55 protein-coding genes, 1 tRNA gene and 1 pseudogene (2 of these 57 running past the window's edge) are annotated in these 55,529 nt (G+C 59.6%); 20 read left to right on the top strand and 37 right to left on the bottom strand.

Annotation, left to right across the window (positions count from 1 at the left end; genetic code table 11):
• Together OKW76_RS12555 and OKW76_RS12550 are read right to left on the bottom strand one after the other, a co-directional pair.
• A protein-coding gene (locus OKW76_RS12555) for an RlmE family RNA methyltransferase (RefSeq protein WP_256506032.1) crosses the window boundary here: on the bottom strand, positions 1-420 show its 5' portion. The gene continues 255 nt to the left of window position 1, outside the view; 420 of the gene's 675 nt are visible here — the first part of the coding sequence; its start codon is at positions 418-420; the stop codon falls past the left edge of the window.
• A gap of 25 nt (positions 421-445) precedes the next feature.
• Positions 446-1,492 carry a Ppx/GppA phosphatase family protein gene (locus tag OKW76_RS12550; RefSeq protein WP_265549213.1) on the bottom strand — a complete coding sequence of 349 codons (1,047 nt, stop codon included), beginning with the start codon at positions 1,490-1,492 and terminating at the stop codon, positions 446-448.
• Between the two features lie 158 nt (positions 1,493-1,650).
• On the opposite strand from OKW76_RS12550, the gene OKW76_RS12545 reads away from it, so the two are divergent.
• A tRNA-Gln gene (locus OKW76_RS12545) sits at positions 1,651-1,724 on the top strand.
• A gap of 255 nt (positions 1,725-1,979) precedes the next feature.
• Here OKW76_RS12545 and OKW76_RS12540 read toward each other — a convergent pair.
• The 5 genes from OKW76_RS12540 to OKW76_RS12520 form a co-directional block, all read right to left on the bottom strand.
• Positions 1,980-2,189 carry a hypothetical protein gene (locus OKW76_RS12540; RefSeq protein WP_265549212.1) on the bottom strand — a complete coding sequence of 70 codons (210 nt, stop codon included), beginning with the start codon at positions 2,187-2,189 and terminating at the stop codon, positions 1,980-1,982.
• Between the two features lie 310 nt (positions 2,190-2,499).
• Positions 2,500-3,297 carry a hypothetical protein gene (locus OKW76_RS12535; RefSeq protein ID WP_265549211.1) on the bottom strand — a complete coding sequence of 266 codons (798 nt, stop codon included), beginning with the start codon at positions 3,295-3,297 and terminating at the stop codon, positions 2,500-2,502.
• Between the two features lie 2 nt (positions 3,298-3,299).
• Entirely contained in the window at positions 3,300-4,112 is an 813-nt protein-coding gene (locus OKW76_RS12530; RefSeq protein WP_265549210.1) for a hypothetical protein, read from the bottom strand.
• A gap of 41 nt (positions 4,113-4,153) precedes the next feature.
• Positions 4,154-5,041, bottom strand: coding sequence for a 3'-5' exonuclease (locus OKW76_RS12525; protein ID WP_265549209.1), 888 nt, complete (start codon positions 5,039-5,041; stop codon positions 4,154-4,156).
• A gap of 114 nt (positions 5,042-5,155) precedes the next feature.
• Positions 5,156-5,926, bottom strand: a complete 771-nt coding sequence (locus OKW76_RS12520) for a hypothetical protein (protein WP_265549208.1) — start codon at positions 5,924-5,926, stop codon at positions 5,156-5,158.
• Positions 5,927-6,146: 220 nt separating this feature from the next.
• Here OKW76_RS12520 and OKW76_RS12515 point away from each other — a divergent pair, with 220 nt between their 5' ends.
• The 3 genes from OKW76_RS12515 (at position 6,147) to OKW76_RS12505 (ending at position 8,445) form a co-directional block, all read left to right on the top strand.
• Positions 6,147-6,437: an ArsR/SmtB family transcription factor gene (locus OKW76_RS12515; RefSeq protein WP_265552962.1), complete on the top strand. Its 291-nt coding sequence runs from the start codon at positions 6,147-6,149 to the stop codon at positions 6,435-6,437.
• Between the two features lie 863 nt (positions 6,438-7,300).
• Positions 7,301-8,050, top strand: coding sequence for a type II toxin-antitoxin system antitoxin SocA domain-containing protein (locus OKW76_RS12510; RefSeq protein ID WP_265549207.1), 750 nt, complete (start codon positions 7,301-7,303; stop codon positions 8,048-8,050).
• A complete protein-coding gene (locus OKW76_RS12505; RefSeq protein ID WP_265549206.1) occupies positions 8,047-8,445 on the top strand; it encodes a hypothetical protein in 399 nt (132 codons plus the stop codon). The genes OKW76_RS12510 and OKW76_RS12505 overlap by 4 nt, the downstream gene beginning before the upstream one ends.
• Positions 8,446-8,566: 121 nt before the next feature.
• Here OKW76_RS12505 and tnpA read toward each other — a convergent pair.
• Positions 8,567-8,964: pseudogene (tnpA, locus tag OKW76_RS16220) on the bottom strand (IS200/IS605 family transposase).
• Between the two features lie 28 nt (positions 8,965-8,992).
• Between tnpA and OKW76_RS12500 the strand changes: the two are divergent.
• Together OKW76_RS12500 and OKW76_RS12495 are read left to right on the top strand one after the other, a co-directional pair.
• Positions 8,993-10,303 carry an RNA-guided endonuclease InsQ/TnpB family protein gene (locus OKW76_RS12500; RefSeq protein WP_265549205.1) on the top strand — a complete coding sequence of 437 codons (1,311 nt, stop codon included), beginning with the start codon at positions 8,993-8,995 and terminating at the stop codon, positions 10,301-10,303.
• A 31-nt stretch (positions 10,304-10,334) separates the two neighbouring features.
• A complete protein-coding gene (locus OKW76_RS12495; protein WP_265549204.1) occupies positions 10,335-10,730 on the top strand; it encodes a hypothetical protein in 396 nt (131 codons plus the stop codon).
• 119 nt (positions 10,731-10,849) lie between these two features.
• On the opposite strand, the gene OKW76_RS12490 is transcribed toward OKW76_RS12495, so the two are convergent.
• The 4 genes from OKW76_RS12490 to OKW76_RS12475 all read right to left on the bottom strand — a co-directional run bounded on the left by OKW76_RS12490 (position 10,850) and on the right by OKW76_RS12475 (position 14,918).
• Positions 10,850-11,032 carry a hypothetical protein gene (locus OKW76_RS12490; RefSeq protein ID WP_265549203.1) on the bottom strand — a complete coding sequence of 61 codons (183 nt, stop codon included), beginning with the start codon at positions 11,030-11,032 and terminating at the stop codon, positions 10,850-10,852.
• Between the two features lie 628 nt (positions 11,033-11,660).
• A complete protein-coding gene (sugE, locus tag OKW76_RS12485; protein ID WP_265549202.1) occupies positions 11,661-11,978 on the bottom strand; it encodes a quaternary ammonium compound efflux SMR transporter SugE in 318 nt (105 codons plus the stop codon).
• A gap of 421 nt (positions 11,979-12,399) precedes the next feature.
• On the bottom strand, positions 12,400-14,076 hold the full coding sequence (locus OKW76_RS12480) for an MFS transporter (protein ID WP_265549201.1): 1,677 nt from the start codon (positions 14,074-14,076) through the stop codon (positions 12,400-12,402).
• 365 nt (positions 14,077-14,441) lie between these two features.
• The gene (locus OKW76_RS12475) at positions 14,442-14,918 is read right to left on the bottom strand and encodes an Lrp/AsnC family transcriptional regulator (RefSeq protein ID WP_265549200.1); all 477 of its coding nucleotides are present in this window, start codon (positions 14,916-14,918) and stop codon (positions 14,442-14,444) included.
• A gap of 463 nt (positions 14,919-15,381) precedes the next feature.
• Here OKW76_RS12475 and OKW76_RS12470 point away from each other — a divergent pair, with 463 nt between their 5' ends.
• Together OKW76_RS12470 and OKW76_RS12465 are read left to right on the top strand one after the other, a co-directional pair.
• Positions 15,382-15,948, top strand: a complete 567-nt coding sequence (locus OKW76_RS12470; protein WP_265549199.1) for a hypothetical protein — start codon at positions 15,382-15,384, stop codon at positions 15,946-15,948.
• Positions 15,949-16,468: 520 nt separating this feature from the next.
• Positions 16,469-17,812: a phospholipase D family protein gene (locus OKW76_RS12465; protein WP_265549198.1), complete on the top strand. Its 1,344-nt coding sequence runs from the start codon at positions 16,469-16,471 to the stop codon at positions 17,810-17,812.
• A 456-nt stretch (positions 17,813-18,268) separates the two neighbouring features.
• Here OKW76_RS12465 and OKW76_RS12460 read toward each other — a convergent pair whose 3' ends face one another.
• Together OKW76_RS12460 and OKW76_RS12455 are read right to left on the bottom strand one after the other, a co-directional pair.
• Positions 18,269-18,445 (bottom strand): hypothetical protein, encoded by a 177-nt coding sequence (locus OKW76_RS12460; protein WP_265549197.1) that lies wholly within the window; start codon positions 18,443-18,445, stop codon positions 18,269-18,271.
• A 249-nt stretch (positions 18,446-18,694) separates the two neighbouring features.
• Entirely contained in the window at positions 18,695-19,096 is a 402-nt protein-coding gene (locus OKW76_RS12455) for a MarR family transcriptional regulator (RefSeq protein WP_265552960.1), read from the bottom strand.
• A 550-nt stretch (positions 19,097-19,646) separates the two neighbouring features.
• Between OKW76_RS12455 and OKW76_RS12450 the strand changes: the two genes are divergently transcribed.
• On the top strand, positions 19,647-20,252 hold the full coding sequence (locus OKW76_RS12450) for a uracil-DNA glycosylase family protein (protein ID WP_322740127.1): 606 nt from the start codon (positions 19,647-19,649) through the stop codon (positions 20,250-20,252).
• Positions 20,253-20,628: 376 nt separating this feature from the next.
• Here OKW76_RS12450 and OKW76_RS12445 read toward each other — a convergent pair whose 3' ends face one another.
• The 3 genes from OKW76_RS12445 to OKW76_RS12435 form a co-directional block, all read right to left on the bottom strand.
• Positions 20,629-21,993 carry a sensor histidine kinase gene (locus OKW76_RS12445; protein ID WP_265549196.1) on the bottom strand — a complete coding sequence of 455 codons (1,365 nt, stop codon included), beginning with the start codon at positions 21,991-21,993 and terminating at the stop codon, positions 20,629-20,631.
• The gene (locus OKW76_RS12440) at positions 21,990-22,667 is read right to left on the bottom strand and encodes a response regulator transcription factor (protein ID WP_265549195.1); all 678 of its coding nucleotides are present in this window, start codon (positions 22,665-22,667) and stop codon (positions 21,990-21,992) included. Before OKW76_RS12440 ends, OKW76_RS12445 begins: the two co-directional genes overlap by 4 nt.
• 94 nt (positions 22,668-22,761) lie before the next feature.
• Positions 22,762-23,790, bottom strand: coding sequence for a trypsin-like peptidase domain-containing protein (locus OKW76_RS12435; protein WP_265549194.1), 1,029 nt, complete (start codon positions 23,788-23,790; stop codon positions 22,762-22,764).
• A gap of 396 nt (positions 23,791-24,186) precedes the next feature.
• Here OKW76_RS12435 and OKW76_RS12430 point away from each other — a divergent pair, with 396 nt between their 5' ends.
• The 3 genes from OKW76_RS12430 (at position 24,187) to OKW76_RS12420 (ending at position 29,858) form a co-directional block, all read left to right on the top strand.
• On the top strand, positions 24,187-25,740 hold the full coding sequence (locus OKW76_RS12430; RefSeq protein WP_265549193.1) for an MFS transporter: 1,554 nt from the start codon (positions 24,187-24,189) through the stop codon (positions 25,738-25,740).
• 491 nt (positions 25,741-26,231) lie between these two features.
• A complete protein-coding gene (locus tag OKW76_RS12425; RefSeq protein WP_265552956.1) occupies positions 26,232-28,946 on the top strand; it encodes a putative bifunctional diguanylate cyclase/phosphodiesterase in 2,715 nt (904 codons plus the stop codon).
• A 69-nt stretch (positions 28,947-29,015) separates the two neighbouring features.
• Entirely contained in the window at positions 29,016-29,858 is an 843-nt protein-coding gene (locus tag OKW76_RS12420) for a MipA/OmpV family protein (protein ID WP_322740126.1), read from the top strand.
• On the opposite strand, the gene OKW76_RS12415 is transcribed toward OKW76_RS12420, so the two are convergent.
• The 7 genes from OKW76_RS12415 to mbhE form a co-directional block, all read right to left on the bottom strand.
• On the bottom strand, positions 29,848-30,606 hold the full coding sequence (locus tag OKW76_RS12415; RefSeq protein ID WP_265549191.1) for a hypothetical protein: 759 nt from the start codon (positions 30,604-30,606) through the stop codon (positions 29,848-29,850). The two genes, OKW76_RS12420 and OKW76_RS12415, sit on opposite strands and share 11 nt — an antisense overlap.
• A 607-nt stretch (positions 30,607-31,213) precedes the next feature.
• Positions 31,214-31,555, bottom strand: a complete 342-nt coding sequence (gene mnhG / locus OKW76_RS12410; RefSeq protein ID WP_265549190.1) for a monovalent cation/H(+) antiporter subunit G — start codon at positions 31,553-31,555, stop codon at positions 31,214-31,216.
• A 20-nt stretch (positions 31,556-31,575) separates the two neighbouring features.
• Positions 31,576-31,866, bottom strand: coding sequence for a monovalent cation/H+ antiporter complex subunit F (locus tag OKW76_RS12405; RefSeq protein WP_265549189.1), 291 nt, complete (start codon positions 31,864-31,866; stop codon positions 31,576-31,578).
• Positions 31,863-32,198, bottom strand: a complete 336-nt coding sequence (locus OKW76_RS12400) for a Na+/H+ antiporter subunit E (protein ID WP_265549188.1) — start codon at positions 32,196-32,198, stop codon at positions 31,863-31,865. Before OKW76_RS12400 ends, OKW76_RS12405 begins: the two co-directional genes overlap by 4 nt.
• Positions 32,195-33,670: a proton-conducting transporter membrane subunit gene (locus OKW76_RS12395; RefSeq protein ID WP_265549187.1), complete on the bottom strand. Its 1,476-nt coding sequence runs from the start codon at positions 33,668-33,670 to the stop codon at positions 32,195-32,197. Before OKW76_RS12395 ends, OKW76_RS12400 begins: the two co-directional genes overlap by 4 nt.
• Positions 33,663-34,043, bottom strand: a complete 381-nt coding sequence (locus OKW76_RS12390; protein ID WP_265549186.1) for a sodium:proton antiporter — start codon at positions 34,041-34,043, stop codon at positions 33,663-33,665. The genes OKW76_RS12395 and OKW76_RS12390 overlap by 8 nt, the downstream gene beginning before the upstream one ends.
• Positions 34,040-36,772 (bottom strand): hydrogen gas-evolving membrane-bound hydrogenase subunit E, encoded by a 2,733-nt coding sequence (gene mbhE / locus OKW76_RS12385; protein ID WP_265549185.1) that lies wholly within the window; start codon positions 36,770-36,772, stop codon positions 34,040-34,042. Before mbhE ends, OKW76_RS12390 begins: the two co-directional genes overlap by 4 nt.
• 492 nt (positions 36,773-37,264) lie before the next feature.
• Here mbhE and OKW76_RS12380 point away from each other — a divergent pair, with 492 nt between their 5' ends.
• Together OKW76_RS12380 and ygiD are read left to right on the top strand one after the other, a co-directional pair.
• Positions 37,265-37,894, top strand: coding sequence for a trimeric intracellular cation channel family protein (locus OKW76_RS12380; RefSeq protein ID WP_265552954.1), 630 nt, complete (start codon positions 37,265-37,267; stop codon positions 37,892-37,894).
• A gap of 356 nt (positions 37,895-38,250) precedes the next feature.
• On the top strand, positions 38,251-39,114 hold the full coding sequence (gene ygiD, locus OKW76_RS12375; protein WP_265549184.1) for a 4,5-DOPA dioxygenase extradiol: 864 nt from the start codon (positions 38,251-38,253) through the stop codon (positions 39,112-39,114).
• Positions 39,115-39,125: 11 nt separating this feature from the next.
• On the opposite strand, the gene OKW76_RS12370 is transcribed toward ygiD, so the two are convergent.
• The 5 genes from OKW76_RS12370 to OKW76_RS12350 form a co-directional block, all read right to left on the bottom strand.
• A complete protein-coding gene (locus tag OKW76_RS12370) occupies positions 39,126-39,980 on the bottom strand; it encodes a universal stress protein (protein WP_265549183.1) in 855 nt (284 codons plus the stop codon).
• A gap of 137 nt (positions 39,981-40,117) precedes the next feature.
• Complete coding sequence (locus tag OKW76_RS12365; RefSeq protein WP_416221865.1) at positions 40,118-40,435, bottom strand: HpcH/HpaI aldolase/citrate lyase family protein; 318 nt, start codon at positions 40,433-40,435, stop codon at positions 40,118-40,120.
• A 237-nt stretch (positions 40,436-40,672) separates the two neighbouring features.
• On the bottom strand, positions 40,673-40,876 hold the full coding sequence (locus OKW76_RS12360) for an HpcH/HpaI aldolase/citrate lyase family protein (RefSeq protein WP_265549181.1): 204 nt from the start codon (positions 40,874-40,876) through the stop codon (positions 40,673-40,675).
• A gap of 80 nt (positions 40,877-40,956) precedes the next feature.
• Complete coding sequence (locus tag OKW76_RS12355) at positions 40,957-41,337, bottom strand: YidH family protein (RefSeq protein WP_265549180.1); 381 nt, start codon at positions 41,335-41,337, stop codon at positions 40,957-40,959.
• A gap of 189 nt (positions 41,338-41,526) precedes the next feature.
• Positions 41,527-42,381, bottom strand: coding sequence for a manganese catalase family protein (locus OKW76_RS12350; protein WP_265549179.1), 855 nt, complete (start codon positions 42,379-42,381; stop codon positions 41,527-41,529).
• Positions 42,382-42,673: 292 nt separating this feature from the next.
• Here OKW76_RS12350 and OKW76_RS12345 point away from each other — a divergent pair, with 292 nt between their 5' ends.
• The gene (locus OKW76_RS12345; protein WP_265549178.1) at positions 42,674-45,181 is read left to right on the top strand and encodes a PAS domain-containing protein; all 2,508 of its coding nucleotides are present in this window, start codon (positions 42,674-42,676) and stop codon (positions 45,179-45,181) included.
• 30 nt (positions 45,182-45,211) lie between these two features.
• Here OKW76_RS12345 and OKW76_RS12340 read toward each other — a convergent pair whose 3' ends face one another.
• From OKW76_RS12340 to OKW76_RS12330, 3 genes are all read right to left on the bottom strand, one after another.
• Positions 45,212-45,373, bottom strand: coding sequence for a hypothetical protein (locus OKW76_RS12340; RefSeq protein WP_265549177.1), 162 nt, complete (start codon positions 45,371-45,373; stop codon positions 45,212-45,214).
• Complete coding sequence (locus OKW76_RS12335) at positions 45,370-46,182, bottom strand: IS5 family transposase (RefSeq protein ID WP_265549176.1); 813 nt, start codon at positions 46,180-46,182, stop codon at positions 45,370-45,372. Before OKW76_RS12335 ends, OKW76_RS12340 begins: the two co-directional genes overlap by 4 nt.
• A gap of 313 nt (positions 46,183-46,495) precedes the next feature.
• A complete protein-coding gene (locus OKW76_RS12330) occupies positions 46,496-47,095 on the bottom strand; it encodes a PRC-barrel domain-containing protein (protein WP_265549175.1) in 600 nt (199 codons plus the stop codon).
• Positions 47,096-47,516: 421 nt separating this feature from the next.
• Here OKW76_RS12330 and OKW76_RS12325 point away from each other — a divergent pair, with 421 nt between their 5' ends.
• Positions 47,517-47,867 carry a response regulator gene (locus tag OKW76_RS12325; RefSeq protein WP_265549174.1) on the top strand — a complete coding sequence of 117 codons (351 nt, stop codon included), beginning with the start codon at positions 47,517-47,519 and terminating at the stop codon, positions 47,865-47,867.
• Between the two features lie 330 nt (positions 47,868-48,197).
• Here the strand turns inward: OKW76_RS12325 and OKW76_RS12320 are convergent, their stop codons facing one another.
• Positions 48,198-48,836: a TraB/GumN family protein gene (locus tag OKW76_RS12320; protein WP_265549173.1), complete on the bottom strand. Its 639-nt coding sequence runs from the start codon at positions 48,834-48,836 to the stop codon at positions 48,198-48,200.
• A 359-nt stretch (positions 48,837-49,195) separates the two neighbouring features.
• Between OKW76_RS12320 and OKW76_RS12315 the strand changes: the two genes are divergently transcribed.
• Together OKW76_RS12315 and OKW76_RS16215 are read left to right on the top strand one after the other, a co-directional pair.
• Positions 49,196-49,876 carry a Crp/Fnr family transcriptional regulator gene (locus tag OKW76_RS12315; RefSeq protein WP_265549172.1) on the top strand — a complete coding sequence of 227 codons (681 nt, stop codon included), beginning with the start codon at positions 49,196-49,198 and terminating at the stop codon, positions 49,874-49,876.
• 226 nt (positions 49,877-50,102) lie between these two features.
• Positions 50,103-50,402: a GNAT family N-acetyltransferase gene (locus OKW76_RS16215; protein ID WP_416221815.1), complete on the top strand. Its 300-nt coding sequence runs from the start codon at positions 50,103-50,105 to the stop codon at positions 50,400-50,402.
• Positions 50,403-50,463: 61 nt separating this feature from the next.
• Here the strand turns inward: OKW76_RS16215 and OKW76_RS12310 are convergent, their stop codons facing one another.
• From OKW76_RS12310 to uraH, 4 genes are all read right to left on the bottom strand, one after another.
• A complete protein-coding gene (locus OKW76_RS12310; RefSeq protein ID WP_265549171.1) occupies positions 50,464-50,895 on the bottom strand; it encodes an META domain-containing protein in 432 nt (143 codons plus the stop codon).
• A gap of 101 nt (positions 50,896-50,996) precedes the next feature.
• Positions 50,997-51,806 carry a uroporphyrinogen-III synthase gene (locus OKW76_RS12305; RefSeq protein ID WP_265549170.1) on the bottom strand — a complete coding sequence of 270 codons (810 nt, stop codon included), beginning with the start codon at positions 51,804-51,806 and terminating at the stop codon, positions 50,997-50,999.
• 1,241 nt (positions 51,807-53,047) lie between these two features.
• On the bottom strand, positions 53,048-53,563 hold the full coding sequence (locus tag OKW76_RS12300; protein ID WP_265549169.1) for a GlcG/HbpS family heme-binding protein: 516 nt from the start codon (positions 53,561-53,563) through the stop codon (positions 53,048-53,050).
• Between the two features lie 172 nt (positions 53,564-53,735).
• Positions 53,736-54,128, bottom strand: a complete 393-nt coding sequence (uraH, locus tag OKW76_RS12295) for a hydroxyisourate hydrolase (protein ID WP_265549168.1) — start codon at positions 54,126-54,128, stop codon at positions 53,736-53,738.
• 236 nt (positions 54,129-54,364) lie between these two features.
• Between uraH and OKW76_RS12290 the strand changes: the two genes are divergently transcribed.
• Positions 54,365-55,201: a LysR family transcriptional regulator gene (locus OKW76_RS12290; protein WP_265549167.1), complete on the top strand. Its 837-nt coding sequence runs from the start codon at positions 54,365-54,367 to the stop codon at positions 55,199-55,201.
• A 288-nt stretch (positions 55,202-55,489) separates the two neighbouring features.
• Positions 55,490-55,529, top strand: partial view of a rod shape-determining protein gene (locus OKW76_RS12285; RefSeq protein ID WP_265549166.1) — the beginning only. 983 nt of this gene lie beyond the right edge of the window; only the first 40 of its 1,023 coding nucleotides appear in the window; the start codon lies at positions 55,490-55,492; its stop codon lies beyond the right edge, outside the window.

The following is a 55,529-nucleotide window of genomic DNA, read 5'->3' as shown; positions in this document are numbered from 1 at the left end:
GGTGTTCGCCGCCATGTCCGACAGCACCAGATCTGCCTCGCCGCCCAGCGCCTCGACCAGCCGCTGCGGCGCGGCGTCGTCGAGGAAGTCCATCTGGAGGATCGTCACCCCGTCGATCGGATCGACCGGTAGCAGATCGATGCCGACCACCGCCGCCTGCGGCACGGTGCGGCGCACCACTTGGGCCCAACCGCCCGGCGCGAGCCCCAGATCGACGACGCGGCGCGTGCCCTTCAAAAAGCCGAACTTCTCGTCGAGCTCGATCAGCTTGTACGCGGCGCGGCTGCGATAGCCCTCGGCCTTGGCCTTCTTCACATAGGGGTCGTTGAGCTGGCGCTCGAGCCAGCGCGTCGATTGCGGGGTGCGCTTCTTCGACGTCTTGACCCGGACGCGGCCGGGACTGCCCAAGGTGCGGGTCATCGAACAATTCCAATAGATGAGTAGGTCATGCGCCGCCCTGCATCAGCCGGCGCAAAATGCCCTCGCGAATACCGCGATCGGCGATGCCGAGCCGCTCGGCGGGCCAGATGTCGAGGATCGATTCGAGGATCGCGCAGCCCGCCACCACCAGATCGGCGCGCTCATGGCCGATGCACGGCACCTGTGCGCGCTCGTTGAGGTCGAGCCCCGCGAGCCGCGCGCTGACCGCGCGCATCGCCCCGGTCGGCACGATCAGCCCGTCGATCACCGAGCGATCATAGGAGCTGAGCCCCAGATGGACGCTGGCGAGCGTGGTGACGGTGCCGCTGGTGCCGAGCAATCGCGGCGTTCCCACCGGCATCCCTACCCGATCGGCAAAGGGCGCGAAGCTTGCGGTCACCAGGTCGCGCATCCGGGCGTAGAGGATCGCCAGCCCCTCGCCGCTCGCCGCGCCCGCCGCCGAGGCTTCGGTGAGCGAGACGACGCCCCAGGGCGCGCTGTGCCAGTCGATCACCGTCGGCACGGTGGTACGGGTATCGACCAGCACCAATTCGGTCGATCCGCCGCCGATGTCGAACACCAACGCCGGGCCATCGCCGGGCTCGAGCAATGCGTGGCAGCCGAGCACCGCGAGCCGCGCTTCCTCCTCGGCGGTGATGACGTCGAGCATGATCCCGGTCTCGTCGCGGACGCGGGCGATGAACTCGGCGCCGTTGCTCGCGCGGCGGCACGCCTCGGTCGCGACCGAGCGCGCGAGCGACACGTTGCGCTTGCGCAGTTTATCGGCACAGACGCGCAGCGCCGCCAGCGTCCGATCGATCGCGGCGTCGCTGAGCCGGCCGCTGGTGGCCAACCCCTCACCCAGCCGGACGATTCGCGAAAAGGCATCGACCACGGCAAAACCCGGCCCTTGCGGGCGGGCGATGAGCAGCCGGCAATTGTTGGTGCCGAGATCGAGCGCGGCATAATGGCGCGCATCGGGCCAGCGCGGGCGGCTGGCGCGGGTGGTATTGGCCGGCAACTCGGCGCCCTGGCCGCGCCGCTGCGGCAGTCGGGCGAAATCTTCCCCCATGCCGTCACTCACTTATGTTCTGATCCGTCACGGCAAATAGCCGCCGGTGCTTGGGGGCGAAGCTATCGTATGTGCGCCGGTCGAGCAAGGCGCGCACCAAAAGCGGCGCATTCCCCCCTTGACCCCCGCGAACCGGCTGGGTAGTTGCCGCGCTCGATTGCCCTGTCGTCTAATGGTAAGACAACGGACTCTGACTCCGTTAATCGAGGTTCGAATCCTCGCGGGGCATCCAACTTTTGTCATAATTCATCATCTACCGCTCAATTTTTCACTTAAGCGCTCTGATGAAATGTCGTGCCCCTTAAGGGGTAGACCTAGGTCCCCATAAGGCGGCGAGTGCGTAGCGCTCCAAGTCAATGAAATGGGGGGTCTTCATCCAAGAGGATCTGAGCGATCCGGACCAAGAAACTTCGTGCGTGGTTCGAAACTGCGAAGCTGTGAGGCGTCGGTTACCACCTCGAGCAGGAAGCAGCGCGACATCAATTAATCAGACGCGCGAATCGTGTTTGGCCGATCGATCGGTGCGAATCAGAGCGAACGTGCGCTTGACGGTCTTCCGGCCTATGGTTGCAAGGCCATTGATAGCTGAGGCGATCGGCTCAACGCACGCGTCATCGCTGCTGCTGCCCATGCGGCGCGTCATGCGCAAAACCTCGCTGGATCGCCACGTCGTCAATTCGAAACGCGAGATGGTCACGATGATGACATGGACGAGCCCGCCATTTCAAACCGCGCCGCTTTCAGCAATGCGAATTCTGAAGGGGCGAATTGGAAATGTTTGGTAAGTCATCCGCCCTTACGACCTAGCGATGCCCGGTGGGCAAACTTCGGCGATCAGTGACCCGACGGGCAGGTTGTTGGGACCAAAACGGGTAACAGGGCGCTAAAATTGGGCGGCGAACTCATCAGCCCGGCGCGGACAGGTCGTCGCGACGAGAGCAGCCCCCGCTCGGTTTCCCCGGCACCCCCCAATACAAACCGCCCTTGGAAAATCTCGCAGGCACTTATCAAGCCGGCTTTCCCATCCCCACGATAAACAACGTGAACAGGTGCCCGGTAAGAGCCTCTGCGCCATTTTCGTATGCCAACGCCCCCCAATCGTCCCAACGACCGACGCGCATCGCCAGCCAAGCGAACAGATCATCCCTGGCGCCAGTGTCAGTGAAAGACTGCGACCACATCACCCGCCTGACCGGCATACGCGCACCAATGCCGGTACTAATGCCGGTCAACGTGATCAAGTGCGACCGACCGACACGTTCGCGGGCGAAGACATAGCGCCTATGGCCGACCTCGCGCTCAAAGGCGTTCAACTCCTTCTCGCGAGCCTCTCCCGCTTGCCCAAGCTCTTTCTCTGCGACGGCATCGATGACGTCTACCATAGGCAAATCTTGCCAGGCGGGCTCGCGAGTAGCCTGCAGCATCAGCATAACTGAGCGCCCGAGGTCGGTGAGCCCCCCCTGCAGCGGATTGGGAATATTACCGAACGAGACTCCCGCGTCGAGCAAGCCAATTGAGATCAACCAGCATCGATAGAAACGCGACGACATCATGTCGCCGCCGAACAAATCGTGCTGCTGCTCAGCGACGCTCCCCCAGCGTCCCTCAATGGCGGTTAGTACACGCAGGAGCAGCTCGTGCTGCTCGGCCGCGAAATGCGCATCAGGGAAGCTTAGGTGTCCCTGCCAAAACGCATCTCGCACAGACCGCCAAGTGCGACCGTCGTCGTCCTCCAGCACGCTGCCAGACGCACGAAGCCACCATCCCCAGGGAAGGTTTCCGCCGCCATCTCTGCTGCGATCCATGATCAACCTCCCCTCTGGGGGTCGAGCCCGATGGGCGGTAACGGCGGACCTTCGCGCCCCGGCGCAAGCGTACCGTCCGCGATCGCTTTCAGTTGGGCAGCAAGGTTGACGATTTCGCGCACGACATACGTATCGTCGCGATATTCGGCGGCTGTCTCCGCCGAGAGAAATTGCCGCCGATGGCTGCGCGCGTTGGGCACGATGTCGTAAATATGATTGCAGTCAAATCCGAACCAAAAGGCGTGCGGGTCATCCACGCGATAATCGCTTGCATGGTCGATCGGCCCATATTTGGGCGGGGTCGCCGGCACGTGACATATCCGCCGCGACTCCACGAGAATATCGCGGGTCGGGCTAGGACCATCTTGGCAAATCTCTGAGTAGGTAAGGCCACCATGGACTGCGATCCCAAGGGCTGGCGACACAGCTTCGTGATCCCACCCCCAGAGGGGGTGTTCGCGAGGCACACCGACGTAACCGCTAAGGAACGATTCATGGCGGTCACGAAGCATGATGCACTCATACCCTGACGCCTCATCCCGCCACGCGACCTTGTCGGCTTCACCAAGCCACGGTCCATCCGCGCTAGGCTTGGCCTCATCAACGAAGTAGATTTCGGACGCTGGGACCACCCGGTCGCGGGTCGCATATGGCCGATCTGTGACGAGCGTCACACCGCGGTCCCGGGCGAAAGAACCACCAACACCAGGCAGTCGCTCCACCGCGTCATTGGAATCTAGAATCGGCGCAAGCGCAGTCCCGGTTATCGGCACTAGCGCGGTCGACCTGCTTGCTACTGTTTTCTTCTTAGTCATATTCAAGTCCTTGTTTGTTTGCTGCCGCGCATCCCGCCCGGTCAGAGAAACCGGGTTCGCGGGGTGACGCGAACTATTTCAGGCGATATCTTGTGAGGGCGCGCTTCTGCCGCGTAGACGTTGGCGGCGAGCCAGAACTGCTCAGGCACCAGGTCTTCATCGGGAACCTCGCGCCACCAGACCTTTCGATCCACAGTGGCATCCCACCGATAACCGCGCGCGCGAAGCTCATCCTTCCGGTCGAAATGAGCACCGCGGGCGCGAACTATCCACGAAGGCTTCGATCCGGTTGCGATCATTTCGGACAGGCCGGTTCTGCCATCGCTGTCCCGATGGCGAAGCAATTGGATCAAAGCATCGACATCGCTACTTGCCCGATGCCCGCAATGGTAAAAGCCATTCTGCACCAGCAGAAATCCCAGCACGCGGCCATCGAAGCCGCGAGAACGCCAATCAATTTGACGCATCGAACAGCACCACGGCAGACCGGCGGCGCGGGGAAGCCGCCGTTCTACCCATGCCCGATCGAACGAAGCGTTATGTGCGACCACGAACGAGGCTGATTGAAGCAAGCGGGTTGCGTCATCTTCGTCAATCTCTTGGCCCGCCAAGTCCGCGTCGGTAAGTCGAGTCAGCGCTTTGATCTCGTCGGTCAGCGGCTCGCCCGGGTCCTCCCGCCATTCATACGCCTCATCGATGTCGGTGATTATACCGTCTTGGTCGTACCTGAATCGGCGAATTGCGAGCTCGATGACCTTGCCCGTTTCCACGAGGAGGCTTGTCGTTTCGACATCGATGGCAACGCCGACATGGCTGCCCCGAGCTATGCCATCGCCAGTGGCGCCTGTGCTAAGGCGAAGCGGGCGAAGGACGCGCACGTCCTCCTTGGCGGCCGCATCAGCGAGGCCGCCCTGGGTTCGTATTCTCATTGATGCCTCCTGAGAGCCTGTCAGGCCGGCCGGCGGTGATAGCGCAGTCGAGGAACGCGGCGTTCAGAATGGAACGCGCATCGCAGAAGCGACCGCACAATCACCGCCTGCCGATCAAGCCTGAATGACCTGCTGAATGTCGACAGCAAAAGTTCTTGCCGCCGACGACGAGCAGTCGCGGCCAAGCTGCTTGATCATGGCCGCGATCGGCGCCGGAACAAGCGCGATCACCAGGGGCGAAGACGGGTGAATGCCCGGTCGAATTTCGGCTGCGCGCGCAAGCTCGGGCCCGAAGCGCCCGACGAGCCGAGCCCGCACTTCATCCGCGCTCCGGGCGACCGAAGCATGGAAGGCTTGCACCATTCGCTTGTCTCGCGTTTCCGCTAGCGTAGCAGTGTAAAGGCGCAGCCGCCGGTTCCCGCGAGCTGTGCGCTCGTAATTGGTTCGGCTCGAACCTCCGACGTCGTTGCCATACAGATACTCCGACACGTGCTCTTCAAATCGCTCGTCATCGTCCTCGGCGATAAGCGCATCAACGGTCGAGCGATCAACGTCCAATCCCAAACCTAGCCCGTGGACGAGAATGCCTCGCGTACACGCGTCACGGTCGAGGCAGGCGTCGACCGCAGCGGCGCCGTCGAACACGCGGCGAGGTGCCAGCATCCATGCCATCGGGTCGTAATGCACAGCCTCCCGCTGAAAACGACCAGCGGTTTCTGTTGCGACGAGTGCTACTCGACCAATCGCTCGCCGCGTGGTGATGACGACCTCATCATCATCGCCATCGGCGCCCAACGGATCAGGAAAGACAGCGGCGACTGGCGCAGCTCGAGCAGACTTTTTCGTTGCATTGGTTTCCGGCCTTCTGGCCCCGATTGCGATCATGGTTCACTCCATCGTCGCCAAAAAAGCGATAGCCAAGGACTGGCGAACTTCCTCGGCTCCAACGAATATGGGGCGCGAGAAATACGTTTCAATGGTTCCGGAAACGTTGTATGGTTAGCAGATCGTAATGATAAGCTTGTGAACTGCGGCGAAAGACATTGTCGTATTGAAGCCCTGTTCGGCTTCGCATAGTTGCGTAGGAGTGGAAAAGTTGGAAGCCATGCAGGTAATGAGCGCCCTGGCGCAGGCGACACGTTTGCGCGTCTATCAGCGGCTGATCGAACAGCTACCCGCAGGCATGACTGCCGGAGAAATCGCGAGGGAGGTCGATATGTCGCCAAATGGAATGACAGCCCATTTCACGATCCTCTCGGCAGCAGGTTTGGTAACTTCGCAAAAAGTTGGCCGGACCGTCATATACAAGGCGGAAACCCGTCCGGTCGAAGAACTCAGCGGTTTCTTAGCCGATGCGGTCGAACGGGGGCGCCGCGCTGTTCGCGCACCTAGCTAATAGACAACACATCGATCAGAAAACTTTAGAACCTCCAACGACCGGCACCCGCACAATGGCGCTGTTAGCACAGCGGTAAGCCTTCATTCGCATAGTCATGACAGTGGAACCTGGCGAAGGAGCCAAACCACTCGTGATCGCGAACAGTCATGGTTTTAGGCAAGAATGGGATGTCGATCTGACATCGAATTGGCTTGTGATGTAGCGCGGTCGCTAAAGTCTCGGTGGGCCATTCGACGTCGACAGCAGCGTTATTACCATTCAAGGTAACGCTCCATGCTGTTGCGGCAACAACAGCGGAAATGCCCTCATGCTTTCGCGTTCGTAGCAAAAGCACAGCATTCAAACTGCACGGTGATAGGCCAGCCTGCTTAGCAACCTGGCCAACGACCGGGAACCACATACCAAACGATGGCCGCGGTGCTGACAGCGATCTCACGGCGAAAGGCCCATCAGTGGTCCGCAAATTAAGATAGGCAATTAGCGCAGAAGGCATGCGAGGAGTGCTGGCTGCCAGCCATTCTGTGGACTCGCCCAGGTCACCGGTAGTCAAAGACTTTTGCCCCCTATCATTAGCTTCACGCCGTGTTCGCTACGATCGCTATCGTGTCCTGGAGACCTAACGCCGCCCCCAAGGCGGGCGGACCCGTCGTTCTTCCAGGGTAAAACCCAAAAGTTAAGGACACCAACACTACCACTCCCTCTTGGCTTGGCCTTCAGCTTCGAGGGCGCCGTGGTCCGCTGGACCGGCGAGCTGTCGGTTTCACAAGGGCTGTACGTTTAAGGCTGACGACCGGTCATCGGACACGGCGACGGAGATGATTGGACGCTTCTCGTGACCACGAGGTTACGGAGGAAAAAAGATGATTAACATTGATGACCAGCAGCAGCTGGAAGTGAGCCGCTACCCAAACGAGCTGATTGACCAGATTACTACCGCCAAAACCGCGTGGCCGGTACGGATCGGTCAGGCGATCGTCGGCTTTGGGCTTGCGTTAGCGAAAATGGTCCGCAACATAGTCCGAATGTTGATTTCTGCGCCCCCTGAAGATCCGCTTAGCTACCATCCGAACCGAGAGAAAATCGTCGAAGGTGCCCTATTCCTGCTTCAGCAGGCTGGGCGCGACAGCGTGCGCTTAACCACGGACACGATGAGGATCGCGATGTTTCTCGCTGATAAGTGGCATCTTGACGAGTATGGGCGGCCAGTTTTCTTCGACAACTATGTCGCGACGGCTGCTGGGCCGTTAGGAATTGCCGCTGGCGAAATGTTTGAACCGGCCTTCGCTTGGTCAAACGTTGGAGCCGATGCTGCACCTTGGACGCATGAAAAAGGCACCCTAGGAAACGTTTCGGTTCTGATTGCAGTGCGTGAACCAGACCTACGACTGATCTCGGATTCTGATGTGGATGCCATCTCGAGCGCCTTATCAATCGTCGGTGCGCTTGGAGAAGACGAAATCCGACACTTTACCCACCGCAACCATGCCTATAGCGCCGCTTGGCGAAACGGTGCAGGTGCAGGCAGCCAGCTCGATCCACGTCTAGTTCTCGAAGAGCGCGATGACGATCTGATTGATGATCTTCTCTACATCTCTCGGCACACCCTATGACGCCCCAGCCCAGCGACGTTTGGGGATTCCGAAGCCCAACGCTGCCCAATCAGGAGCTGAAATTTAAATACCACCTCTGCGTCAGTGACGAAGGACTATTTCTTTTCGTCAGCACTTATAAGCGCAAATATCGGGGCAGTATCGCGATACCAAATTCGGATTTCCCGTTTCTTACTCCAACGGACAGCGGCATGAGCCAGATATCGTGCACCACGATCATCAAGCGCCAGTTCCCCGATTCATCCATTCCGCGAAAGAATCCGAGGGGCAGGGTCAAAAGGGATGTCATGAAAGAGTTGCTTCGTTACGTTAAAACGACGAACACCCTCACTCAAAAGCAGAAGGAGATTATCACTGAAGAGCTTTATAATTACTATGGCACGACACTAGATTAGGCTGGAGTGCCTTTGTTGGCGTCATATGGGTCGAAAAGGAAACCACATGCGTGCGCTGGTACTTGGTTTAACAAACCAAGCGGGAATTCCCCTATGCTTTAGCGACGGGATGAAAGCGCTCTTACTTTCCCTGGCATTCTGAGATATATCTCCGAATGGTCTCGGCGCTCATGGCGCCGGCGGTTCCTACATAGTAGGCGGAGGTCCAGAGCTGACCTTTACCAGTTTGTTTGGCAAGTTCTGGGAATTGCTTGCGCACCATGCGCGAACTGTAACCCTTTAGCAGCCCCACAATTTTTGAGGGCGCTTCGCTGGGCTTAGCGCTTACGAAGCAGTGCACATGATCAATGTCGGTCTCCAACGCCAGCACGGTGTAACCGTGCGTGGCGCAGCAGGCGATGATCGCCTGCTTGGTAGCCTTTCCACGTCGCCTTTCAGGATGCGTCTGCGGTATTTCGGTAGCCAGACAAAGTGGTAGGCGATATTGTAGTGACTCCAGCGGGTTTTACCGGCTTGCAAGTATCGGTCATATGGCTACGCCGATCCGATGGGTGAGGCTATGCCAAGTGTCCGCATCGAATCACTTGCGGGGCTGCCGCGCCGCAAGGTTGAAGCGTTGCGTCTTGGTCGCGTCGAAGCCGGCAAGGTCTGGACGCTGTGCCGTGATCTCCATTTGGATGCGCGAAAGTCCTCTTCGTATTGGCCCAAGCGTGACGATCTGCAGAAGGCCACTAAGGGGCTTTTTGCACTGCACAGTCAGACGGTGCAGATGATTACCCACGCCTTCCTGGCGAACGTGGAGACAGCTAGACAGCTTCGACTAAAGGGTAACGCAAAGATGCGCTATCCCTACAAGGATAAGCACTATTACCCGTTGATGTGGCCGAAGCAGGCGGTGTCCCTGACGACTAAGACGATCATCTTGCCCATGGGTCGAGGACGATCGTCGATCGTCCTGCCTAGGCCGGACTGGTTGACCGCTCCTGCGGCCTGCCAGATCGTGTGGAACGGCATTGAGGATCAGCTGCATATCGTAGTTGAGGGTGTTGCGGTCACCGTTCCTCCAGGGACCAACCATGCGACCGTCGATCTTGGGCAGATTCATCAGGCCGCTGTCGTTGCAGATAACGGCAAGGCTTTGATTGTATCAGGTCGAGGTATCCGTTCAGAAAAGCGCGGCGTCAACATGATGCATGGCAAGGTTGCCAAGCTTCAGTCGAAATGCACGAAAGGCTCAAGGCGCCATCGCAAGCTCGGAAGGACCCGACGCAAGCTAGCTGCTCGCACTGAGCGACGTATTCGCGATATGCGCCACAAGGGCACGCGCCAAGTCATCGATTTCTGCGTCGCTAATGAAGTCGGCAGCGTGTTCATCGGCAATCCGCATGGCGTCCGTAGGCGACCATGCGGCCGCAAGCATAACCAGCGCATGTCCCAATGGGAGTATGGTAAGGACATAACTTACCTCGAGCAGAAGGCCAAGAAGGCCTGCATTTCGAGCTTCACTGGATCCGAGAGAGGAACCTCAAGCCAGTGTCCGGAATGCAGCGCTCGAAAGAAGGCCAAAGGTCGCAGATGGACCTGCAAATCCTGTGGATTTTCAGGTCATCGCGAGCTCGTTGGCGCAGCAAACATGCATCCTATCGCTTTTGGCGAAAAGGTCGCGTTCCCGTCTCTTCAAGACACCACGTATCAACGACCTGTTCGTTTCGGCGGACTGGGAAGTTGTAGTCGCTCAGACACGAGCCGGGGGAAGTCCCCTGTCGCTGTTTTCGAGTTGAACGGCCAAGCACCGGATTTATCCGTGACTGTGGCGGGGACACGCCCGACTCAGTCCGCGCAACGCGTTCAATGCTAAACAGAAACCCTACCCCTTTAGGGGTAAGGGAGTGTCATTTGTTCTGTCAGCGGGCTGCTCATCCAACGAGCCTGCAGCCGAGCAGATGCCTTCATCGGACGAGATGCCTATCGGGGCCCCGCCCGCCGCCGATGCGGGTGGAACGGCCTACAGCGTTCCAGCCGATCCGAATGCTACCTATAGCCTTCTTGGGGTAACCAAAGGACCGGGCACCAACATCATCGCGATGACCCAGCGAACAGGCTCTTCTGGCACGAGCTATTCCAATCGTGAGATTGATTGTGGCGGTCAGCTTGCTCGCTACATCGGCGAGGGTGATACGCCCGAAGAAGCACAAAAGCCCGCCCCAAACCCCGGCGAAATGGCTCCTCTGGTGGAGGGATCCAGCACCCATACGGCGGTTCAGGTGGCCTGTAACAACCAGTGATTCCAGAAAGTACAACTTGCACAAAATTTAGTTTCATCGGTTCTTGCGAAAACTTTTAGGGGCTAATAGCTTAAAGTTTCACAACTGCGTAATCGGATGATAATGACAGTCTTTGAAAGCTAACCCCGGTGTTCCCGCCGATGCTGTTCAACGCCATCACTATCTATTACTGATATCTCGACCGGACGGGAATCGGCATAGCCTGCATAATCGGCTTCCTCTATCGCATCGACAAGCAAATCAAAGATATGCTCTTCGATGACCGGGCCTTGCCAAGCCATAACTCTTACGGTGTAAGCCATTCTACGCTCCATCCCTCTTGGCAGATATATAGGATGCCGCAAGTTGACGCGATAGCGGTCGGCATCCAAATTTTTACCGAATTATCGATAAAGCGTCTCGCGGTGCGGTGCCTGGGACGCATCACTTGTTCAGAAGCTAAACTTGCGTTCGAGCCCCGCGCGCCCCCGGATTTGACCCCGCGCTGTTCCAAGATGCCGGGAAGTTAACGGCGCTCGACCACAATCGCGAGTTTTGCGTGAGGGAAGATTACCCCCTCCATCCCAAACTGGCCAGATGCCTCGATTTAGCGCCCCCTCCCGGCGGTCAGCGCAATTGGCAGCGCAGGAAGCTCGTACTCGGTATCACTCGCCGTGCATCGCGAATGGGTCGAAACCGTAGAGTAGAATAACAATCATCTGCAAGCAGCATCGCTGGCCACTTCTGTTGGATAGGGATGAGATTGCTGGCTCGCTTCAGCAAAAAATCCCCAAAAGTCTTCGCTCAAATAACGTAATCTCACGCGTTAGAATCAAGTTTTGCTGCGAGAGGGGGAACGATACTCGCACTATGGCAGCTTTGACCAAACTAAAGAACGAAACTGGCCGACTGCCCGCTGTCCCATGCCTAAGGAGCAGCTTCATCGTGCCGTCATGCGGTTGCAAGCTTCATCAGAACCAATCCACTGACTATTAGCAAGGCTGCTACGATACGCATGACGCTGGCTGCTTCGCCGAACACGATAATCCCCAGAATAAATGCGCCGATCGCGCCAATGCCTGTCCAAATCGTATAGGCCGTGCCGAGCGGTAAAGTTCGCATGGACCAGGAGAGCAAAGCGAAGCTGACGGCCATGCCACCAATGGTGACGACGCTGGGCCATAGCCGGGAGAACCCATGCGACTGCTTCATCGCCGTCGCCCACACGATCTCGAACAAGCCAGCAAGTACAAGAGCGATCCACGCCATAGCAGCCTCCTCCGGGCCGCCGGGCCGTCCCGGTCTTGAACACCCGACGAGGGGCGAGAACGTGGTCGTCGCGTTGGTTTGATAGCATTCCCCGGAAAGCCATTCAATGTTCGCGATGCCGTAGAAGCCCCGAACGTGATGGTACTACCGTCCGCAAAACCAGCGATGTCGACCGTAGCTCCTGCGGACGATCGTAAGCTTGACTTGCATTCGAATGGCTCCAGCCTGCTCAAGCGCGTTGACCCGGATGTGGAGCTGGATCAGTTCGGCAATGCTCCTGTCGGGAACGTTCGGAAACCCAGTCGCTGTGACGCCCTGAAAGCGCGTTCGCTCAATTGGCCGACGTTACAATTGCCTCGAAGCCTCGCACGTTGATCTCAGTTATGAGTTCGCGGCTTAGTGCGGACCTCGCTAACGAGATTTACGATAAGCGCGACTGGTCCGTCATTGGCGGCGCGAGTTCGCGTGGATCAACATCGGGGCCATCGGGTGGAAAACCCGTCTGCCTTTCCAGAAGGCGCCGAACGACAGGCGGTTCTGTACCGCAGTGCAAATCTCTTACGCGGTCCATGACAAGCGCGTCGTCGTGAGTGAAACGTTGATTATGTCGCAAATACTCGGTCCAAGTCGGGCTGTGATAGCGCTCTACCCAAAGCTCGGGATCGGCCAAATCGCGCATCAGGAACCAGCGCCGCGCACCATTTTTGCGCCGAATCTGTCGCCTTTCAGCCATGACGCGCAGAAATTCATACGTGTTCTCAGCCGCAATGCGATACTCGATGGTAACGATCACCGGCCCCATCCGGCCCCGCATCACAACAGTTGTCGACGGCTCATTGAACTTCTCTAGGTCGAGGTTCATCGCCTCGGTCTCGGCAAGCGGAAACCAGCGACCGAGCACGATGCAGCCGACTTGCACTGCTGCCGCAATCATGAGGGCGGTGGAAAGATCGGACTGTTGAGTGATATAGCCCCAAAGCCACGCACCGCCGGCCATCCCGCTGAACGTCGCCATTTGATAGAGAGATAGTGCGCGCGCCACTACCCAGCGCGGCGCAGACATCTGCACGGTTGCGTTGAGGATCGACACGACGGTTACCCAGCCCAGGCCGCACAGCGCCATAGCTCCCATGGTGACGATGAGCCATGTGCTGAACGCAGAGACCATTATTCCGAGCGCCGAAGCGAAAAGCGCTCCGCGCACGACAAGCTCGTTCGAATAAGCCAGTCGAAGTCGATGCGACCAAAGGGCGCCGCCAACTGCTCCCGCCCCAAACGCCCCGAGCAGCAGTCCATAGGTCTCCGGGCCGCCACCAATAACGTCGCGGGCAATCAAGGGTAGCAAAGCCGATGCCGCGCTTGACCCGAGCCCCGTCACCAAGCCCCGAACCATCGTGGTGTTGATACTTGGGCTCATGGCAACGAATCGAATGCCTGATGCAATCGCGCTGCGGAGCCGTTCACGCGGCAAAATGCGGCGTTCTGGATCCATGTTCCATCGTAAAAGGACGGCTATCAATCCAAGGTAGCTAAGCGCATTGAAAGTGAACGCTGCCCCTGCTCCTGCCGTTGCCACGATCAGGCCACCGACGGCGGGGCCGACGCTGCGAGCAAGGTTGAAACCCATGCTGTTGAGCGTGACGGCAGCTGGGACGTCTTCGCGTGGCACCATGGCACCGACCGACGCCTGCCAAGCCGGCGCATTCAACGCGGCCCCACAACCGATCAGGAACGTGAAGAGTAGAAGGAGCCACGGCGTTACCCAATTTAGATAGGCCGCGGCCGCCAATGCCGTCGAAACCAGAAGCATCAAGATCTGTGCCACCAACATAATCTTGCGGCGGTCGTATGCATCAGCCAGCGCTCCCGCAACTAACGCAAGCATAACGATAGGTAGCGTAATCGCAGCCTGCACCAGCGTTATCATTTGCGCAGATGCGCCGAGCGCCACCATCTCCCAGGCCGCGCCGACACCCTGAATCATGCCACCAAAGCTGGACGCCAAGGTGGCGATCCACACGGAGCGGAAGATTTGGTGCTTAAACGGGGTAAGCGCGGAGGCGGGCGCCGCCGACTCCGACTGAGGACTATCTTTCATTACCACGTCCCTAAACCAAAGGCCTCGGCGCCCACGCGTCTGGAAGCTGCCTACCCCTCACTCATAACGCGAAGCTCTGCCTATAGTCTGCGCATCCGAGGGTGACCGCTAGCCCAATGTAGTGAGGAATGACATGCGGCCTCACGAAGCAGGTTTACCATGCCATCGCGCGGGCAACGCTTGCTGCGATATTTGCCTCCGCAACTCGCCTGGAAGTTGGACGTCCCCTCCCCCGGTCCGCTACAAGTCGGTTTCGGCGACCGTTCTCCCGCCTTCTCTTCCGCTTGATATGGATACGCAGGCGTTCAGGCCTAGGCTGCTGCCAGCGTGAATGGGGGTCGATGCGATCGGGACGCCGACGTTCTTCAACTACCCCCTATAGGATACCCTTTAAATGCCTTGGGCGTATCCATGATAACGTGCGTAATAATACGGGTAGCGCCTACCTCTTGGACCATCAGATCCTTTAAAGCATTCCACTCCGGCATCGCACCCACCACAACCTTAAGAATGTAATCCGTGTCGCCGCTGACATGCGACGCCTCGACCACCTGAGGCAGACGCAACATAGCTTCCTCGAAGCGCATTCGCTCTTCAGGATGACGTCCCGCTAGCGTCACCTCGACAATCAGCACCAAGCCCACTTCGATGTGAAAAGGATTTAGTCGGGCGTGATAGCTTTGGATCACCCCGGCTTCTTCAAGGCGCCTAACACGTGACAGGCATGCGCTCTGCGAAAGCGAAACACGCAACGCAAGTGCTGCATTTGAGAGACGCCCTTCACCCTGCAATTCCCGCAGGATTTTTCGGTCAATCCTGTCAAGCGAACGATCAGTTGTCATCGCATAGGAAAACCGCAGAATTTGCGGTCACCGTCAAGGCCTTCGGGACCATCTTCGGCGTAAATTCCGCTATCCTCCGGGCAACAACATGGAGACAGATATGATTAGCGAATTTGCTGAAAGTCACAGACCGGCCAGTGAACTTTTGACTACAATAATCGCGCTCACTCTGATCTTGGGCCTTCCAGTAACCATTGCAATTAGCGGAATGCTTTTCGGTAAGTCTCTGGTCAGCTAGGTTACCAAGGCCTGGAGACGGTCGTGTGATTCTATGCTAAAGATTTGGTGTAGATTGAACAGAAGCCCGCGTTTCGCATAATATAATGGACCATGCATCGACGTGATTGCAGGCCGATACTTTACGACCAGCCATAATACGAGCCCGTGGTCGCAAAGAGAAATTGGTTTTGAAAGGAATAGCGAAATGGCAATGATAAGACACCTTCGGATATCATTGATAGTAATGTCTTCACTTAGCCTCGCCATACCTGCCACTGCCCAAACAGACATTCCCACATCCGCGTTCACAAGGGAACGCGACGGAACGCTGGCTCATAGCGGAAGCATCCTTCAATTTCCGGAAGCGGTGGCGGGCTTTCGTCGAACAGGGAACGCCGTATTTGACCCAGGAGGCGCGTATGTTGGCGTGCGGTACTTAATGCCTCTGGGGCAGGACGCTCAAATCCAGCTAACCATAGCCATCGTTCAGATCGGCCAGATGACCCCAAAAACACACTATAGCATCATGAAGCCGATGGCGTTTCGCGGGCTCTATAAGGTGCAAGTCATCGCTGAGAGACCCTATACGCGAGCTGGCGGTGCCCCGGGCCATCGGGGAATCTTTAAGGCGGTCCGGAACGGTCGCCCGAAGATGGTGGATCTTCGGGCGTTTGAGCAGGGATCTTGGCATCTTCGTTCACGCGGTGAGTTTCCTGCAACGCATCGCATACAAGCCGAAAAGGCGATCGATGACCTCGTGAGCCAGCTCAGCGCCATTAATCGCAGCGATCAGACCGCGCCGACGCGCTAAGGCCAACTCGATTACGTGTACTGCTCGACGATCCGCGGCATCTAACCGGTAATCGACGCCGGCCGCGTGCGACTCTAAGCATTCGCCAGGGGCACGCGAGTCTACTATGTGCTAGGAAGATGACGCCCATTCCGCAATCGATATTCGGCAATCATCAGATTTTGCGTATGCCGCCTAATCTGGCGCCGCCGATAATTTATCGGCCCAGGGTGCTGCTTGGAGCGTTGCTCGCTCTATTATGCGCGATAGTCGCGACCGCTAAGCAATCATTCGAATCATGACACGTCGCATGCGATGGTTGCGCCGGATAGCCCTCCTTACCGGGGCTCTGATACTGCTTGGGGTCATTATAAGGATCTTGAATCCGCTCCCTTCGCTAAGCAGCCAAACGAGCACGGTCGCGGCGACCAACACCGACGATACGCCGCTGGGCCGAGCCATCTTGGGAGGCGTCGCAGCCCACCCAGGGCGGTCAGGGATCCATCCCCTAACGGACGCGCGAGGCGCGTTCGCCGCACGTGTGCTGCTAGCCCGCGCCGCGACGCGCACTCTCGACCTTCAGTATTACATCTGGCACGCCGATCTTGCCGGCACGCTGCTTTTTGAAGAAGTGCGCGCGGCAGCCGATCGGGGCGTGCGGGTGCGCATGCTACTCGACGACAACAGTACCTCGGGCTTGGATGAGACCCTCTCCGCGCTTGACGACCATCCAAGTATCGAAGTGCGCCTATTCAACCCCTTCGTAATCCGTAGCCCACGCCTCGTTGGCTACCTTACTGATTTCCGTCGCCTCAACCGGCGGATGCACAACAAGTCGTTCACTGCGGACAACCGAGCCACAATCATTGGCGGCCGCAACGTCGGGGACGAATATTTCGGCGCAGGCGATGGCGCACTATTCGCCGATTTGGACGTGGTTGCGATCGGCCCGGTTGTTCAGACCGTATCCAGGGACTTCGACCGGTATTGGACGAGCGGATCGTCTTACCCGGCAGCAAAAATTCTTTCGCCGGTCAGACCAGACGGCCTTGCCCGGGTCAAAGCGGCGTCGTTGCGCACCAGGAATAACCCAGTGGCGCGTGCTTATCTCGATGCCGTTCGACTATCGTCGCTGGCCCAGGACCTCTTGGCAAAAAAGTTGGCATTCGAATGGGCGCCGACACGAATGGCTTCGGATGATCCAAGCAAGGGGCTCGGTCTCGCCCCGCCCGACGCACTATTATGGCCGAAGCTTACGGCGCTCCTCGGCGAGCCCCAGGAGCGCCTTGGGCTGGTCTCCGGTTACTTTGTCCCCACGGCCGCAGGAGTCGACGCATTCACTGACATGGAGCGCCGAGGAATCGACGTAAGTATCTTAACCAACGCGATGGAAGCCACCGACGTGCCAATCGTCCATTCTGGATATGCTAAATGGCGAAAGAGGCTCCTTCGGTCGGGCGTCAGACTGTACGAGATGCGCGGCGCCGTGCACGGCCAAGGCTTGGAGCGTAATATCACTGCCGTTGGTAGCACAGGATCGAGCGTACGCGGAGCCGGCTCGGCGCTGCACGCTAAAACCTTCACTGTGGACGGTGCCCGAATCTTTATTGGATCGTTTAATTTCGACCCCCGATCAGCCAACCTCAACACCGAGCTCGGGTTCGTAATCGAAAGCCCTTCGCTTGCCCGGCACGTCAGAGCCACCATTGAGCGCTTAGTTACCACCAGCGCTTACGAAGTGCGACTGAATGAAGACGACGAAGTTTACTGGCGGGAACACCGGAATGGAAAAGTCTTGATCCATAATGTCGAACCAGGCACCTCGAGGTTTGAAAGGGCGGTGACTACAGTTCTTTCGACGCTTCCGATCGAATGGCTATTGTAGGGAAGTTTGGTGTTCTACGCCCGTTTGTAGTCACCAAGTTGGACAAGGATAAGCGCCGTGAATCGCGTCCCAACCGTCAGCGCGGAACAAGTAGCCTGTCTGGCTGAGACTAATGAACCAGGTCTGTAGCCGATGACTGCGCAACTGCCTCATGATCACAGACACCCAGCGCGTCTAAAAGTAGGGCCATTCCAGGACCCAACCTATGCAGGATCTGGCGCCCCCTTTTTATGTTTTAAATCTCGAGCGTTGACGCGTGTCGTCAGTCGGTTTCGGTTAAGGCGATGGCTTTCAACCGCCGCCTCTAGCTCCCGCAAACTTCGGCCACCGGTTTCGCGGCCTGCGCGGGCGATTAGCCAGCATCCGCTGGCCCGTGAGCCAGTACAGGTTGCTCATTTCAGGGCTCCTCGGGAAGCCTGAGTCAGATCGCGCCTCTCATATTAATGGGCCATGGCCCTAACCGAAATTCATCAATGTCACCATGCCGGCAATCACGACACCGAATACCATAACCATAACGCCTGAAATACGCAGAACATAGGTAAGCGGATCGTCGTAGGCAGAACTGCCGTCGCACGACGATGGCAGTGGTTTTCTCATAACTCTTCGGGCAATATCCTGCCGAAACGCCATAACGAATCCTATAGTTGCCAACGCCAAGCCCAATGTATTTACGATTAGCACAAATGTTAGCATTTCTTTTATTCCCTATTTACAAGTTGTTTTAAGCCAAACGGCTCTATTTTAACACTAGGTGATGCCTCCGTTCCCGCAAAGTCTGGAATAGACCTTGTGGAGTGCCCAATGGTAAACACCGGCAGTTGATCACACATTATGGATTTCCCGTTTAATTTATACCCTGAGACACACTTCCTCCCAGCTCTAACCTAGACGTGAGGTTAGCTCCTCAAGCATCGGGCGTAACCGCTTCAGCTCTTCACGATGCTCGCTTGCCAACGTCAGCAGGAGTTGCCGCCCCCGATCAGCCAGTCGGATCTCGATCCGCCGCCGGTCGTCTCTGGCTCTCGTGCGCTCGATCATGCCGCCCGCCTCTAGGCGGTTAAGCAGACCGCTGGCGCTGTGAGGCTGCAAGAGCATACTGCTGGCTATATCCCCCACCGATAACTGGCCACCAGGCGCTGCTCGTATCGCGAGAAGAGTTTGATACTGCTGACTTGTGATGCCGGCTGCTGCGGCGGCCCTTTCGCTGAACCCGAGAAAGTTGCGTATGTCTTGCCGGAACGCCGCCAGAGCAGCATAATCTAGATCGCTCAACGGTCGCATGTCGGCAGTAATAGCTTGGGCCGTTGGATCCGCCGGCATCTGAGGGTTCCCAGGTTGGTTCGTCACGAGCGAAGCTCCAGTATTTTTGTGGTTCTGATTCGTTCCGGCTGCTGGCCTCCCGACTCTCGTCGCTCGACCTCGTGATCCGGCATGACCAGTCATCGTCTTGTCCGCACCCCAGCCAAGCGGCACACCGACCGCAGTAAGCGCTAGATTAATGGCTTGCCTACGCTGCCCGTCATGTTCGTCCAGGCACCCCCAACACCGGGACTGTGGGTGGGTCTCACGCCAAATCCGGTTCGCAAGACGATTGATCTCTGCAGATGTCGGCAGCCGGTCTTGACCGATGCACGCGGCTAGTACGGGCCAAGGGGAAGTTCGTGAATGCACCATACCACACCTCCGTGCGAACCGGCGTTAATTCAATCCGCTAGAGGCTCGATCCGACCGCACCATCCATGTAGGGTGACCAAATTATATCGCAATACGATATTCAAAGGAAACGGTCGCGTTGGACATCGAATCTAGCTCCGGACGAGGCTCAGGAGGGGTGTCCGCACGATGGACTGCGGATGAACACCAGCAGCTAATCGAGAAGGTCCGGGCGTGCAGCGTGTGTGCAGATTTCCTCCCGCTCGCTCCCCGCCCGATTCTGCAGTTCTCGCCAAACGCCACGCTCCTCGTAGCGAGCCAAGCGCCAGGCACGCGAGCTCACGCGAGTGGCCGGCCGTTCTCCGACGCCTCGGGCGAGCACCTGAGGGTTTGGATGGGCATTTCCAATGAAGCATTCTACGACGCCGAGCGGGTTGCCATCATCCCCATGGCGCTATGCTACCCTGGTCGCGGGACAAGCGGCGGCGACGCGCCGCCTCGTCCGGAATGCGCCAATCTCTGGCGTAACACTCTCCTCAGCCGGCTTTCCTGCCTGCGGCTTACTTTGCTTGTTGGTACGTATGCCCAAGAGCACGTGCTTGGACCCGGCCGCGTGACCGAGCGCGTGCGTGATTTCGAACGCTATCTCCCAAACCATTTTCCGTTGCCGCATCCCTCCTGGCGATCAAGAGGCTGGATGACAAAGAACCCATGGTTCGCAGCGGAGGTACTACCAGCACTTCGCCGGCATGTGTCGCAAGCGATACAAAGAGATGGGACTTAAGTGGCTGATCCACTGCGCCGTGCCGTCCGGCAGCCATGTAACGAAAACGATGCCCCCTCGGCCCTCAGCGCAAAGGCACGGATATGGAAAGTGAAGCGAGGCGTTTCCGGTGCGTCGGCGACGATGGCACTCCGCTGACGATCGTCGAGTATCATTGCTCCGACGTACTTTATAGCAAGACAGGTCGCCGCGTCTTACCGGGGTCCCGCCGATTTGCTCTGTCGACCGGTGAAGCTGTTCGATACGTCGATGCTAAAACTTTCGAAGTAGTCAGCTCAGGAGAACTACTCCAAAAGTCATGACCTAGACCCGACCCTGACGTCTCCCAGGTCTTGTCATCCCGATTAGGCAAGAGGTTTCCCAGCCCGTCTTACTTTCACAATTCCATATCCGCGGGAAAATCGATGGTGGCGGCTAATCCCGGTCTTCGATCTGACAGCGACAGCGCGGCACCGTGAATCCGAACGGCAACCGCAACGATACTTAGCCCGAGCCCGCTGCCCTCGGTCGTGCGGCTGGGATCGAGGCGAACGAATCGTGCCAAGACTCGGTCTCGCTGGTTAGCGGGTATGCCCGGCCCGGTATCAGCGACGGTCAAGCGCGGCCCCGTTGGCTCCAGCGACAACTTTACGGCAACTGCCCCGCCTTCTGGAGTGTATTTGATCGCGTTGTCGATCAGATTGATGACCATCTGGCTCAGTAGCGATCGCGCACCGACAATCGAAGTAGGAACGACCTCGGCAGTGAATGTAATACCGCGTGCCTGCGCCACCGGCTCGAACAGCTCGCCCGCATCGCGAACGATCGCGGCGAAATCGAGCTGCGAAAACGCGCTCGCCAGCGTGGCCTCGGCCTGCGCGAGTCGAAGCGTATCGTCGATCGTCCGCAACAGCGCATCGAGGTCGGCACGAAGGTCGGTCGAGACATCGTCGGCATCGCCGCGCAGCGCGGCAAGCTCGACGCGCGCGCGGATCCGGGTGAGCGGAGTCTTCAGATCGTGCGCCAGCGCATCAGTGGCGGTGCGCAGCGTGTCGACCAACCGCTCGATCTCGTCGAAGCCCTGGTTCAGCGTCGCCGCCAGCCGATCATATTCGTCGCCGCGACCCGACACCGGCAGGCGTTCGCCCAAATGGCCCGCGCGAAATCGCTTCCCCGCCGCGCTCGCCGCGTCGAGGAACGCCAGCCCGCGCCGGCTGTACCAGAAGCCGGCCAGCAACCCGATCGCCCCCGTCGCCAGCAACGACCAGACGAGCGCGGCGACGTATCGATCGCGCAGCAGCCGACGATCGTCGGACAGGCTGCCGACCAGCAGCCGGAAGGTGTCGCCTAGCATGATGGCCCTGGCCGCGACCCGGCGTTCGACCAGCGTGCCGCTGGCGGTCGCGATCTGGGTATCGAACGAGCGATAGCCGGTACGGTCGATTTCACCCGGCCAACGCGCCAGGTTCCCCGCGATCGGACGGCCCTCGCTATCGGTCATCAAATAGATGAAATCGGTCACGCGCGGGCGATCGACCGCGCGCGCCACGCCCTGTGCCACTGCCACCGGTCCTTCGGTGCGATAGCGCTCGATCAGCCCGGCGGCCTCGTCATCGACCGCCGCCTGCACGCGGGTATCGAGCAACCGCGCGGTCTGGACATATTGGACGGTCAGCGCGAGCCCGGTGGCGATCAATGCGATCAGCGTGATCCACAACGCCCCGCGCAACGCCGCGGTGGGCTGCAGCCGCCACCGGCTCATACCGGGTCCAGCCGATAGCCGGCGCCCCGCACCGTGCGGATCATCGGCGGTTCGCCCTCGCCATCGATCTTCGCGCGCAGCCGGCTCACATGGACGTCGATCACGTTGGTACCGGGGTCGAAGCTATAGTCCCAGATCGCTTCGGTCAGCATCGTCCGCGTCACCACCTGCCCGGCGTGCCGCGTGAGATAGTCGAGCAGCTGATATTCCTTGTTGAGGAGTTCGATCCGCCGCCCCGCGCGGGTCGCGCTGCGGGCGAGCAGGTCGAGCGTGAGCGATCCGACGCGGCGAGTCGTTTCGCCCGGCACGACCTCGCGCAGGCGACGGACGATCGCCTCGAGCCGGGCCACCAGTTCGCCGAACGAAAATGGCTTGGGAAGATAATCGTCGCCCCCCGCGCGCAGCCCGGCGATACGGTCGTCGACGGTGCCCAGCGCCGACAGGAGCAGCACCGGCGTGGCATCGCCCTTGGCGCGTATCGCCTTCAATACGGCGAGCCCGTCCAGCTCGGGCAAGTTCCGATCGAGGATGATCGCATCGTAGCTCCCGACGATCGCGGCGGTCAGCCCGTCGATGCCCGTGGCGGCATGATCGGTCGTATGCCCCATTTCGGACAGCCCCTGGCGGACATACTCCGCGGTCTGGGCATCGTCTTCGATCAACAGCAGTTTCACGCCAGCGGGCAATCCGTTCGAGGTCGATGGGGGACGGCCGCGATCGCCGCCCCCCGGCTCCACAACGCTGCCCGTCGCGCGGCTCGGCCGCGGTTTAGGACTGCGCTGCCTGATCGCTGCTGATATACAGGTTCAGCGCGACCTGGCGACCGTCGCGGATCACGCGGACCGGAACGCTCGAGCCGATCGCGGCATCGGCGACCGCGCGCGCAAGGTCGCGGCCGTCGTCGATCTTGGTCGATCCGAAGCGGCGGATGACATCGCCGCGCTGCAATCCCGATCGCGCGGCGGGGCCCGCTTGCTCGACCGCGGCGATCAATGCGCCCTTGGTCCCATCGAGCCCCAACGCATTGGCGATGTCGGGCGTCACGTCCTGCAGCGAAACCCCGATCCGCCCGCGCGACACGTGGCCGTCACGCGCGATCTCGAGCGCGACCTGGCGCGCCATCTTGGCGGGGATCGCGAAGCCGATCCCGACGTTGCCGCCGCTGGGCGAGAAGATCGCGGTATTCACCCCGACCACCCGGCCGCTGCCATCGAACAACGGCCCGCCCGAATTGCCGCTGTTGATCGCGGCATCGACCTGGAGGAAATCGTCATAGGGGCCCGCGCCGATCTCGCGGCCGCGAGCTGAGACGATGCCCGAGGTCACGGTGTTGCCCAGCCCGAACGGGCTGCCGACCGCAAACACGCTGTCGCCGACGCGGATATGGTCGCTGTCGCCCCAGTTGATCGGCTTGAACGTCCCCTTCGCATCGATGCGGATCACCGCGATGTCGATCTTGGGGTCGCGGCCCAACACGCGGCCCGGCAGCTCGCGTCCGTCAGACATCTGCACCGTCACGCGATCGGCGCCCTCGACGACATGATTGTTGGTGATGACCAGCCCCGACGCATCGACGATGAACCCCGATCCCAGCGCGCTGCGCGACGGCGCCTGCGGCTGGGGCGCCCCAAGCGGCCCGCCCCGGTCGAAACCGAAGAGCTCGCCCAGTCGATCGGCGAATTCGCTGTCGTTGCCCGCACCGTCCCGCCCGAACGGCATCGGGCCCGCCATTTGCTGCACCCGCGCATCGGGCTTGACCTGGATCTGGACGACGCTGGTGCCGACGGCTTCGACCATGTCGGACAGCGAGCTGTGGCCCCCGCCTGCGCGACCGCGGCGGGCCCGGGTGCCACAAACCGCCCGACGATGCCCGCCCGGTCCTGGTCGGCGGCGATCGCCCCGCCCGCCACGCCGGCAAGAGCGGTGGTGCCCAGCGCGACGGCGGCGATCAGGGGGCGAACGGTGAGGCGGCGGGGGAAGGCCATGGCGGTGTTCCTTTCTGGAAGCTTCGATCGACCGCTGTTGTGGGCCCGAACGGTGGACCCGTGATGAGGCGAAGATGAATTCGGTGTAATGATCGTCCATCGCTGCCGACTGGCGGCATCGCGGTGACCGCGGATCGGCCCGGCGAGCATCCCTTGCGTCCGCCCCGTCCTCGCGTACTAGGTCGCACGAAATCGGCAGGGACGAGTGATGGCGCGAAGGGTAGCGAACCGTGGTTCGGTGGTGGGCGAACGCTGGCCACTATTTTGGGCGGGCTGCGTCGCGATCAGCGCGGGGGTGCTGCTGCATCTGCCGATGCTGGCGATGGCGCACACGATGGGCAATCACCTCACCGGCATGCCGATGGACGCGTGGATGTATTTGGGCATGGCGCTGATCGCGATCGGGGTGCCCGCCGCAATCATCGGCGCGCTGCCCAAGCACCGCCCCGATCATCACGCCAGCGCGGGCACGACGTTCGAGGCGCCCGACGACACCCCGCTGACGCGGTCGCACGCCGCGGTGCTGCTGGTGCTGACGCTGGGGCTGATCATCGACACGATGAAGCCCGCGACGCTGGGCTTCGTGCTGCCCGGCATGCGCGGCGAATATGGAATCGCCAAATCGACCGCGGCGCTGCTTCCCTTCGTCGCGCTCGCAGGGACCACGGTGGGATCGTTCATATGGGGGTGGCTCGCCGACATTTATGGCCGCCGCGTGTCGATCCTGCTGTCAACCATCCTGTTCGTTTCCACATCGATCTGCGGTGCGATGCCATCCTATGGCTGGAACCTGGTCATGTGCTTCCTGATGGGGTGCTCTGCCGGCGGCATGCTGCCCGTCGTCTACACGCTGCTGGCAGAAGTCATGCCGCCGCGGCACCGCAGCTGGGTGCTCGTCCTGGTCGGCGGCACCGGGCTCGTCGGCGGCTATCTTGCGGCAAGCGGCGCGGCGCATCTGTTCGAGCCCTTGTTCGGATGGCGCAGCCTGTGGCTGCAGGGTTTCCCCACCGGGTTGCTGCTGCTGGCATTGGCACGCTGGATCCCCGAATCGCCACGCTTCCTGCTCGAGCGCGGGCTCCACGCCGAACTTGCCGACATGACGCGCAAGTTCGGGATCGTCCGGCGTGCGCGCCCGGCAGCGTCCGCCGACGCGCCGCCGCCCGCAACGAACCAGCGCGAGCTGACCGCCGCACTCGTCATCACCGCGCTGTCATGGAGCTTCGTCAATTTCGGGCTGCTGCTATGGCTGCCGACCGACCTGCAGGACCGGGGGTTCAGCGCCGAGCTCGCCAGCGGCATCATCGCCAGCTCGGCATTGGTCGCGCTCCCGACGATCATGATCGCCGCCTGGCTGTACAGCCGCTGGAGCAGCAAATGGACCTTGATCGGGACGGTACTGCTTACGCTCGCGGGACTTGCCGGCGCGCTGCTGCCCGCCGCGACGCTGGCCTGGCCGCCGCTGCTCGTTGCCGTCATCGCATTGCTGGTGGTGGGCACTAACGGGTTGATCGCGGTGCTGCTGCCCTATGCCGCCGAGAATTACGCGCAGGCGGTGCGCGGGCGTGCGACCGGCCTGATCGCCGCCAGCAGCAAGTTCGGCGGGGTCGCGGTGCAGCTCGGCGCGTTTGCCGGGTCGATCCCGACATTGGGCGGCGCGGCGGTGGCGCTGATCCTGCCGATGGGGCTTTCGGCGGCGCTGATCGCGCGCGCGGGGCGCGAAACTCGGGGCCGCAGTCTGCGCGAGTTGGAAAACACTGGGTGAGTACCCAAAAGTCTCCAGCTTTATCAGCAACGACCGTTGTCAAGCGACCGTGCCCATGACCTGTGTTCAAACATTGATCGCTGCTCGCACGACCCATTCTTGGTTGTTCGTGTCGACCTGGGCCTTTCCCCGAACCTGCTGCTTGTTCACGAATGCTAACAGGTTCTCATGGCAATTACGCTCGCCTCTACGAACAGGCTGATATGGATTCGGGGTCAGGGTGGGCCTGCGAGCTAGTGACTGCCGGGCAATGAGAGTTGTCGCCACGGCCTATCCACTGCTGACGGTCAGCAGGGATAGGCAATGGCCTTAACTATGCATTAAACTGCCATCGCCCTGTAGCGCGCGTCGAGACTTGAGCTTACACCCGGGTAGTAAACCGTCATGGCGATCACCTCACGGCGCATTGCTTACGCATGCTAAACCTCATCTTCACGATTTCGAAATAGACCGGTTGCCCAGCGATTTAGAGCGGATCGAGCTCCTTGGCCATGTTCCTCAACTCCAGCATTTTTCCAGCGGGTCCGCCCGACGTGGGATTACGCGCGCAGCACGAAAATCTGCAGCAGCAGATTCCGCTTATGTACGTTTTAATGACGATCAACGTCGTCTTCCTCAGCGTCGTCATGTATCGCGCCGTGCCAATGGCGCTGAGCCTGGGCGCGCCCACGGCGCTGATAATGCTCGCCGGGTTTCGTGCGATCTTATGGCTGCATCGTCGGAGAACCGAGCCCACTATCCCCCAGATTCGCCGTCAGCTACGCGGAACGATCGCGGCGGCAGGTGTGCTCAGTGTGCTATTCGGCGTCTGGGCCCTGATGCTCTTTTCTGCAGCAGATCCAAGCCGCAGCACGGCCGTCGCCCTATACGTATTCGTGGGGTCGATCAGCTGCGCCTATTGCTTGCAGTCGCTGCCCCGCGCCGCGCATCTCGTGCTACTTTTCGGCGCAGCCCCGGTCACGGTGCGAATGCTGATCTCCGGCGACTTGTACCTGCTTGGAGTCGGCTTCACTTTTGTGCTCGTTGCAGGTCTCATCGTGCTCACTCTGGCGAGCACGCGCAACTCCTTCGAAGAAGTTTTGCGCTCGCGAGCCGAAATGAGCGAGTTGGTCTCGGCTCTGCAGCGGAGCGAGGAGCATTATCGATGTTCGGTGGAACTCAATCCCCAGATACCTTGGATCGCAGATGCAAACGGGTTGATCGTCGAGCTCAGTCCTCGTTGGTCTGACTTCACGGGAATTCCGCTTGCGCAGGCGCTTGGCATGGGTTGGACGCGTGCGGTCCATCCTGACGACCTGCCAGCGCTGATGGCGTTGTTCCGCGAAGCGCTAGCTACGAGCGACGAAAGCTTGGCGGATGCCCGCTACCGCCTTGCCCAGGCCGACGGCGACTACCGATGGTTCCGCATGCGGGCCAATCCGCGCCGCGACCCGGAAGGCACTATCGTAAGCTGGTACGGCAATCTTGAGGATATCGATGACCAGGTGGCCGGGGAGCGCGCTCTGAAGGAAAGCGAGGAGCGCTATCGCCTCGCTTCGCGCGCCACCAAGGATATCATTTGGGACTGGTCACCAACTACCGGTAGCATCAAATGGGCAGGCGATTTCGAAAGCATCCTCGGTTACCGGGAGGTGGCGCAGGAAACGTCGATCGACTGGTGGATGAACCATGTTCACCCGGAGGATCTTACCGACGTACTCGCGCTTTACGGTCTGGTCCTTCAAAATCAGCAGGACTCCTGGAGCCACGAGCATCGTTTTCGGTCAGCTGACGGTAGCTATCGCAATGTCTTTTCGCGCGGCTACGCCATCCGCGACAACAGCGGGACGGCTATCCGTGCAATTGGAGCCATGAGCGACATCACCTCGGCGAAACAGGCGGAAGACAGCCTGCGCTGGGCCGCCTATCACGACTCTCTCACCGAGCTTCCTAACCGAAAATTCGCGGCTGACGAACTTGAACGCGCGCTTGAACGGGCAGCCGCAGCGTCCGTCTCGGTCGGCGTGATTGTGGTCGACGTCGACAGCTTTAAAGCGATCAACGATACACTCGGTCACGCAGCCGGGGATGCGGTGCTCAGGACGGTGGCGAAACGGCTGCAGGCGAATGCGCCCGCCGACGCGACCGTAGCGCGGCTTGGCGGAGATGAGTTTGCCGTCATATTGCCAAATCTCTCGGAGGCGGATGCGTCGGCTGAAACCGTAAACACGATTCTCCATGGCGTAGGGGAGGCACTGGGCATCGAAGAAAGTGTTATGGAGGTAAGCCTTAGCGCCGGCGCCGCCATGTGGCCGAAGGACGGCGCAACGGCCGAAGAGTTGATGAAGTGCGCGGACCTCGCTCTCTATGTCGCAAAGTCGGAGGGAGCGGGCAGCGTGCGCGGCTTCAGGCCGGCCATGCGCGACAGGATCGAAGACCGGAACAGGATGTTGCGCGATGCACGCGAAGCCCTGCACGACGATCGAGTGGTTCCGTTCTACCAACCGAAGCTCGCGTTAGGCTCGGGAGAGGTGGTCGGATTCGAAGCGTTGCTTCGATGGGACCATAACCATCACGGCTTGCAACTTCCCGGGGCCATTGCAGCGGCCTTTGACGATAGCTTGCTGTCGACGAACCTGACCGATCGAATGCTTGATCGCGTGCTTACTGACATGGCCGGCTGGCTGGATTCAGGCCAAAGCTTCGGGCGCATCGCGATCAACGGCTCGCCGGCCGACTTCCGCCGCGATGACTTCGCTGACCGCATCCTGACCCGATGCCATAAAATAGACGTCCCGCCGTCGCTGCTTGAGCTTGAGGTTACAGAGACGGTATTCCTCGACCGACTGGCAGACAGTGCAGAGCGCACCTTTCGGACACTTCGTTCGGAGGGGGTAAACATCGCGCTGGACGACTTTGGTACCGGCTATGCCTCGCTTACTCATCTCCAGCAATTTCCTGTAAACGTCCTAAAGATAGATCGCTCCTTCATCTCCAAGCTCGATGGAACAAAGGGACCAGAACTGGCGATTGTCCAGGGTGTTATTGATATTGCCCGTCGGATGGGAATCGAGACCGTGGCCGAAGGCATCGAAACTGAAGTCCAAGCGCGCGACCTGCTCGGGCTTGGTTGCGACATTGGACAAGGATTTCTGTTCAGCCGACCAATCGCGGCGGACCGACTCGCTGCGTTTCTCGCGGTCGGATCCAGGCGTGACTGGTATTAATTCGATTTAGCGTTAGGGTCCGTGATCAGTTTGCAGCCAGCAGTTCCATCGGCGGCTGTCGAAAAAAGGATGAGGATGCGCGCTCTGATCACTCTGGTCGCACTCTGTGCGGCTCAGCCCGGCTTTGCCCAGACGGAAGATGCCCGGCCCGGTCCACCCGCCGGTCGGGGCCCCGACGCAAGAGACGATGGGTGGAATATAACCGTTGGCGTCGCCCCCGTGCTGAGCCCTGTTTGGCAGGGATCAAGCGACATGGCTTTATCGATATTTCCTGATTTGCGAGTGAACTACAAAGACGTTATTTTTGCCTCCATTCCGGATGGGCTTGGCTGGAATGCAATAAACTCAGATGGGTGGAAGGCAGGGCCGCTCGCAAAGCTTCGCTTTGGACGTGATGAGGAGCGAGGTGGTTCCCCATTTCTAATAACTGGCGGAAGCAACGCCCTGCTAGGCCTTGGTAACGTCAAGGCCGCTGCCGAACTGGGCGGCTTCGCCGAGAAGCGAGTTGGCCCATGGCGCGGGCGGGTGGAGGTCCGGCGCGGCTTCGGTGGCCACGAAGGCGTTCTTGCGGACGGGTCTGTTGCCTACCAGACACGTACCGGCCGGACGATCATCAACTTTGGACCCCGTGCAACCGTTGCGAGCAAGGGTTACATTGACAGGTACTTCGGTATCGATGCGATACAGGCGCAGCGATCGGGACTACAATCGTACGCCGCATCAGGCGGCTTGCTTTCCTATGGCGTGGGCTCCACCGTTATCCATCCGTTGAATCGGCGGAGCGCTTTAACCTTGTTCAGTGGCCTTGATCGACTTGGTGAGGAGGCAGGCGACTCTCCCTTGGTGCGCGAGCGCGGGCGTCGAACACAATTTACGCTAGGGTTGGGATACGGCTTTCGCTTCAACCTATAACGGCGCTTGAGGACGGTCGGCGGCGTAGACCGCCGATCAAACCTGCCACAACCAACACCGCGGACACCACGGTGGCGGCGGCAACCAAAGCGGCGACCTGCCCGCCTGCTGCGTAGATGGCCGACAACGCCCAAAGAAAAACGACGGCATAGGGCACGTTGCCGCGCCCACGGATAAGAACGGTCGCGGCAATAATGCCCGCCACGATTGTGACGCCTGCACTGATCGCGGGGGCAGCCGAGCCGGCATTTACACCATGATAACTCAGGCTAGCGGCGATATTGACGGTCGTCGCGACCGTAAGCCATGCGGTCAGCGCACTTAGCGGGAGGAACGCGCACCAGCGCTCTCCTGCTGTGAGTGTGCCATTCGAAAATGTACGATAAACTATGATCAAGCACCCGAGTGTCCATAAGATGATTCCTGCCGACAGCGCACTCAAGCCGTAGAGCTGAGTGTAAACGGCCCACAAGGCGTTGCCGAGGAAGGCTCCGGCAGCGGGCCATCGAATTCGTTCGAGCAATACGCTGGCACGTTGTGATGGCAGGGCTTGGAAGATTGCGAAAATAACCGAGCCGGCGAATAACGCACCCCAGATAGAAAATGCCCATCCTGCCGGGGTGATGAGCGTCCTGACTGCGCTCGACTGTGACCCTATCGGATCACCTACCCCAAGCCGCGGCAGCATCGGTGTAAGGATTTGAAGGGCCGCTGCGGCAACGACAGCGATTTGCGGTGTTTTTAACATGGGCCTGTGTAACTCATCCTGCTCAAATTCACTAAACGCGCGATCGCAGAGCCTGTCGAAGGGGCGGGCAAAAAACTACCCCGATATCTCACACCGCCTCTTCGATTGGACGCCCTTGCTTAGATACTACGATAAACCGCGCGCGACATAATTTGTGTATACTAAAAAACGCCAATCCACGCAATAGAATACGATGACTATAACTAGAGATAGAGATAGAGATAGAGATAGAGATAGAAGCCGTTACATTGAATGAAAATATCTAACCAAAGATCAAAACGCAGGCAAATAAGAAAGGGCAGATCGCCTATCGCGGCGCATTTCCGCAACATAAGTGTCTCGTCAAAAGGTAAGGATCCATCATGACGCTGCTGCACTTTAGAGTGGGGTCCGGGCTGCGGTAATATGAGACGACTTAATAACGCCCGGCGCGAGGCTTTATGTTAGTTTCCCAAGCTACAGAACGGTTCTTTAGTTTTAGGCAATGAAAACCGATTACACGCACCCTTCTGACAGCAGCATGTTCTGGGAAAGCCTGTCGAAGGTCTCGGTCCGGCTTCACAGCTGTTCGATCATTTAAGTCCGTGCTCTTACGGTTGGGATGTTCTTAGTATCGGCCCCGGTCGGCATCGTCTTCGTCCGTTGGCGCCTCCGACCACGTTCGTACCTTTTTCAACGGATCGATCGTCAGCCCCTTAAGGGGGGCACCGGAAATATAGGTGGCACGTGCCAAAAGCTGCGCACCGATCGGTAGCGTTACCAGTAGAAAGACAATCGTCAGCAACCCGGTCGACGTCCGGTCAACCCCGTCGGCCTGGAGCGCCCCCAGGATGACCAGCGTCGTTCCCAGCGTACCCGCCTTCGTCGCGCTGTGCATCCGCTGGAGCGCGTCGGGGAGCCGCAACAGCCCGAGCGCAGCGATGACGAGAAAGCCGACGCCCAGCGCCATCAGTGCGCCTGCCAGGAGGGTCATCGCGGCCTGCTCTTCCGTTCGAGGAACACCGCGAACGCCGCGGTTGCGACGAAGTTGATGAGCGAGAGCCCCAGCGCGATGTCTAGGAACACCCCACGCCCGGTGACTACCGAGGTTAGCGCGGCGAAGGTCACAGCGATCGCGGTCAGCATGTCGAGCGCGACGAACCGGTCGGCGAAGCTTGGCCCCTTCACCATCCGCCATCCCGCCGCCGCGAGCGCGATGCACAGCAGTGCCGACAATCCGGTCGCGACGGTCGCTAGATCGAAGGTCCAGTCGCCGCTCATCGCTCAAGCTCCAGGATGTGCCGCTCATACAGGGTTTTGAACCGACCAATACGTCGGTCAGGATCGCGCCCGTCTAAAACATGGACGTACAGTCGGCTGAGGTCCGGCTCGACATGCAGGCAGGTCGAACCGGGGGTGAGCGAGGTGAAATAGGCGAACAGGGCCACCGCCCAGGGCTTGGTCACCTCGACCGGCACCATGAAGATCGCGGGATGGGTATCGATCTGCGGCGACAGCACGATCTGCGCCACCTGCAGCGACGACACGACCAGGTCCCAGACAAAGCTGACGCCGAGGATGGCCACTGCCCAGGCTTTGCGCAGCAGCTTCATGGCGCGAGTCCCAGCAGCGCGTTAGCCGATAGCTGCGCGGTGATCACTACCGGCTCGGGCATCAGGCCGATCGCCAGCGTGGCCAGCGACAGCAGTGCCATTCCGCCGAGCATCGCCGGCGGCACCCTGCGCACGCGCCGATCGCGCAGGCTCTTCCAGCAGGATTCGGACCATAGGCTGCCGACCGAAATGATCGTCAGCAGTGCAGCCGCCAGCGCCGCAGCCGCGATCCAGGGCGCACCACCGTCCAGGCTGGCGCGGATCACCAGCATTTTGGCCCAGAACCCCGACATCGGCGGGATCCCCGCTAGCGAAAGCATCGGCACCGCGAACAGGAACGCGAACACCGGGTTCGATCGGATCATGCCGCCGGTGCGCGCCAGGTCCCAGCTGCCGGTGGCGCGGCGGACCGCGCCCGCGCCAAGGAACAGATTGGCCTGCACGATCATCGAATGGAGCATGTAGAAGACGGCGGCGATCACCCCCTCGCGCGTGCCGACCGAAAGGCCAGCCATCATGTATCCCACCTGCGCCAGCACATGATATCCCAGCAAGCGGCGAATGTCGGTCTGCGCCAACGCGCACAGCGCCCCCACCAGCATCGTCGCCGCGCCGATCCAGCCGAACCATGGCAGCAGCTGCGCCGCGCCGACATGCCCGTCGGCAATCCCGAACACGCCCGCGAACAACAGCAGCAGCGCATAGAAGCCCATCTTGGTGAGCAGGCCGGCGAACAGCGCCGCGGCGGTTAGCGGTGCCGGGGCATAGGATGCCGGCAGCCAGACATGGAACGGCACCAGCCCCGACTTCAGCGCGAACCCACCGAGCAGCAACGCCGCCGCCGCCGCGGTCGCGACGCTGGGCGGGCGATCGGCGAGCGCCCGCGCCAGCGCCGCAAGGTCGAGCGTGCCCGTCTCGCCATACAGCAGGCCGATGCCCATCAGGATCGCGGTTGCGCCGCTGGTGCCGAAGGCGATGTAGCGGATTGCGCCGCCGATCTGGTTCTCGCGGCGATCAAGCGTGACCAGCGCCACCGCCGCGACCAGCGCCAGCTCGAACCAGACATAGAGGTTGAACAGGTCGGTAGTGAGGAATGCGCCGTTGACCGCGCCGAGCATCGCCAGCGCCAGCGCGTCATGCCCCGCGCGCCGGCGCCGGGGGCCGATCTCGGCGTTGCCGAACAAGGCTACCGCCAACGCGACGACGGTGCTGGCCAGCACCAACGCGGTACCGGGCAACCTGCCGGCAAATCCGATGCCGAAGCCATTGGTCCAGCCGCCGAACATCGTCACCGCCAGCATCGTACCGTCGATCGCGCGCAGGTGGAGCGCCAACGCCATGGCCGCCGTCGCCGCGGTGACCGCGAACGCCAACGCCTCGCCCGCCCGCGGGCACGACCGCAGCAGCGTCACGATCGCCGCGCCGGCGAGCGGCAACAGCACCGGCGCGATGAGGAGCAGCGCGTCAGTCACCGACCGGGCCCAGCACGTCGGGATCCTCGGCTTGTTCGGGCGCATCGACGTCGCGCGCGTCGAGCGATGCGGTCGCGCGCCAGGCGCGCAGCATGATCGTCGCCATGATCAGCGTCAGCGCGAAGCCGATGACGATCGCGGTCAGCACCAGCGCCTGCGAAAACGGATCGGCGGCGGGGCCGAGCGTCTGGCGGCCAGCTTCGATGATCGGCGGCTTGCGGTTCAGTGGGCCGCCGGCAATAAACAGCATCAGGTTGACGCCGGTCGATAGCAAGGCGAACCCCAGCAGCATGCGCACCAGGTTGCGCGACAGCAGCATGTAGATGGCGGCGCCGACGATTGCGGCGGCGCAGAATGCCAACAGGATCGTCATCGTGCCGCCTCGCGCTGCAACCCGAACAGGAAGGTGAGCACTGCCCCCATCACCACCAGATAAACGCCAAGGTCGAAGATCATCGTCGTGCCAAGCTTGGGGATCGCGCCGCCGGGCTCCCACCATAAATGGGTCAGGAACGCACCGCCGTCGATCATCCCGGGCATGCCGCTGACGATCGTCAGCGCGACACCGCAGCCCACCAGCGTCAACGGTTGCACGCGCAGCAATCGTTCGGCGGCGGCAGCCCCGCGTGCCAGCGACAGGATCGCGAAGGCGAGCGCTGCCGCAAGCCCGCCGACGAACCCGCCGCCGGGCTGGTCGTGCCCGCGCAGCAGGATGATGACCGACGCGACGAGCATCAGCCAGAACAGCCCGCCGCTCGCCATGCTGAAGCTATAATGGACGTCGCGCGCCGCCCGCGCATCGTCGGCGGCACCGTCGCGCATCGCCATAAGCGATCCCGCGAGCATCGCCGCCATCGCGATCACGATCGTCTCGCCGAAGGTGTCGGCCCCGCGGAAATCGACCAGGATGACGTTTACGACGTTGAGGCCGCGGCCCGCCGCATAGCTCATCCGCCCGAACCAATCGGATGCCGCGCGCGGGGCCTCGGCGCCCGCCATGTCGATCGTCGCGACGAACAGGATGACGGCGAACATGGTCGCCACCGCCGCGTCGGCACGGCGCTCGCCGGGCTGCCGCATCGCTTCGCCGTCAATCGGCACGATCAGCAGCAATGCGGTTAGCATCACGACGATGAGCGCTTCGACGCTGAACTGCGTCAGCGCCAGGTCGGGGGCGCCGTTGGTCAGGAACAGGATCGCCACCGCGAAGCCCGTCAGGCTAACGGCGACCATCGTGGTGAGCAGGTTGCGCGCGCGCGCGGCGGCGAACGCCCCCGCCACGCCGATCAGCGCGACCACCGCCTCGGCGATGCGCAGCGGCTCGCCGGCCGGCCAGCGCAGCGACGGCGAGACTGCCGCGATCGACCACAGCATCGACAGCGCCATGATCAGGAAGATCGCCGCCAGATAGCGCCGCAGGTCGCCATGTTCGATCCGGCGGGTCGCCCTGGCGCTGGTCCGGAGCAGACCGCGCAACAGGTTTTCCCACAGCCTTTCGATGCCGAACTGCTCGAACCGACCGTTGCGACGAAGCCGCACATGGATCGACCGCCAAAAATACATGATCAGCAAGCCGATCGTCACCACCACCGCGCTCAGCGCCAGCATCGGTGTCAGCCCGTGCCAAACCGACAATTCGACGTCGACCGCGCTGCCATACACCGCCGCGACCGCGGGGCGGAGCGCAACGCGGGTGATCCATTCAGGCTGCAGGCTGATCGTCAGACCCGCGAGCGCCAGCAGCAACGGCGGCAGGCCCAGCGACAGGCTTTCGCGATTCTCGATCACCACCGGCGCGACCGGGCGCAGAAAGAAGGGACGCAGCGTGATGATTCCGGCGACACCGACCATCACCGCATTGACCAGCACCGCGACCGCGAGCGGCACCAACTCCCAGCTGCTTTTGAGCTGCGCTTCGAACAGGAACTCCTTCGACACGAATCCCAGGAAGGGCGGGATCCCCGCCATCGACAGGCTGGCGCCGGTGCACGCGATCGCGGTCAGCGGCAGCTTGCGCGCCAGCCCCCCCAGCGATCGCAGCGTGCCCACGCCGGTCGCGTGCAGCACCGACCCTGCGCAAAAGAACAACGCCGCCTTGTACAGCGCGTGCGCCAGCAGGAACCCGATCATCGCTACCGATGCGGTGGGGCCGTCGAGGCCGACCAGCAGCACCAAGATGCCCAGCGACGCGATCGTCGAATAGGCGAGCGCAGCCTTGAAGCTTTCGGCTCGCAGCACTTGGATCGCCGCGATCACCATCGTGATGCACGCGACCGTGATCAGCGCATTGCGGCCCCACCACGTCGCCCCGATCACCGGCTCGAACCGCGCGAGCAGGTAGACGCCCAGCTTGACCATCGTAGCCGAATGCAAAAAAGCCGACGCTGGAGTCGGCGCCTGCATCGCGTTGGGTAGCCAGAAGTGGAAGGGAAACTGCGCCGACTTAGTGAATGCGGCGATCATGATGCCGATCAGGATCGGCGTGGCATAGGCGCTTTCGAGCAGTTCGGGACCTCGGCGAACCGCCTCGGCCATGGAATAGCCGCCGAGCACGTTGCCGATCATAAGCACCGATGCGATGAGTGCCAGCCCGCCCCCGGCGGTAACCTGCAACGCCATGATCGCCGCGCGGCGCGACCGCGGGCTGCGGCTATCGAAGCCGATCAGAAGGAACGACACCACGCTGGTTGCCTCCCAGAACAGGATCATCACCAGCATGTTGTCGGCAAGGACGGTGCCTAGCATCGCCGACATGAACAACAGGATCAGCGTGAAAAAGCGCGCTCGCTCGGCACGCGACTTGTGCGTCAGATACCCGCCGGAATAGATGACGACCAAACCGGCAATCCCGGTGATCAACAGGCAGAACAGGAACGAGAAGCCGTCAAGCCGAACGGTGAGGTCGAGCCCCAAGGAGGGCGCCCAGGTGCGGCCTTCTCCCACCACCCACCCGCGTTCGACCACCGGCGCCATTCGGATGAACGCCGCTAGCAGGCCGAACGGAAACAGCGCGATCAATAGCCCGGCACCGCGCCCCACGAGCCGCGCAAGCAGCGGCACCAAACAGCTTCCAACGATGGATATGGCGAGCAACATCAGCATGCTGGCACCCTCATGCCTAACATCGCAGCCAAACGCACGCGTAGTTAAACCTTAGCGGGGAATTTGCGAAATGGGCTGGGGGGTGCCGTTTGGACCCCGAATGGTTTCTGGCACGTGCGACCCGGCAGGAATGTGCGACAACAATGGCAACCCACCTTTAAGCCGGGTAGTGTTGGGGGCAGCCTCTTCCAGACCGTCTTGACATCTCCAACACCACGCCGGCTTCCGGCTCCTGCAGGGTTGGCGTAGGCCTTATAGCTGAAAAGACTGAACATCGGCCGGATGGTGACGCCTGCAGGAAGCTGATATCGATGATGAGGCCGAAGGCCGCGGCGTTAGTTCACCGCCCTGATCATACCAAATGGGGCCGCCAACAGTACGAGCTTGATCCATCAGACGCAGTCATAGACGTAGATGCGAAGGTGAGGTGACATATGCTGACGCGATTGCGGACTCCGGTCGAATCGAACAATTTGACCTCCGGTGCAGGCTATGTTTGAAACAATTGCGTCAACGCTAGATTGGTTCGGCGTAGTTGTATTTACGGTGACCGGCTGCCTCGTTGCATCACGTAAGCAAATGGATATCGTCGGCTTCGCGCTGATGGGCACGGTCACGGGTATCGGGGGTGGCACGCTACGCGACACGCTCCTAAATCTTCCGGTGTTCTGGATTGAGGAGCCTTCCTATTTGCTGACCTGTGGCGTCACGTCCGTAGTAATATTCTTTACCGCCCATATTCCTCAGTCCCGTTACCGGACTTTGCTTTGGCTGGACGCCGTGGGCTTAGCCCTATTCGCCGTTACTGGTGCAGGCCGCGCGATGGACGCCGGGGTAGGAGCCGCCGTGGTCGTCGCTATGGGCGTCGTTACAGCAACCTTTGGCGGGATCATTCGCGATCTACTGGGTGGTGAAAGCCCGGTTATCTTGACGCGTGAGGTCTATATTACTGCAGCGCTCGCCGCAGCAGCGGCATTCATCGGCCTTATAGGATTGGGGGCTGTCAGGGAATTTGCAACAGCAGTCGGCTTCGTAGTCGGGCTGCTTGTGCGGGCGGCAGCACTCCACTTCCATTGGTCCTTGCCACGATACAAACCTCGACCCGGAGTAGATACCGCATAGTAGAGTCCCCGCGGCCGACCACTGCGGCGCGAAATTATTGTTACCGTTGCGATCACTGCAATCAGGGGGCGGCAGCGAAAAGATGGTTGAAAGTCGGTTATTGCGGATAGCGAGCTCGCGATCAAACCCGCTAAATGTAATATGACGTATTGCGAAGGGCCCTCGACAACCTCGTTCTAGGAGCGACATCGCGCGAGCAAACTACGATGGTTCACTCGTCTAAAACAGCCGGTCGCACCGGGTCTCTGAGGATGTACCGGGGAAGCCAGCATTCTTATAACCCGAGCGGAGATTTCCTTTGCCGCGTTACAGCACGTTGACCAAACTGCCGGAAATTCTTGCTAAGGATAAGATTCATGATCTCTCAGCCCGCTACTGCGCCTGCACTTTTCATCGGACACGGCAGTCCGATGAACACGCTGGAGACGAACGGTTTCACCGAATCATGGTCAGACTTGGGCCGAGTTCTTCCCCGTCCGCGCGCCATTTTGGTTATTTCAGCGCATTGGTTCATTGGCGCAACCGCAGTTACCGCAATGCCCCGCCCTCGAACAATCCATGATTTTTACGGATTTCCGCCAGAACTTTTCGCCTATGATTATCCTGCGCCGGGCGCGCCTAACTTAGCGCAAGAAGTTGCAGATGTTGTAAAGCCCTATTGGGTAGGGCTCGACTACGACCAATGGGGCCTAGATCATGGTACCTGGAGCGTGCTTGCACATATGTATCCTGAAGCGGACATTCCGGTCGTCCAGCTATCTATTAACGCACTCAAGCCGCTTGCCTATCATGTCGATCTGGGTTTGAAGCTGGCCGCCTTGCGGAAAAGCGGTGTTATGATACTAGCCAGCGGAAACGTGGTTCACAATCTTCAGCTTGTACGATGGAACAGGCCAGACGCGGCTTTTGATTGGAACTTGCGGTTTGACGAAACCGTCGCGACCCAGCTTGCTGAAGATCCGGTGAGCATCCTGCGCGTAACGGACCATCCTGACTACGCCAAATCCGTCCCCACACCCGATCACTTTATCCCCCTCCTTTACACTGCGGGACTTGCGGCCGCATCAGAAGGGCGTGCGGACGCAATTGTTCGCGGCTACGCCATGGGCTCCCTATCAATGACCTGTTACGGAATAGGCACGGAAAAGTTTTGCCCTACTAAGGCTGAAGGTGCAGCCACACTCCCTGTCAGGGTACCAGCAGATCAAAGTAACATTTGAACTGGCTTTTCCTAGATGCCCTTATCAGGCACAATTAGTATATCGTGCATACCATTGCGAATTACGTCTTGAGCGACGCTGCCGATAAGGAGACACTCGAACCCTTTCCGCTGGTTCGCACCCATTACTACCAACTCAGCGCCATTGCCCTGTGCAGCCTCGAGTATAGTCCTTGCCGGCGTTCCATTAACCGCTACAACGTGCCGCCTGCCGGACGGCAACCCGATCGCCCCTGCAAGGTCATGCATTTTGTTAGCCGCATCCTGGCGCTCTTCCTCGACATAGTCGGGAACCGCATCGCCCAACATCGAACGCCGCAACATGCCAGCTGCAGGCGTATCGAAAGCGTGCATTACCACTACGTCCATATTCTCGAAGATTCCCAGCGCGACTGCGGCGCGGCCCGCTGATTTCGACGCTTCGTCGAAGTCTAACGCCAGCAAAACTTTCTGATAGGGTGCTATCGGCGGTTCCGCTGCGATCAATAAGGGGCGCTCTGCACGGCGAAGTACCCGTTCAACTACTGTGCCCGTGAATACATCTCTTATGCGTTTGCGATGGGGTCCCATGATAATAAGATCCGCGCCGATATCGTCCGCGGTTTCAAGAACTGCAGAATCAACATCTCCGACGGTTACGATTGATTTGGAACTTAGCCGATCCTCCACGGTAAGCGTGCTCGCAGCCTCAGCCAGCAGAAGTGCGGCCAATGAGTGGTCGGATTCTATTAGCCGATGAGGTTGATCGCCGTCTACTACGTGCAACAAATAGATGACTGAGTTTCTACGCCGAGCTATATGCATAGCTCTTCGCAATGCGCGATCAGATCGCGCCGAAAAATCGGTTGCGACCAGGATATTTTCCATAACCATCGCCCTCAGTTATATTGGCGCCTTTTTAAACGCCGTAGGTGTCTCCGCGCATAAGCAGCTTACCATGCTCGGTCAGATCACCAACCTCCCCGTCGATCTTGACCCGAAGTTTGTAGGCCATCCCCACCTCCTCATCCCGTGAGCGCCAACACGCTGTCACGTCGGATGCCAAAATACTCAGCCCGACGAACAACGGTTGCAGCCCACCGGCGATGCGTCGCGAGCTCACACATAGCGCCGTTCAACGAAAACACCGCTTCGGTCGTGTCATCACGTATTTTCCGAGCTTCCATCAGCACGCCGGGATCGACGGCATATAAGCTCTGGATCGCATCGATCTGCGAAGGATGAATTGCGGTTTTAGTCAGCATGCCGTGCTCGATGTCACGGGTAACCTCCTCGCGTAGCAGCGTCACGTTGCCGAACCCTTCGAACACGGGGGCGCTCAGTGAAAAAGCCCCAAGGCGCGAACATGCCTATAAGCCCGGCAACAACCGGGCCAAGCGGTCCGTCGTACACGGTACGTATCGCTGACCTCGAGCGCCTAACGCCTCCAAAGGTCGTTACCGCCGATCCGCAACGCCAATATTCGATCGCGGATCGCCAGTCATTGCTCACGCAGCCGCCGCATTTCAGTCGGGTCGAACACCTCCCGCGACTCCAAAGGTGGGATTAGAACGTGATGATCATAGGCAAGCGCGCCCATATAGGCGGGCGTCGGTTCGGACCCCATCCTCGAGCCATACCACGGCAGAGCGCAGGTTCGGCCAGCCTCCCAATAGAACTACGGCGAGATCGCCTCGGGTCGCGGGCAGGTACAAGGTTGCGCCAAGCGCCGTGGCTGGCGTATCGAGCCCCTTGATCTGGTGAGCGCGATCAGCGGCAGACAAGATCTTAGCTCCCAGTCTTGCCAGGATTTAACGCCATTTTTGCATGGTGGCGGTGAGGCAGCCGACTATTTTACGTAGCACTATCCGCTCGCTGCCAACGCCCAGATCGCCACCCCCAGCGCCATGGTCGCACTGACGAGACCACCTGTCAGCAGCCGCATTTTAATCGGTCTTAGCGCTGTAATCTCGTGCGCTTCCAACCGCGAAATGATGCCGCATGCGCGACGCTCGGCCGATACGAAAATGAAAATGGCGATGACCAGGAACCCCGATGCAATTGCCTTAGGCACCCAGGCAGGGTGCAGTGCTTCGAACAGGGCATTGAAGCCAAGGCCGATCCCAACTGCAGCCATGCCAGTCCGAAGCCACCCAGCGAAGCTGCGCTCATGGGCGAGGATTGTACGATCTTCCGCAAGCGATGTACGGGTTACCGCAAGGTCATCGTTATCCGGTTCGGTCACAAAGGCTCCAATTTGACAAAGGCCAACCTAGCTTTGGGGCGGCAGGATCAGAACATTCGGAAGGCTCCATACTATTGTCCATAACGAGCATCCGCCGTTTGGCTCCCCCGGATTGCGAGGGCTTACGTGGACCCCTAGTTTGCGCGTCTTAAGACGTGGGAGGCGAGCCGAAGCCCGCCTCCTGTGAGGTTAGCCGATCTGTTGCGTCTGAGCGCCGCTGTCTGGACGCGCCGGCCCCATGATGGGTTCGTCGCCGAGCGGCTCGTTTCGGAAAACGGTAAAATCGCCGTTGCCGTCCATAGACGGCCCCGAGGTCCAGCGCCCTTCCGGAAAAGTCCCGTCTACCGAGGTAGCGTAGAAATTATAGTTGTTCGCTTGATCTTCCATGTCCTGCGGGAAACTGTTGGGAACCGGGAGGTTCATTGCTTCGGCGCCCAGTTCCTCGATTACTGCCAGCCACTGCTGCTGATGCATCGTGTCACGCGCGATCATGTAATGAAGCATCTTTTTCATGCCCTCGTCATGGGCAGCGTTGAAAAGCCGAACGGCTAGCACGCGACCGGTGCTCTCGGCAGCCACGTTGCAGTACATATCTGCAGCGACGTTACCGCTAGCATAGACGTGGCTCATGTTGAACGGCACGCCGTCGGAATCCATTGGCATTGCTGCCATCCCGCCTGAAAGCAAGTTCTTATGAATGATGCCCTCGATGCTCTGACGCGGATTTTCGCCGCCCATCACCGCGCCGACGATGCTGTCCTTAACACCTTCTTCCTGCAAGTGAGTTGGCGCTTTGTCGAGGTTCAACGCGACCGCGGTCGCGAGCATCTCGATATGACCGATCTCTTCAGTCGCTGTGTGTAGCAGCATGTCTCGATACTTGGTCGTTGGCGCACGGTTGCCCCAGGCCTGGAAGAAATATTGCATGCAAACGCGGATCTCGCCTTCGACGCCACCGATTGCCTGCTGGAGCATACGAGCGAAAGCCGGGTCCGGGTTGGCCACGTGGACCGGGTACTGAAGTCGCTTGTCATGATAATACATGGTTTTGCTCCGGATAGGTATCACCGCCATTCGATGACGCTGCACGCAACGCGCCGGCCGGCTGATGGACCCAACAATATGGTGTAAATTTGGTCCAGGAGCTTGGGGGGCCGAACCTTCAGTAGGCAAGGATGCGATGCGCCCTCGGCGATATGCCTGTTGGCGGATCAGCGCTGATAGCTGGAGAGCCGAGCTTTCCGGCAGCATCGATCGGTTGCGACACCGCCCTTTGGCCATATAGATGCGACCATATGTCTGGAACAAATTCGTTTTCACTATTAGGCGGCATTACATGGCCATTGGTAACCGCTCGGTGATGCAAGATGATAGGCGGATAGCAGCCCTTGCCCGATATCGTGTCATGGACACCCCGCGCGAGGGCGGGTTTAATGACTTGGCTGCGCTCGCCGCAGAAATATGCGGGACGCCGATCGCGGCAGTGAACCTGATCGCCGGTGATCGACAGTGGTTCAAAGCGGAAATCGGGCTCGGCGTTGACACGTCCCCATTGGAAACTTCCTTTTGTGGCACGGCAATTCTTGAAGAGGAATTCCTGCTCGTCCCCGATGCGACGCAGGACCATCGCTTTGCGTGCAACCCGTTAGTCAACGCCGAGAAGGGCTTGCGCTTTTACGCTGGCGCCTTGCTGAAGTCTTCCGACGACTTTGCGATCGGCACCTTATGCGTGCTCGACTACGAACCGCGTTCGTTGACCGAGCAACAGCAAAATGCGCTTCGCCGGCTCGCGCGACAGGTTACCGCGCAGCTTGAACTGCGGCTTGCCATGCTCGAGCGCGAGGAGGCTAATGCCGAGCTAGGCCTGAGCGAGGAGCGCTTTCGTGCCGCAGTCGGTGCGGTAGAGGGCGTTCTTTGGACTAATAGCGCCGACGGTAGGATGATAGGCGAGCAGCCGGCCTGGGCTGCGCTTACTGGACAAAGCTACGCTGAATACCAGGGCTTTGGCTGGTCCAAGGCAGTCCACCCCGACGATGCGCAGCCAACCATCCACGCTTGGAAAAGAGCGGTTGAGGAAAAGCGCACTTTCGTTTTTGAGCATCGCGTCTGCCGACACGATGGGGCATGGCGACGCTTTTCGATCCGCGCCGTTCCGACGTTCAACGCTATCGGTCAGATCAGCGAATGGGTCGGTGTTCATACCGACGTTACTGATAAGTCCGCCGCAGAGGAGCAGCTGCGCGAGTTGAATGAAACGCTTGAGACCCGGATAGCCTTGGCCCTTTCCGAGAGGGCAGCTGCGCTAAGTCGAGCGCAGATCGAGCGCGACCGGGCGTGGTCCCAGACCCAAGATCTGCTCGTGATCGCCGAACGCGACGGACGACTGGCGGCGGTTAATGCGGCTTGGACGAGGTTGCTTGGCTGGGAAGAACAGGAACTCGTCGGACGACCGTTTGCCGACTTGACGCACCCGGATGACCTAGCGGGGACCCTTGTCGCCTTCGCGGGCATATTTGAGGCTCCACTCGTCGTACCTTACGAGTATCGGCTCCGTCACAAGGAGGGGCACTATTGCTGGTTTGCGTGGATGGGATCGTTCCGTGACGAGCGTGTTTATGCAAGCGGCCGTGATACGACTGCGGAGCACGAGAAGGCTGAAGCACTTGCCACGGCAGAGAACGCTTTGCGGCAGAGTCAGAAGCTGGAGGCGATAGGACAACTTACAGGCGGTGTTGCTCACGACTTCAACAATTTGCTGACCGTCATTCGAGGGTCGGTTGACCTCCTTCGCCGCAACAATCTCACCGAGCAAAAGCGTATTCGCTACATCGATGCGATTGGCGACACGGCCGATCGTGCCGCTAAATTGACAGGGCAGCTTCTCTCCTTCGCGCGTCGTCAGGCCCTCAGCGCGGTCCTGTTCGACGTCGCAGCATCGCTGAACGAGGTCGCGACCATGCTTCAGACGATGACCGGTTCGCGGATTATACTCGATCTCCAAACCCCCGACGATCCGTACTTCATCGTAGCCGATCGCAGCCAGTTCGATACCGCGATCGTGAACATGGGAATCAACGCTCGCGACGCGATGCATGGCGAAGGGCGATTGACTATCACGACCGAGCCGGTTTCCAGCATTCCGCCGATCCGGGGCCATGCCGCCGTCGCCGGCGACTTTGTGGCGGTGACGATAGGCGATACCGGCTCTGGTATCTCGCCCGACAAGCTCGATAAAATCTTCGAACCCTTTTTCACTACCAAAAGTGTGGGTGAAGGAACCGGCTTGGGGTTAAGCCAGGTGATCGGCTTTGCCAAACAATCAGGCGGCGACATTTGCGTCGACAGCACGCTTGGTGAGGGAACAAGGTTTACCCTCTATCTTCCACGCGCCAACTCAGACGAGGCGGCGGAGACAAGTGAATTTGAGCCAACCGCCCTCGTCGATGGGAATGGTGCGTGCGTGCTTGTGGTAGAAGATAATCAGGACGTCGGGAATTTCGCAACTGCAGCGCTGCGAGAGCTGGGTTACGATAGTATATTGGCCACTGATGCCAATGCCGCTCTTGCGGCGCTAGCGGCCACCCCGGACCGGTTCCACATTATGTTTTCTGACGTTGTGATGCCCGGCATGAATGGGGTGGAACTTGCCCAGGAGGTCCGTCGTCAGTTCCCTAACGTGCCGGTGATACTAACGAGTGGCTACAGCCATGTGCTTGCGCAGGATGGAGGCCATGGATTCGACCTGCTGCACAAGCCTTATTCTATCGAGCAGTTATCGCGTGTTCTTCAAAGGGCTGTTGCATGGCAACAAGTCCAAAGGGGTAACGGCCGCGAACAGGTGTAACGCGCTATCAAACAGGTACCGCCGACGGGATCAGGCCACTTTGTCTTCAGCAACAAACAACAGTGACGCGCCGTCGTTTTGATTTGACTTAAGTAATGCGGCGCGTTGTTCATGAAGCGCCGCGATCTTCAGATGAATGCTTTTTGCATTTGGATCGGCTCTTTCGGCCTGAGAGCCCGTCTCGAATCTCATGCGTAACGAGCGAGCCGCCGGATAAGCAACATGGCGGACGCGGCGTATAGGAAGGCAGTGGCGGATCGGATGCTTTGCTCGAAATCTTTGGCGAGGCGTCTGTTGCGGTTGAGCCAGGCAAAGGTTCGTTCGACGACCCAGCGGCGCGGATGGACGACGAAGCCGGTCTGGTCGGCGAACTTACGCACGATCTGGATGCCGATCGACGTCGCCGTTGCGACACGCGCGCTGGTATAGGCACTGTCGGCGTAAACGAGCTTCACGAACGGGTGCCGCTCGCGGGACATCTTGAGCAGAGGCACGGCGCCGTCGCGGTCCTGCACGTCGGCAGGGTGAACCAGCAGTTCGAGCGTCCGCCCGTCGCTATCCACCATGGCATGGCGCTTTCGACCTTTGATCTTCTTGCCGGCATCGTAGCCGCATGGGCCACCGGCCTCGGTCGTCTTCACGCTCTGGCTGTCGATCACGGCCGCTGATGGCATCGGCTCGCGCCCGACACGGGCACGATCCATCTGGACGAGATGGTGGTTCAACCCCTCGAACCCGCCACTATCGCGTAGCTCGCCGAACCAGCGATAGACGGTGCGCCAGGGCGGGAAGCCATCAGGCAGAAAGCGCCATGGGCAGCCCGTCCTCAGCACGTAGAAGATCGCGTCGAGCACTTCGCGCCAGTGCCAGCGGCGACGTCGCCCTCGATCGCAAGGCTTGGGCAGAAGCGGCGCGACAATCGCCCACTCCGCATCGGTCAGATCGCTTCCATAGCGCAGGCCCGTGCGGCTATGCAGCGCACGGGCGGTCGGGTTCCACATGATGCCTTCCAGGTCTGGTCTCGCAACCGCCCGGAATCACATCGAAGCTCGATCGTCCACTGTTACGCCACCGTTCTGACACGGCCTCTGAGACCGGTGCTTGGATGCGCGCCTGCTATGATATTCCGCATCGCTCAGCATATTGCATGTGCTCCTTAAGCACGGAGAATCATTTGCCATAGCGCGCAAGCCTTTGGCAATTAACCGCTTGCACCAAACCGTTCGCTTGGGCGTGATGCCGACGGCTAGCCCAATTTAGCCTGAAGAAACAGCCAACGAGCCCGTCACCATTCGTATCGTGTTTAAAGAGGTTTCAATTATACGCCGTGTTATCGTCGAGCGTAGTTGGCCAATCGTCATTAGCTAACACAGGTAGCTGACTGAGTTCCGTACCATCAAGATCGCACGCTATGCCGTCGCCGAAGCGGAGGCGATTAGGATGAAGAGCATGCAGTCGCTCACCGACCCCGCCGAGGCCCCCCTCGCCAACAACGATATAAGCCAGTCCGGCGCCGTCGCACCGCATCATCCCATCGATCACCGTTCCGATCGCAGTTCCATCACGGCCAATAAGCGTTCCCCCCACCAGCGATCCTATCCCAAACAGGTCCGGAACCCTTGCCGCCGCGCTGCGGGCCTTTGCCGCCTTACTTCCATCTTCGTGCCGCGCCTGACGGCCCAGCCAACGCCAGATACCCACCGCGTTCACGAATGTGAGAAAACCGTTCGTCAGAAGCAGATTGGTCTGTCCGGTGCCAATCGCCACCGTCGACCATGCGATCGATCCAACCGTGAAAACGACGAATCCCCAACCGGTGATCCGGCTCCCGAGGTTTGCGGCTGTCATCAACGCTGCAATCATGGTCGCGATGGGGGCGATCCAGCCCGCTACTTCATGCAATGTAATTTCCATGTCTAGGAGAGCAGCGATGGCCGGCGCTTAAACCCGAGGCACGCATCCTATTTGCAACCTTTTTCACCCGGCGTCGACCGCCTGTCGTGATCAACGAGGCGCCGTCATTCATCAAAGCTGTCCGCGCCCTCTTTCGAAAATCCGCAATAACCAAAGTGTCGAAACCGGCAAGGTATGCCACCCGCTTGGGGGGGTGGAGCTAAAGGACCCTTTTCCCCACTCGCAAGGGAAAGAGGGGCGTCAAATCGTCAGGCTGACGTGCCCATACTGGCGTGACCGCAAACCCCCATCAAGCCCTTTGTAAGCGCATGGTGCCTCGGGACGCGGATTAACGATCCAACCAATTTCGTTGGCCGGACCTTATACCGCCGCCAATTGTTATTAACAGGTGTCAATGTGCTTCGCTTAACGGACCCGAAATATGTGCCACGTGCTAAGCATTGAAGACGAGTGGTTCATTACCGACCTCTTGATCGCCTTAGCCGAGGAAGCCGGTGCTACCTCAGTCTCCACCGCAGTCACAGAAGATGAAGCGGTATCGGCCGCCCGCGATCGTACCCCGGCAATTATCCTTTCCGACGTAAACCTCCTGGTGGGGACCGGGCCGCACGCCGTACAGACCATCATGACCGAAGCGGGCGCCATTCCAGTTATATTTATAACCGGCACCCCCGAGGATTGCGAGCCGTGCGAACCACCGGGTGTAATCCTTTCCAAGCCAATTCAGCGCCGACTCGTAGTGGACACGTTCCGCAAACTTGTTGCGGCATAGCCGACTACAATTAGTGCGGCACCTAAAGCCAATGACTCCTGGAAGGCTGCTTCTTGAGTCCATTACCGAGACGATTAGGAACAGGAATGATTGCTACGTTGATTGATGGGTATCTATAGCGTTGCCTATATGAGCCGACCTACTTGTAGCTTTGCGCTCGATGAGCTGAAGAGCTTTGCGAGCGTTCGTCTCAACGTAATCTGAATACTGGCATTACCGTCCTCCGTGTCTATGACGGTAGGCGCTTTATGCATGTCATCGAAGGAGGTATTTGCGAGTCCGCGATACGATGGGTAGGATCGTCGCCGATAAACGCCATAACAGTATATCTTACATTGCCAGATAACATCTGGTTGCGCGCGGCTTCGACAAATGAGGGCTTGCCTGTATAGGTTTCGAGACGAGCCTCACTATCGCAAATCTTATGGCGGATGTTAAGGCCCATGTTCGGGATATTCTCAATGTAAAACTGATGGCTGCCTTTATCGGGTTTGCCGGATTGGTGAGGGATGAGGGAAGCCGGCCAATAAGCAAACTTCCCTGCTCGATCTCCATGCCCATCTTGCCGATCGCTTCGTTGAAGGTCGCGTATTCCGCGCTACTGCGCTTCGACGAGAGCGGCTTCGCCCTGTCGATGCCAAACTCCATAATGATCGACTCTAGGGCTTTGGGATCGGTGGGCGACTCGGCTTCGAACCAGATCTCCTCACTGGTTGCCATCGCGTTCTTGGTAGCCGGACCGTTCCAGACCGTATTCGGGCAAAGCGCGTGCATGGTCCCAAACAGGTAGGGCGCGGAGCCCTTGTCCGTTACCATCCACATGGCAGGGCCAGTCTTGTAAACCGCGGCGGCGGTAGCCGCAGACACCTCCGGCTGCGCAACGGACGGCGTAGCGAGAGCGACGCAAATGGCGAGCGCGGAGGACATTGCGACGATCTTCAGCAGGCGTGCGAATGCATTCTGTAACATGACAGTCTCCAGGCAGTTGGCTGTGAAGCGGGTGAAGCGCTGGCCGGGATGGCATGAAGACGCCGCAGGAACGTCGCGACCGCATGGACAACCCCAACGCGGGCATCCTAACCCCGGTGCGTGTTACACGCATAACACTCTAGCGACGTCATAACGATCGACATTGATACACGTTGTGGCGGAACTATAATCTGAATTAAGGAATTATGCAGGCCCGGTACGGACCTTGCCTGCACTAACGGCTGTGAGCCCAACGTGCTTCGCCTTAGCTGGAGAGGATTGTGGGTATTTCACGGGGTGCCGCGCTTCAGCTTTTTGTCAATCGCTTGGCATCCCGGTCTGGGTTGACCCAGGAGGAAATGGCCGCGGTGCTCGGCCTTGAGGGTGAGATCGCGACGGTAGCCCCCCACGTCGATTTCGTTCGGATCGGCGAGCAGGTCGGTCACTCCTCTCTTCTGATCGACGGGCTGGCCGGCCGATTCGGCCAGAACGGCGACGGTGGGCGGCAGATCACCTGCTTCTATATTGCAGGCGACATGGCTGATCTGATGTCGCTTATGAGCCCAACGACGGGTTGGGGCATGATGGCACTTACGCCGATGACGATCCTCAAGGTGCCCCACGCTGAGCTTCGCCAACTCACCCTCGCTTACCCAGGCATTGCAGAGGCCTTTTGGCGCGACAGTGTTGCAGATGGCTCTATCTTGTCCGAGTGGGTTGTGAACGTCGGTCGTCGGGACTCAATTACCCGCGTCGCGCACGTATTTTGCGAGATGGCCCTCCGATTCGAGCAGGCAGGCCTTGGCGACCGAATATCATATCCGTTCTATATCACACAGGCAGACCTTGCGGACGCCACCGGTCTGACGTCTATCCACGTCAATCGCACCCTTAAGGTGCTCCGCGAGCGTTCGATCGTAGACTTCCGCCTCGGAGTGGTCAGGGTTCATGACTGGACAAAGCTCGTGGCGATCGGCGACTTCGACCCGGCGTTCTTACTACTGAATGCTCAGGCTCCCCGGATTGCCGAACGCGGTTGAACCCGGCACGGTGGTGACGTTGAACCTACCGCCTCACCCAATGTGACCGATGATATGATCGCCGCTCAGCATTCATGCAGGGCCACTGACCTCGTCGCGGCCCTCACCGGATGGATACCCTTTACCCAACCGGCTGTCATATTTTGGCGGGCGCAGCCGGGCACCCCGTGAGCTACATGATCGCACATCCTGCCGTTATGTACGCGCCCCCAAGCTGAATGTCGCTTTGTCAGCTCTACGCGGGGATCCAGACTGCTATTTCGTACACGATCTTGCGATCCACCCATGCGCGCGGGGAAGCGGCATGGCGAACGCGGCCGTCCGCATAGTTGTAGCCGACGCCAAGGCCGCTGGCTTTGCCACCGTCGGCCTGGTCGCGGTCGGCAGTGCGCACGATTTCTGGAAGAATCAGGGATTCACCCAGCGAAGCTCCGTCGCTCGGCCGCGGCTACGGCATCGAAGCCCGGCTGCTCGTTCGGCACGTATAGCTTTTGCGATAAGCCCAGCCGCCTTACGGTCGCTGTAACCGGCTTCTTTGTTTTCGAGAGCATTTCCGCCAGAACGCGCAGCGTATCCGGGACCAACGGTTAGCGCCTGGCAACGACTACGGCACCCGATTGTGAAGTAAGGGTTAGCGTGCCGGCGGCGTCTATTTGATAGCCAGATACCCCGGCTAAAAGCTCAACAAGCCTACGCTCTTGCTCCATCAGAGCGGCAGAGCAGGTCATTCTTGTCGTACCAACATCGCTAATCGCAAGCATTCCTCCCTCGGTTACGTAGTTTGCGATCAGCCGATTACAGCTTGCGTTTCCCGAAAGCTTTCCGTCGGCAGCAAACAGCAGCGTGGCATTTGAATCGGCACTTACATCGCTACCCGCAACCGTTTCGACTTTCCATTCGCCGGACTGCAAAGCAGCCGCGGACGCTACGTCATCCATAAGCGGCGCTCGATCCGCCGTTGCACAAGCAGTTAGCGATAAAATCGCCGCGATAGCCGCAGCAAGCTGGATGCGAGGCACTTGGTTTTCCTCATATTATAGTCGAAGGTATCAGTAAGAGATTTGTTTTTTTTCGCTGAACCTAGCAGGGTCGGAGTTAGCACCCATTCTCTGTACGGTGGCTAGTGGTCATCACAAAAGTTGTCGTTTCCTGCGGCATTTTGATGTGAAGGCGATCCTGGCAAAAGCGCTGCTAGGATCGTGTCCTCACGCGACGGATGTTTTAACAGCCGACGCTCCGCTGCTGGATTTAGCTGACTGATCATATCCAACAGCGAGGATTCCGATGGACGCATTGCTGTATGAACATTGATTCCGGGCAAATTCTCGCAAGCGGACGCAGCTTGATCGGATATGCACCACAGTGACCCCCGCCAGCGAGCCTTCTGAAGGATCGGAACGATCCTCTCAGCGCTGCCGCGCGAGTGAACCACTATGGCCTTCACCCTATCGAGCGCCCCTGTCACATGGGAAATTGAATGGCTCTGCACAGGGACGGGTTTGTAAACGACTTGGCGTTCGACCACGCAGCCACGCCCGCGCAACCCTACCTGCAGGCGTGGTGATGCCTTCTCTCCGCACAGCACAAGAACCCGTGCGCCTGGCGCAAGAACGCGCCCCATCAGATCGAGCAGCAACCGGTCATTGCCGCCCGAGCTTGTGACTGTGCGGTAGCCCTGAGCAGAAGCTGCATCCGCCACGAGTCCGGACGCGGCAAAAACAGGAACGGCGACCAGGCGATCATGCCGCCTGAAATGGCGTACGGCATGCGTGCTCGTGAACACGACCGCATCGGGGAACACCGCGATTGGCGGCTGATAAGTCGTGGTGGTCGTGAGAACTGGCACCATAAGCGGTCGTTGGCCAAGGGCACGCAACTCCCGTGCGGTGCGGAGATTGTCCGGCGACGATCGGGTAACCCAAACTGACATCGTTATGTCCACTCCAAAAACCGCGCACTGCCGTAATGGCTATGCGCGATCCCGATTTCGAACCGCTACCTATACCACGTAAAAGCCGGTCTGAGCATCGATCTCGGCAAGCCGGGTCAAACCTCGCCGGAACTGCAATGGTGGCGGCTCGCCCTTTTACCGGCGCCCGACATGGGCCGAAAGCATATAGCGGCTCGATCGCCCATCACCGCGCTCGTAACGCCCCTGCCCCTGGATGGTCGGGTTTTCACCTTCTTCGCTGGGGACGTAGCCGGTATGCTCCGCGTTGGGACAAAGCGATAGCAACCCCGCCCCCGCTGACACCCTAAAACGCTAAGCCGAGGCTCACGGGAGTTGTCAGAAGCCGCTTTTTGTTGCGACCGCGAAAAGTAGTAAATTTAAACGGCTCGCACTCCTTCGTTGCAAATACCATTAGAAGGCTTTGAACTCTGGGCTTAGGACCCGTGACGGACCTTGGCGGGATGCAAGACCGGCTATTTCAAGAGCCATCGAAGTACGGCCTACTTTCAGAAACGGTAATTTAAGCAGTATATTATCTCTGCATTGACGATACATAAGCAATAACCTTGATTGTTTCAATATGACTGCTACCAAGGCTATATGACAACGCTGCCGCTTACCAATTGGGATTATCCCCTGAAATTCGGCACTCCGGCCGGGCGCGCTTTGGTTTCCGCGCCCGGCTCGTAGGCCGCGATCGCTCCCACCGAGCGATCGCCTGTAGAAGCCGCGGCTCCGACATGGACGCCGCGCTGCTGGCGAACTTCTCGGAGAAAAACTTGTCCATTCAATCCAATAAGCGGACGTCGGAACCCATACCGCGATCAAAAGACAGCCATCATAAGCATAACGAGTTTGGGATCTGCGATGCAGTGTATCCTGATGGAAGAACGGCAGTATTGATCGCCCGCTACCCGAATATATCGAGCGCGGAAATCGATGAAGTGATTGGCTTCATCCGATGCGCTAAACCGTCAGACTTACGACGCCTACGGTCAATCGAGCCAGTCCGATCGAATTTGGAGACATTCCTTGGCGACCATAGAGCGAAAATCGCCGACGGGCGACGAGGCCCCGTATTTACGGTGTTCAAGGCGTTCAGGCCGAACGTTCTATGACAGCACGCCGCAGATAATGCTTCGGCCCAGGCAAAATGTCTCTGGGCAGTGTCTGCAGCTTCGAAGCTTCAAGGCCTGCGGGAAAAAGCCGATGCCATCGTATTAGGGAATACGTTTAGGCAGCGATTGAATGGGATTGAGCGACCCTAACACCTTTGTGATAGCGCCTTTCGCGCAAAGTTCGTCGTTGGCGGCCCCGCCTGAACCCGCCACTCCAATACCCCCAGCGACGTCACCGTCTACTACCAATGGTAGCCCGCCCCCCAGCAATAAAAGCTCAGGAACGGTTACCAAGTTGCGAGAAGCCGGATCTGCCGCAGCACGTCCGGCAAGCTCACCGGTGCTTGTTTTTGTCGATAGAGCTGTGAAGGCTTTGCGCTGTGCAGCAAGCGTATTGTGAGGGCCTATGTCGTCGCCGCGCTGCAGCGCAATCAAATTGCCTCCTCGGTCGACAACAGCGACAACGGCCTCTCGCCTAATTGCACGACACGACGATATCGCGGCTGCTGTCAGTTTGTTGGCCATCGCTAAAGATACAGTTATGCGTTCGACCGGTACAACGGCAGGCGCCATCGGACCAGGCCCAATGATAAGAAGCGCGATATTCCAGATTACCATAATACTTCCTAAGGGGTGCCTGCTGGACGGCCGAACAATATCATTCAGCGATGATGCATAGGCCAATAGGACGTTCTATACCTTCGGCCACGCAATCCTGCAAGATTGGCAGCAAACAATTAGCCGCGATTGAAGGCACGTTTGCAATATTTCTAAGCCAAACCCTTCGCAGTCAATTACCCCGATAAGTTGAATAGCCGTACGGGCTAACGACGACCGGCACGTGATAGTGAGCGGCGTTGTCGATCACGCGAAACGTCAACGTAATTTCGGGAAAAAACGGTGCCGCTGAGGCATTAGGATAGTTCGACATGTCGAACTGCAGCCGGTAGACACCATCGTCGAAGGCCTTACGCTCGTCAAATTGACGGATCCGCCCCTCGGCATCCGTCGTAGCGGAGCCCACCTTCTGCCAGCGCCCGTCGATACTCCGTTTGGACAACGTCACGGGCACTCCCTGCCCTCCTACCCCGCGCGCGAGGTCAAGAACATGGGTCGAGATGTCGGCGGCTGCGGCAGGCGTTGCAATGATGCCCAATAGGAAAGCCAAACACACGGTCTTCATGAAATGTATCCTTGCTGATCGGCGATTCGAGAAAATAGGGCATTCGGCCGGGACGACTGCGCTGGCTTAACCATGCTACGTTGGACCAAGCGGCGCGCTCGCGGTGGAGCGGCGCTAGGCATGGCGGTATCAGACACATCGAGGCCTCTTTTGGGTGAGCCCCACAAATACCGCCCTCATCTCGTATTTGCGAATGAGATGTTTTAATAAGCAGCATTCAGTTTTATCATGAACAAATGCTCGACCCCCGCTTGCTCCGCAGCTTTGTGGCGATAGCCGACGCTGAGAGCTTCACCGTCGCTGCGGAGCGGCTTAATTCCACTCAATCGACAATCAGCCAACAGCTGGCGCGGTTAGAGGGGGCAGTCGGTCGACCTCTGATCGATCGCTCGGCCCGACCCATCGCTCCGACATCCGCAGGCGAACGATTGCTCGGCTACGCCCGGCGGTTGCTAGCATTGCAAAATGAGGCCCAGATACTGCTGGCAGACCCGGCCGGAACGGCGACTATCCGCATCGGGTTACCCGATGATATCGTGACGGCGGACATGAGCCGACGGTTCGCCGGCTTCGCTAAGCGTCACCGCGAGATACGGTTGGACGTTACAACCGGCCTTAGCCGTGACCTGAAGAAGCGCTTCCGAGCAGGCGAGTTCGACATAGCGGCTGTAAAGGAGCCGGTAGCTGACGGTGATGCTCGCGCTAGCCTTCCCGAACCCCTCGGCTGGTTTGAAGCGATGGACACAGCAGCGAGCTGGCCCGACCCGATCCCGCTCGTCACATTCCCACCAGGCGGGCTGTACCGCGACTTGATGATAGACCGCATCGAACGCGCGCGACGCCTCTGGTACATCGCCTTTACCGGCAATAGCCTCGGCAGCGTGCTTTCTGCAGTTGAAGCCGGGCTAGGGGTATCGGTTTTGCCGATCAGCACGATCGGCGCTCGAGCTATTCGTACCAGCTCGATATTCACGCCTGAGGCATCGTTGGCATTGGTCGTTTACGCTTGGGAAGCTGAAGGCCCGGTTGCCGAACTGGTCGACGCGATGGTGGAAGGCCTAACCATGAGATAGGGTACGGCGATCCCGCTTAGCCCGGAGCACATTCAGCGAGGCAAGGTTTTGATCGTGCTATCAAGATCTGTCTCATAATCGCCACCGGGGCTGCAAACGGGGCTTTGCCGATGACCGTTTACGGGTCGCTTCCGGCGAGGACAGCGCTTTAGGCAATCGCCTCCCTTGGTCAGGCCACTGCGTATCTACTGCACCGCCAACCGATACGCGCTGCGCCTCTGCCTCAGCGCTTTCTCCTACAGGCGCCGTCCGCTTTGCCCAGCGCACGATAGGCGGTACAGGACCCCCATGTTCACCGCATTCCAAAACATGATCGGCGGCCGCCCCG

It is taken from the genome of Sphingomonas sp. S1-29 (assembly GCF_026167545.1).
Taxonomy (GTDB): domain Bacteria; phylum Pseudomonadota; class Alphaproteobacteria; order Sphingomonadales; family Sphingomonadaceae; genus Sphingomonas.
The sequence above is the reverse complement of the archived record's forward strand: the minus strand, read 5'-3'. Positions and strand labels throughout refer to the sequence as shown.

What these genes read in the sequence shown, in the direction of transcription:
- OKW76_RS12550 (WP_265549213.1), bottom strand. Translation starts at nt 1,492, where the DNA reads ATGGGGGAAGATTTCGCCCGACTGCCGCAGCGGCGCGGCCAGGGCGCC.
- OKW76_RS12535 (WP_265549211.1), bottom strand. Translation starts at nt 3,297, where the DNA reads ATGGATCGCAGCAGAGATGGCGGCGGAAACCTTCCCTGGGGATGGTGG.
- OKW76_RS12530 (WP_265549210.1), bottom strand. Translation starts at nt 4,112, where the DNA reads ATGACTAAGAAGAAAACAGTAGCAAGCAGGTCGACCGCGCTAGTGCCG.
- OKW76_RS12525 (WP_265549209.1), bottom strand. Translation starts at nt 5,041, where the DNA reads ATGAGAATACGAACCCAGGGCGGCCTCGCTGATGCGGCCGCCAAGGAG.
- OKW76_RS12520 (WP_265549208.1), bottom strand. Translation starts at nt 5,926, where the DNA reads ATGATCGCAATCGGGGCCAGAAGGCCGGAAACCAATGCAACGAAAAAG.
- OKW76_RS12515 (WP_265552962.1), top strand. Translation starts at nt 6,147, where the DNA reads ATGCAGGTAATGAGCGCCCTGGCGCAGGCGACACGTTTGCGCGTCTAT.
- OKW76_RS12510 (WP_265549207.1), top strand. Translation starts at nt 7,301, where the DNA reads ATGATTAACATTGATGACCAGCAGCAGCTGGAAGTGAGCCGCTACCCA.
- OKW76_RS12505 (WP_265549206.1), top strand. Translation starts at nt 8,047, where the DNA reads ATGACGCCCCAGCCCAGCGACGTTTGGGGATTCCGAAGCCCAACGCTG.
- OKW76_RS12500 (WP_265549205.1), top strand. Translation starts at nt 8,993, where the DNA reads ATGGGTGAGGCTATGCCAAGTGTCCGCATCGAATCACTTGCGGGGCTG.
- OKW76_RS12490 (WP_265549203.1), bottom strand. Translation starts at nt 11,032, where the DNA reads ATGGCTTACACCGTAAGAGTTATGGCTTGGCAAGGCCCGGTCATCGAA.
- sugE (WP_265549202.1), bottom strand. Translation starts at nt 11,978, where the DNA reads ATGGCGTGGATCGCTCTTGTACTTGCTGGCTTGTTCGAGATCGTGTGG.
- OKW76_RS12480 (WP_265549201.1), bottom strand. Translation starts at nt 14,076, where the DNA reads ATGAAAGATAGTCCTCAGTCGGAGTCGGCGGCGCCCGCCTCCGCGCTT.
- OKW76_RS12475 (WP_265549200.1), bottom strand. Translation starts at nt 14,918, where the DNA reads ATGACAACTGATCGTTCGCTTGACAGGATTGACCGAAAAATCCTGCGG.
- OKW76_RS12470 (WP_265549199.1), top strand. Translation starts at nt 15,382, where the DNA reads ATGTCTTCACTTAGCCTCGCCATACCTGCCACTGCCCAAACAGACATT.
- OKW76_RS12460 (WP_265549197.1), bottom strand. Translation starts at nt 18,445, where the DNA reads ATGGCGTTTCGGCAGGATATTGCCCGAAGAGTTATGAGAAAACCACTG.
- OKW76_RS12455 (WP_265552960.1), bottom strand. Translation starts at nt 19,096, where the DNA reads ATGCGACCGTTGAGCGATCTAGATTATGCTGCTCTGGCGGCGTTCCGG.
- OKW76_RS12445 (WP_265549196.1), bottom strand. Translation starts at nt 21,993, where the DNA reads ATGAGCCGGTGGCGGCTGCAGCCCACCGCGGCGTTGCGCGGGGCGTTG.
- OKW76_RS12435 (WP_265549194.1), bottom strand. Translation starts at nt 23,790, where the DNA reads ATGGTCGAAGCCGTCGGCACCAGCGTCGTCCAGATCCAGGTCAAGCCC.
- OKW76_RS12430 (WP_265549193.1), top strand. Translation starts at nt 24,187, where the DNA reads ATGGCGCGAAGGGTAGCGAACCGTGGTTCGGTGGTGGGCGAACGCTGG.
- OKW76_RS12425 (WP_265552956.1), top strand. Translation starts at nt 26,232, where the DNA reads ATGTTCCTCAACTCCAGCATTTTTCCAGCGGGTCCGCCCGACGTGGGA.
- OKW76_RS12420 (WP_322740126.1), top strand. Translation starts at nt 29,016, where the DNA reads ATGAGGATGCGCGCTCTGATCACTCTGGTCGCACTCTGTGCGGCTCAG.
- OKW76_RS12415 (WP_265549191.1), bottom strand. Translation starts at nt 30,606, where the DNA reads ATGTTAAAAACACCGCAAATCGCTGTCGTTGCCGCAGCGGCCCTTCAA.
- mnhG (WP_265549190.1), bottom strand. Translation starts at nt 31,555, where the DNA reads ATGGCGCTGGGCGTCGGCTTTCTCGTCATCGCTGCGCTCGGGCTGTTG.
- OKW76_RS12405 (WP_265549189.1), bottom strand. Translation starts at nt 31,866, where the DNA reads ATGAGCGGCGACTGGACCTTCGATCTAGCGACCGTCGCGACCGGATTG.
- OKW76_RS12400 (WP_265549188.1), bottom strand. Translation starts at nt 32,198, where the DNA reads ATGAAGCTGCTGCGCAAAGCCTGGGCAGTGGCCATCCTCGGCGTCAGC.
- OKW76_RS12390 (WP_265549186.1), bottom strand. Translation starts at nt 34,043, where the DNA reads ATGACGATCCTGTTGGCATTCTGCGCCGCCGCAATCGTCGGCGCCGCC.
- mbhE (WP_265549185.1), bottom strand. Translation starts at nt 36,772, where the DNA reads ATGCTGATGTTGCTCGCCATATCCATCGTTGGAAGCTGTTTGGTGCCG.
- OKW76_RS12380 (WP_265552954.1), top strand. Translation starts at nt 37,265, where the DNA reads ATGTTTGAAACAATTGCGTCAACGCTAGATTGGTTCGGCGTAGTTGTA.
- ygiD (WP_265549184.1), top strand. Translation starts at nt 38,251, where the DNA reads ATGATCTCTCAGCCCGCTACTGCGCCTGCACTTTTCATCGGACACGGC.
- OKW76_RS12370 (WP_265549183.1), bottom strand. Translation starts at nt 39,980, where the DNA reads ATGGAAAATATCCTGGTCGCAACCGATTTTTCGGCGCGATCTGATCGC.
- OKW76_RS12350 (WP_265549179.1), bottom strand. Translation starts at nt 42,381, where the DNA reads ATGTATTATCATGACAAGCGACTTCAGTACCCGGTCCACGTGGCCAAC.
- OKW76_RS12345 (WP_265549178.1), top strand. Translation starts at nt 42,674, where the DNA reads ATGGCCATTGGTAACCGCTCGGTGATGCAAGATGATAGGCGGATAGCA.
- OKW76_RS12340 (WP_265549177.1), bottom strand. Translation starts at nt 45,373, where the DNA reads ATGAGATTCGAGACGGGCTCTCAGGCCGAAAGAGCCGATCCAAATGCA.
- OKW76_RS12335 (WP_265549176.1), bottom strand. Translation starts at nt 46,182, where the DNA reads ATGTGGAACCCGACCGCCCGTGCGCTGCATAGCCGCACGGGCCTGCGC.
- OKW76_RS12330 (WP_265549175.1), bottom strand. Translation starts at nt 47,095, where the DNA reads ATGGAAATTACATTGCATGAAGTAGCGGGCTGGATCGCCCCCATCGCG.
- OKW76_RS12325 (WP_265549174.1), top strand. Translation starts at nt 47,517, where the DNA reads ATGTGCCACGTGCTAAGCATTGAAGACGAGTGGTTCATTACCGACCTC.
- OKW76_RS12320 (WP_265549173.1), bottom strand. Translation starts at nt 48,836, where the DNA reads ATGTTACAGAATGCATTCGCACGCCTGCTGAAGATCGTCGCAATGTCC.
- OKW76_RS12315 (WP_265549172.1), top strand. Translation starts at nt 49,196, where the DNA reads ATGGCCGCGGTGCTCGGCCTTGAGGGTGAGATCGCGACGGTAGCCCCC.
- OKW76_RS12305 (WP_265549170.1), bottom strand. Translation starts at nt 51,806, where the DNA reads ATGTCAGTTTGGGTTACCCGATCGTCGCCGGACAATCTCCGCACCGCA.
- OKW76_RS12300 (WP_265549169.1), bottom strand. Translation starts at nt 53,563, where the DNA reads ATGGTAATCTGGAATATCGCGCTTCTTATCATTGGGCCTGGTCCGATG.
- uraH (WP_265549168.1), bottom strand. Translation starts at nt 54,128, where the DNA reads ATGAAGACCGTGTGTTTGGCTTTCCTATTGGGCATCATTGCAACGCCT.
- OKW76_RS12290 (WP_265549167.1), top strand. Translation starts at nt 54,365, where the DNA reads ATGCTCGACCCCCGCTTGCTCCGCAGCTTTGTGGCGATAGCCGACGCT.